Genomic DNA, 57266 nt, shown 5'->3' on the forward strand with positions numbered 1-57266 from the left:
CACCACGTCGACCCGATCGCCCTGCAGGTCGCGTTCGCCAGCGCGGGCGACCGGATCATGCTCGTCACGGACGACCTCTCCACCTTCGGCATGCCACCCGGCCGGTACGAGCTCGGCGGCGCGCCCGTCGTGATCGACGAGGGGCAGCCCGCGCGTCGCGACGACGGCACGATCGCCGGGGCCGCCGTGCGCCTGGACACCTGCATCGCGAACGTCGTCCGGCACGCCGGGGTCGACGTCGCCACGGCGATCCGCGCCGCCAGCACGGTGCCCGCCCATGCCCTCGGAGCGCCCGAGCTGGGCACCCTCGCGCCCGGGACGCCCGCCGACCTCGTGGTCCTGGACCCCCTCGAGCTCCGGGTCACCGCCGCGTGGGTGGACGGACGACGGTCCGGTTGACCGAAGGGCCGCTCCGGTGGGACACTGGTAGACGCGCAGCGCCCGCGCTGCCCGTCGAATCCCACCTCTCCTGAACAAGGATGAACATGGCCAAAGCGCTGTACGGCTACGTCGGTGGCCCGTCCCCTGAGCACGCTCACGAGGTCGCGGTCCTGCGCCGCCGGATCAGCGACCTCGAGAACGAGGTGCTGCGGATGAAGGCCGAGAACGACGGCCTCCTCGCCCGGCTCGCCGAGACCGTCCACGACGGTGACCTCGCCGAGCTGCTCGAGTCCGCTGCTCGCTGACCCCCAGCGGCGTTTCCCCTGCGGTGGCCGCCATCGCAGGCACTAGGCTGGCCGCGTGTATCTGAAGACCCTCACGCTGCGGGGATTCAAGTCCTTCGCCTCGTCGACGACGCTGGCGCTCGAGCCGGGCATCACCGCAGTGGTCGGCCCCAACGGCTCCGGCAAGTCCAATGTCGTCGACGCCCTCTCGTGGGTCATGGGCGAGCAGGGCGCCAAGACGCTGCGTGGCGGCAAGATGGAGGACGTCATCTTCGCCGGCACCGCCGGCCGCGCGCCCCTGGGCCGCGCCGAGGTCGTCCTCACGATCGACAACTCCGACGGCGCGCTGCCGATCGAGTACGCCGAGGTCACGATCAGCCGCACGATGTTCCGCAGCGGCGGGTCCGAGTACGCGATCAACGGCAACACGTGCCGCCTGCTCGACGTCCAGGAGCTGCTGAGCGACTCCGGCATCGGCCGCGAGATGCACGTGATCGTCGGTCAGGGCCAGCTCGACTCGGTGCTGCGGGCCACGCCCGAAGAGCGCCGCGGCTTCGTCGAGGAGGCCGCGGGCGTCCTCAAGCACCGCAAGCGCAAGGAGAAGGCGCTCCGCAAGCTCGACGCCACGCAGGACAACCTCACGCGCCTCAACGACGTGCTCACCGAGCTGCGCCGCCAGCTCAAGCCACTCGGCCGCCAGGCCGAGGTCGCGCGTCGCGCCGCTGGCATCCAGGCCACCGTGCGCGACGCCCGGGCCCGCCTGCTGGCCGACGACATCGTCGCGGCTCGCACCACGATCGAGACCGAGCTCGCCGACGAGAACGCGCTGCGCGCCCGTCGCGAGGAGGTCGAGAAAGCGCTCGCCGACGCCCGCACCGTCGAGGCCGAGCTCGAGCAGGCGCTCGCCGCCGACGCCCCGCTGCTCACCCGTGCGCAGGAGACCGTCTACGCCCTCGGCAGCCTGCGTGAGCGGTTCCACGGCACCGCGAACGTCGCCCGCGACCGCATCCGCCTGGCTGCCGACGACTCCTCGGACCGGGTCGACGGCCGCGATCCCGAGGAGCTCGAGGCCGACGCCCGTCGCGCCCAGGAGCGGCTCGTCGAGCTGGAGGCCGACGTCGCCACGTCCGCCGAGGCGCTGCGAGCCACGATCGCCGGTCGCGGCGAGGCCGAGGAGGCGTACTCCACCGAGGAGCGCCGCATCGCCGGCCTGCTGCGCGCCGCCGCCGACCGTCGCGAGGGCCTCGCCCGGCTGCACGGCCAGGTCAACGGGCTCAAGAGCCGTGCCGCTGCCGCCGACGAGGAGATCGGGCGCCTCACCGCCGCCCAGGCCGAGGCCCGCCAGCGCGCCGACGAGTCGCAGCGCGAGTTCAGCGCCCTCGAGAGCACGATCGCCGGGCTGAGCGCCGGCGAGTCCGGGCTCGACGAGGAGCTCGAGGCGGCCGAGGAGACGCTGTCGGTGGCCGAGGCCGCCGTCGCCGAGCTCACCACGAAGCGCGACGAGCTCGAGCGCCGCGTGGCCACCGCCACGGCGCGCAAGGAGGCCCTCGAGCTGGGCCTCAACCGCAAGGACGGCTCGGGCGCCCTGCTGGCCGCGTCCGACCGCCTCAACGGCCTGCTGGGCTCCGTCGCGGCGCTCATCACGGTGCGCGGCGGTCACGAGGCCGCCGTCGGCGCCGCCCTCGGCTCGGCCTCCGAGGCCGTCGCCGTCGACCGGGTCGACTCCGCGATCGACGCCCTGCACCTGCTGCGTGAGGAGGACCTCGGCCGTGCCGGCCTGCTGCTGGGCTCGGGCGACGTCTCCACCGACGACTGGCCCGCGCTGCCCGACGGCGCGGTCTACGCCGAGTCGCTCGTCGAGGCGCCGGCCGAGCTGCGCGGCTCGCTGCGCCGGCTGCTGCACAAGGTCGCGGTCGTCGACGGCCTCGCCGCCGCGAAGCAGCTCGTCGCCTCACTGCCCGACGTCACTGCCGTCACCGCCGACGGCGACCGCGTCGGCGCCCACTTCGCTGAGGGCGGGTCCAGCTCGGCGCCCAGCCTGATCGAGGTCACCGCCGCGATCGACGAGGCCACCGAGACGATCGAGCGCACCGGTCGCGAGCTGGAGACCCTGCGCTTCGAGTCCGAGAAGGCCAAGACCGCGGCGGAGGCCGCGCAGGACCGGGTGGACGCCGCGCTGGCGCGCCTGCACGAGTCCGACGCCTCGATGTCCGCCGTCGCCGAGAAGCTGGCCCAGCTGGGCACCACCAGCCGGTCGGCCGCCGCCGAGGCCGAGCGCCTCCAGGCCTCGATCGTGGCCGCCGAGGAGGCCCGCGACCGCGACGTCGCCGGCCTCTCCGAGCTCGAGGAGCGACTGACCGCGGCCGAGGAGGCCCCGGACGTCGAGCCCGACACCACCGAGATGGAGCGCCTCGCCGAGGCCGCCTCGGGCGCCCGCCGCGCCGAGACCGACGCGCGCCTGGCGCTGCGCACCGCCGAGGAGCGCGCGAAGGCGCTGGGTGCCCAGGTCCAGTCCCTGCTCGAGGCCGCCGAGGCCGAGCGCGAGGCCCGCGAGCGCGCCCGACTGCGCGCCGAGCGTCGCCGCCGCGAGGCCGAGACCGCCACGGCGGTGCTGCGTGCCGCCGAGACCACGCTGCAGCGCCTCGAGGAGTCGTACGCCGAGGCCACGCGCACCCGCGTCGAGATCGAGCACTCCCGCGCCGACCGCGACCAGCGCCTCAAGGAGGCCCGCTCCACGGTCCGCGGACTGTCGTCCGACCTCGAGGGCCTCACCGACTCCGTGCACAAGGACGAGATGGCGCGCGCCCAGCTGCGACTGCGCCTCGAGAGCCTGCAGGAGCGTGCGCTCGAGGAGCTCGGCATCGAGCCCGACACCCTGGTCGCCGAGTACGGCCCCGACCAGATGGTGCTGCCGATCGGCGTCGAGGGACAGGCCGACGAGTCCGGCCAGATCGAGCCCATCCCGTTCGACCGCGCCGAGCAGTCCAAGCGCCTCAAGACCGCCGAGCGCGAGCTCGCGATGCTCGGCAAGGTCAACCCGCTCGCGCTGGAGGAGTTCTCCGCGCTCGAGGAGCGCCACCAGTTCCTCTCCGAGCAGCTCGACGACCTGAGGAAGACGCGCGAGGACCTGCTGGAGATCGTCGAGGAGGTCGACGCGAAGGTCGAGCAGGTCTTCACCGAGGCCTGGACCGACGTCGAACGCGAGTTCAACGACGTGTTCTCGCGGCTGTTCCCCGGCGGCGAGGGACGCCTCGTCCTCACCGACCCGTCCGACATGCTCTCCACGGGCATCGACGTGGAAGCGCGCCCGCCCGGCAAGAAGGTCAAGCGACTGTCGCTGCTATCAGGAGGCGAGCGCTCGCTCGTGGCCGTGGCGTTCCTGGTGTCGCTGTTCAAGGCGCGGCCCAGCCCGTTCTACATCCTCGACGAGGTCGAGGCCGCGCTCGACGACACCAACCTCGGGCGCCTGCTCGAGATCTACGAGGAGCTGCGCGCGAACTCGCAGCTCATCGTCATCACCCACCAGAAGCGCACGATGGAGGTCTGCGACGCCCTCTACGGCGTCACGATGCGCGGCGACGGCGTGTCGGCCGTCATCAGCCAGCGCCTGCGCGAGGAGGAGTCCGCATGAGCCGCCCCGGCACCTACACGATCACCACGCGGTGGGAGGACGAGGACGTCTACGGCCACGTCAACAACGTGAAGTACTACTCGTACTTCGACACCGCCGTGAACGGCTACCTCATCCGCGAGACCGGCGTCGACATCCGCCGGCTGCCGGCCTACGGGATCGTGGCGGAGACGTCGTGCCAGTTCAAGCGCGAGCTGCGGTTCCCGCTCGACGTCGAGGCCCGTCTGGCGGTCACGAAGCTGGGCACCTCGAGCGTGGTCTACGAGATCGGTCTGTACCAGGGCGAGGATCCCAAGCCCGCCGCGATCGGCCGCTTCGTGCACGTCTACGTGACGGGGGAGGACCGCACGGTCACCCCGCTTCCCGACGAGATCCGGGCGGTGCTCGAGCCGCTTGTGACAACTCTCACAAGCGCTGTCTGAGCCGGAGTTCCTGACCCTCCGGACTCCTAGCATCACGGGCAGGCAGGTCACAACGGAGTGACCTGACGTCGGAAGGACCCGTGTGGATACAGCACTCGACCTCGCCCGGTGGCAGTTCGGCATCACGACCGTCTACCACTTCCTGTTCGTCCCGATGACGATCAGCCTGGCGTTCCTCGTGGCGATCATGCAGACCGTGTGGTGGCGAACGGGGAACGAGCAGTGGCTCCGCCTGACCCGACTGTTCGGGAAGCTCTTCCTCATCAACTTCGCGATGGGCATCGTCACCGGCATCGTGCAGGAGTTCCAGTTCGGCATGAACTGGAGCAGCTACAGCCGCTTCGTCGGTGACATCTTCGGCGCCCCGCTGGCCATCGAGGGTCTGCTCGCGTTCTTCCTCGAGTCGACGTTCCTCGGTCTGTGGATCTTCGGCTGGGACCGGCTCAAGCCCGGACTGCACCTCATGACGATCTGGATCGCCGCGATCGGGACGGCGCTCTCGGCCTACTTCATCCTCGCCGCGAACTCGTTCATGCAGAACCCGGTCGGCTACACGATGAACGCCGAGCGCGGACGGGCCGAGCTGACCGACTTCATGGCGGTGCTGACCAACAAGGTCGCGCTGATCACCGTGCCCCACACCCTGTTCGCCGCGTTCATGGTCGGCGGCGGCTTCGTGGCCGCCGTCGCGATGTGGCACCTGATCCGCCGTCCCGAGCGGGACGCCGACGCGTTCCGCGGAGCCGCGCGGCTCGGCGCCGTCACCCTCCTGATCGCCGGCATCGGCGTCGTCATCACCGGCGACATCCAGGGCAAGGTCATGACCGAGGTCCAGCCGATGAAGATGGCCGCCGCCGAGGCGCTCTACGAGGACGCCGACGAGTGCGCGCCGTTCTCGGTGTTCACGATCGGCACGCTCGACGGCTCGAAGCCGCTGTGGAGCCTCGAGGTGCCGTGCCTGCTGTCGCAGCTGGCCACCGGCAGCTTCGACGGCGAGGTGCGCGGGATCAACTCCCTCAACGCCGAGTATGCCGAGACCTACGCCGACTCCGGCCTCACCGACTTCTCGCCGAACATCCCGGTCACGTACTGGAGCTTCCGCCTCATGATGGGCCTGGGCTTCGCCGCGATGGCCGCGAGCGCCTGGATCCTGTGGACCCTGCGCAAGGGCCGGCTGCCCCGGCAGGGTGCCCGCTCCACCCGCTGGCTGCTGGCGACCGCGATCGTGCTGCCCCTGCTGCCGCTGTTCGCCAACTCGTTCGGCTGGATCTTCACCGAGATGGGCCGCCAGCCCTGGGTCGTGTTCGGCCTGATGCCCACCGAGGCCGGCGTCTCGCCGTCGGTGTCCGCCGCGCAGGTCTGGACCTCGATGATCGGCTTCACGCTGCTGTACGGCGCACTGGCCGTGGTGGAGGTCAAGCTGCTGCTGCGCTACATCGGCAAGGGCTTGCCCGACGCGAACCCGCCCCGGCACGACGACGACTCCGACCGCCCGCTGGCGTTCGCGTACTGAGGAGACCCGCCATGGAACTCACCACCGTCTGGTTCATCCTGATCGCCTTCCTGTTCGTCGGGTACTTCGTCCTGGAGGGCTTCGACTTCGGGGTCGGCATGCTCGTCGGCCTGCTGGCCAAGGACGAGAAGGAGCGCCGCGTCCTCGTCAACACGATCGGTCCCGTGTGGGACGGCAACGAGGTGTGGCTCATCGTCGGCGGCGGCGCGCTGTTCGCCGCCTTCCCCGAGTGGTACGCCACGCTGTTCAGCGGGTTCTACCTGCCGCTGTTCCTCATCCTCGTGGCGCTGATCATCCGCGGGGTCGCGTTCGAGTACCGCGGGCTGCGCGAGCACCAGGCCTGGCGCGACCGCTGGGACTGGGCGATCATCGTCGGCTCGTTCCTCCCCGCACTGCTGTGGGGCGTGGCGTTCGCCAACATCGCCCGCGGCGTGCCGCTGAACGAGTCGCACGAGTACGTGGGCGGCTTCTTCAACCTGCTGAACCCGTACGCGCTGCTCGGCGGGGTCATGACCACCGCGGTCTTCCTGACGCACGGCGCGATCTTCGTGGCGCTCAAGACCGTCGGCGACATCCGGGTGCGGGCCCACGCGTTCGCCCAGCGGGTCGGCGTCGTCGCCGCGCTCCTCGCCGTGGCCTTCATCGGCTGGACGGCCGCGCGTGACGGAGACCCGGCCGTCTGGATCATCGGCGCGGTCGCCGCGGTGGCGTTCCTCGGGGCGCTGGCCGCGAGTCACGCCGAGCGGGACGGCTGGGCCTTCGTCGGCACGGCCGTCGCGATCGCGGGCGTCGTCATCATGCTGTTCGTCTCGCTGTTCCCCGACGTCATGCCGTCGACGCTCGACCCGGCGTTCAGCCTCACCACCGAGAACGCGTCGTCGACGCCGTACACCCTGAAGATCATGACGTGGGTCGCGGTGGCGTTCACGCCCATCGTGCTGATCTACCAGTCGTGGTCGTACTGGGTGTTCCGCAAGCGCATCGGCGTGCAGCACATCCCGGCGTGAGACCTCTCGACCCCCGGCTGGTCCGCCGCTCGGCCACCGTCCGCACCCACCTGGTGTGGTCGGTGGCCCTGGGCGCGCTCACCGCCGTGCTCATCATCGGCGTCTCGTGGTGCATCGCCGAGGTCGTGTCCCGTCGCTTCGACGGCCGTGAGGTGCTGCTGCTCCCGCTCGTCATCGCGGCGGCGTTCGGCCTGCGGGCCGCGATCGCGTGGGCCCACGGCGTCGTGAGCGAGCGCGCCGCGATCCGCGTGAAGGCCGAGCTCCGGTCCGAGGTCGTCGACGACCTGCTGGACCCCCGCCGCGTCGGAGCACGACCCGAGAGCGGTCGCCTCGTCGCGCTGCTGGGCCCCGGCATGGACGCCTTCGACGGCTACGTCGGGAGGTTCCTGCCCCAGCTCGCGCTCGCGGTCATCGTGCCCACCGCGGTCATCGCGGTCATCGCCTGGACCGACCTGCTCTCGGCGGTCATCATCGTCGTCACGCTGCCGCTGATCGGCGTGTTCATGTGGCTCGTCGGCGTGCTGACCCGCGACCGCGTGGAGCGTCGCTGGGCCGCGATGGAGCGGCTGGCCCGGCACTTCACCGACGTGCTCGACGGGCTCGTCGTGCTGAAGGTCTTCGGCCGCCGCCAGGAGCGCGGCCTCCGCGAGGTCGGCGACCGACACCGCCTCGAGACGATGCGCGCGCTGCGTCTCGCGTTCCTCTCGTCCCTGGTGCTCGAGCTCATCGCGACGATCTCGGTGGCGCTCGTGGCCGTGAGCGTGGGCCTGAGGGTCGTCGAGGGACACCTCGAGCTGCGCGACGCGATGTTCGTGCTCCTGTTGGCCCCCGAGGCGTACCTGCCGGTCCGGCGCGTGGGAACGATGTTCCACGACAGCACCGAGGGCGCGACCGCCACGGCCGAGCTGCTCGACCTGCTCGACCACGAGCGGCACGAGGGCACGCTGGCGCCGCCCGCCGGTCCCGCGCCCATCGCCGTCCGCGCCGCGCGGCTGACCCACCCCGGGCGCACGGCCACGTCGCTCGCGGTGGACGACCTGACGGTCGAGCCGGGGGAGTTCCTCGCGGTGGTCGGGCGCTCCGGCGGCGGCAAGTCCACGCTGCTGGACGTGCTGCTCGGGTTCGAGCGGCTCGACGCCGGCGAGGTGTCGGTCGGCGGCACCCCGCTCGCCGACCTCGACGTCACCGCGTGGCGCGAGTCGGTCGCGTGGGTGCCGCAGACGCCGCACCTCGTCGCCGGGACGCTCGCCGACAATGTGGCGCTGGGCCAGCCCGGCGCCTCCCGTGAGGAGATCGCGTCGGCCGCGCTGGACGCCGGACTCGACCTCGGTCTCGACCGCGTCGTCCGCGAGGGCACGACCGACCTGTCGGCGGGGGAGCGGCGCCGGGTCGCGGTGGCTCGCGCCCTGCTGCGGGCGCGGCGGTCTGGTGCCTGGCTGGTCCTGCTCGACGAGCCCACGGCCGGACTCGACGCCCGGCACGAGGCCACCGTCCTGGCGGCGCTGCGCGACTCGGGGGCCACCGTCATCGTGGTGACCCACCGACCCGAGACCGTCGCGGCGGCCGACCGGGTCGTGGAGGTGGCCGCATGAGCCGCACGTACTCGCGTCGCACGCGTCTGGGCTTCGGCCTCGCCACCGGCGTGGCCGCGCAGCTGGCCGCCGTGGGCCTGCTGCTCGCCTCGGCGTGGCTCATCGTCCGCGCCGCCGAGCAGCCTCCCGTGCTCTACCTCATGGTCGCGATCGTGTCGGTGCGCTTCTTCGGCATCTCGCGCTCGGTGCTGCGCTACGTCGAGCGCCTCGCCACGCACGACGTCGCGCTCGCCGACGCGGTGGAGCAGCGGGTGGCGACCTACACCGATCTCGACCGCGTCGCTCCCGCCGGACTCGGCGACCTGCGTCGAGGCGACCTCGTCAGCCGCGTCGTCGCCGACGTCGCCCGGCTCCAGGACCGGCTGCTGCGACTGCGGATCCCGTGGTGGGTCGGTCTGGCCGCCACGGCGGTCGTCGTCGGGGTCGTGGCGGCCATCGACCTGAGGTCCGGACTCGTGATCGCCGTCGGCGTCGCGGTCTGCGCGCTGGCCCTGGGACGAGCCGTCGCGCTGGTCGGGGCGTCACGCAGTGGCCGCTCCGAGGCCCAAGGCCGCCTATCGGCCGAGGTCGCCGCCTCTGCGGTCGCGGCCCGGGAGCTCGTCGCCTTCGGCGCAGCGGACCGGGCTCGTGAGACCGCAGCGTCCGCGACGCGCGACGCGCAGTCGGCCCAATCCGGCGGAGCGAGCGTCGCCGGCCTGGGCTCGGCTGTCGTGCTCGCCGTCGCCGGCCTCACCGTCGCCGTCCTGGCGGCGTGGTCGGGCGGGGTCGATCCCGTGCTGGTGGGCGTCGTCCTGCTGGCGCCGATCGCGCTGATCGAGCCCTGGGACGGCTGGTCCGAGGCCGAGCGGCTGCGTCCCGAGGTCACCGCGGCCGCGGCCCGGCTCGCCGCGCTCGGCGACCTCCCGCAGCCCGTGACGGACCCGGGCTCGCCGCGAACGCTCCCGACGTCGTCCGTGCTGGTGGTCGACGAGGTCACGGTGGGCTGGGACGGACCGGTGACCCGGCCCGTCTCGTTCAAGGTCGACGAGGGCGGCACGATCGCGGTCACCGGACCGAGCGGCGTCGGCAAGTCCACGCTCGCCTACGCCCTGCTGCGGCTGCTGCCCACCAGGCACGGCGCCATCACGCTGGGCGGGGTCGGCACGAGCGAGCTCACGGCGGCCGACGTGCGCTCGCGCATCGGGTACCTCGGGCAGGACGACGCCGTGTTCGACACGTCGATCCGCGAGAACCTGCGGATCGCCGACCCGGAGGCGGACGACCAGCGCCTGCGCGCCGCGCTCGACGCCGCCGGGCTGCTGACGGCGGTCGACGCGATGCCCCAGGGCCTCGACACGCCGGTGGGTGAGCACGGCGGCCGGCTCTCGGGCGGCGAGCGCCAGCGCCTGTGCCTCGCGCGCCTGCTGCTGGCCGACCACCGGGTGCTGGTGCTCGACGAGCCCACCGAGCACCTCGACGCGCCCACCGCCGCGGCGCTCATGGACGACGTCCTGGCCCTCGCGGGTCCCGGGGGACGCAGCCTCGTGGTGATCTCGCACAGCCCGGCCGTGCTGGCCCGGTTCGACGACGTCGTCCGCTTGTCTAGGGTGGACCCGTGACCACCACGACCCTTGTCGTCCTGATCGCCGTCGCCGTCGTCGTCCTCGGTGGCGGCCTGGCGTACCTCATCGCGAACCAGCGCCGGGAGCTCCCGCCGCCGGACGTGATGGACGAGCTGACCGAGCGCGAGATCGAGCACCCCGAGCTGCGCGAGGTCGACCTCGACGAGGTCGAGGAGCTCGAGGCCGGCGTCCTCGAGGAGGAGCCGCCGGCTCCCACGATCGAGCGTCCCGAGGCGCCGCGCGGGCGTCTGTCGCGGCTGCGCTCGCGCCTCTCGCGCTCGCAGTCGAGCCTGGGCCGCGGCCTGCTGTCCCTGCTGGGCGGCGGCGACCTCACCGAGGACCAGTGGGAGGAGATCGAGGACACCCTGCTGGCGGCCGACGTCGGCGTGGGTCCCACCACCGAGCTGGTCACGAACCTGCGTGCCCGCCTGGCCGCCGAGGGCGTCAAGGACCCCGAGCGCGCCAAGCAGGTGCTCCGCGAGGAGCTGCTCGGCCTCGTCGGGCCCTCGCTCGACCGCACGCTGCGCAGCACGGGTGACGACGGCGTGCCCGGCGTCGTGCTCGTCGTGGGCGTCAACGGCACCGGCAAGACCACCACGGTCGGCCGCCTCGCCCGCGTGCTCGTCGCCGAGGACCGCACCGTCCTGCTCGGCGCCGCCGACACGTTCCGCGCCGCCGCCGCCGACCAGCTCGAGACGTGGGGCGCCCGCGTGGGCGTGCCGATCGTCCGTGGTGACGAGGGCGCCGATCCCGCCAGCGTGGGCTTCGAGGCGGTGAAGGAGGGCATCACGACCGGGGCGGACGTGGTCCTGGTCGACACCGCCGGCCGCCTGCACACCAAGTCCGGCCTCATGGACGAGCTCGGCAAGGTCAAGCGCGTCGTGGAGAAGCAGGCCCCCGTCACCGAGGTGCTGCTCGTCATCGATGCCACCACCGGCCAGAACGGCCTCACGCAGGCTCGCGTCTTCGGCGAGGTCGTCGACGTCACCGGCATCGTCCTGACGAAGCTCGACGGCACCGCGAAGGGCGGCATCGTCATCGCCGTGCAGCGCGAGCTCGGCGTGCCCGTGAAGTTCGTCGGCCTCGGCGAGGGTCCCGACGACCTCGCGCCGTTCGAGCCGGCGGACTTCGTCGACGCGCTCCTCGACTGAGGTCCGCACCCCGCGAAACCTGCGCGTAACACGACGCGGGATGTCGAAACGAAGATGACATGTCGCGGGAGGCTCCGCGAAACCGTCGACGGCCACAGTGAGGGCCATGGATGGTTACTACGCCTGGATGCTCATGGCCACGGCCATGGTGCTCTTCATGACCGTGCCCGCGCTCGCCCTGTTCTACGGCGGCATGACCCGAGCCCGCTCGGTCCTCAACATGATGATGATGTCCTACGCGGCCGCGGCCGTCGTGGGACTCGTCTACGTCCTGTGGGGCTGGTCGATGTCCTTCGGCTCGCAGAGCGTGGGCGGCTTCTTCGCCAGCCCCTTCGAGCTGTTCGGCCTCGACGGCGTCGCCTGGGACGGATACATCGCCGTCGCGTTCCAGATGACCTTCGCGATCATCACCGCGGCGCTCATCTCCGGCGCGATCGCCGACCGCGTGAAGTTCTCGGCCTGGCTGGTCTTCCTGCCGCTGTGGGTGACGTTCTCGTACTTCCCGATCGCCCACATGGTGTGGGGCGGCGGCTTCATCCACGAGCACTTCCCGGCGCAGGACTACGCCGGCGGAACGGTCGTGCACATCAACGCGGGCATCGCGGGCGGCATCCTCGCGCTGATCATCGGCAAGCGGATCGGCTGGCCGCGTGAGCAGATGCGCCCGCACAACCTGCCCCTCACGATGATGGGCGCGGCGCTGCTCTGGTTCGGATGGTACGGCTTCAACGTCGGCTCGATCGTCTTCACCGAGGGCGACGGCGGCGCCAAGGACACGGCGCAGTTCATGTCCGAGACGGGCGTGACCTTCATGAACACCACCGTCGCCACGATGGCCGCGATCCTGGCCTGGCTCGCGGTGGAGCGTCTGCTGCACGGCAAGGCCACCTCGCTCGGCGCGGCCTCGGGCATCGTCGCCGGCCTCGTCGCGATTACGCCGGCCGCCGGCGCGGTCAGCATCGTCGGTGCCATCGCCATCGGCGCGATCTCCGGTGCCCTGTGCGCCTGGGCGGTGGGCCTGAAGTTCCGCTGGGGCCTCGACGACTCGCTCGACGTGGTCGGCGTCCACCTCGTCGGCGGTCTCGTGGGCACGCTGCTGATCGGCCTGCTCAGCACCTCCGACGCCCCGGGCGGCATCGACGGCCTCCTCTACGGCGGCGGGCTCGGCTCGCTGGTCGACCAGACCATGGCCGTCGTGATCGCCGTCGTGTGGACCACGGTCTTCACCACGCTCATCGCGCTGGCCATCAAGCACACGATCGGGTGGCGTGTGGACGACGAGGACGAGGCCACGACCGGCATCGACTTCGCCGAGCACGGAGAGTCCGCCTACGACATCGCCGGGTCCACCGGATCCAGCTTCTGAGAACGGAGAGAATGATCGTATGAAGCTCGTGACCGCGGTGATCAAGCCGCACAAGTGGGAAGAGGTCCGCGAGGCGCTCGCCGCCTCCGGCGTGGCCGGGATGACCGTGACGGAGGCCAGCGGCTACGGCCAGCAGAAGGGCCACACCGAGGTCTACCGAGGCGCCGAGTACGACGTCTCGCTCGTGCCGAAGATCCGCCTCGAGGTCGTCGTGGACGATGCCGACGTCGAGGGCGTCGTCGCCACGATCACGTCGGCTGCCCAGACGGGCAAGATCGGCGACGGCAAGGTGTGGGTCGTCCCGGTCGAGTCGGTCGTCCGGGTCCGCACCGGCGAGACGGACGAAGCGGCGCTCTGAACGAGGAGCTCGACCGGGCTCGCCGGGGCCGGGCGGAGGAGACGGACCGGCTGCTGCGCGACTCGTTCGCCGCGGTGGCCGGGGACGTCGAGACCGGCCTGGCCCTGGCGGCCATCGGCGGCTACGGCCGCTCGCAGCTGTCGCCGCACAGCGACGTCGACGTGGTCCTGGTCCACTCCGACCACCTCGACCCGGCCGACGTCGACGCCCGCGCGGCCGACCTCTGGGGCCGGCTGTGGGAGGCGAACGTCCCGCTCGACCCCGCGGTGAGGTCGCTCGACGAGATGGAGCGGCTGGCCGCGGCGGACCACCGCGTCGCGATCGGCGTCGTCGACGCACGCTGCGTGGCCGGTGACGCCGCCGCGGTGGTGGCGATGCGCTCCACCGTGATGGCGGGCTGGCGGCGGGACGCCCGGCGCCAGCTGGCGGCCGTGCGCACGGACCGCGACGCGCGCCTCGAGCGCTCGGGCCAGCTGGCCTACGAGGCGGTGCCCGACCTGAAGGCCTCCGGGGGAGGGCTGCGCGACGCCGTCCTGCTGCGGGCGATCGCCGCGACGTGGCTCGTCGACGTCCCCGCCCGCGAGGTCGCCCAGCTGACCGCCGACCTGCTCGACGTGCGTGACCTCCTGCACGAGGTCGCCGGGAAGCGCACGGACAAGCTCGTGCCCGAGCTGGTGCCCGACATCGCCGCGCGGCTCGACCTGTCGCCGACCGACCTCGACGTGCACGTGCGCGACGTGGGGCGCCGGCTCGACCACCTCACGGCGCGCGCGTGGCGCCGCCTCGACGAGACCGACCGCAACCCGTACCGCTCGATCGGCAGCCGCGGCCCGGTGATCGAGCGGATCGTCAGCGGTGTCGGTGTCCTCGACGGCGAGATCGTCCTGACGGCCGACGCCACACCGCGGACCGACCCCGAGCTGCTCTTCCGCGTCGCCGCCACCGCCGCGCGCCGGAACCTGCCGATCAACCAGGCCTCGCTCGACCGGATGGCGCGCGAGATCAGCTGGCCGGAGGGTCCGCTCCCGGCCAGGACGCACCGTTGGCTGATCGACCTGTTCTCCGCGGGGCGCCGGCTCGTGCCGGTGTGGCTCCAGCTGGACTTCGCCGGGCTCGTCGACCCGTTCTTCCCCGAGTGGGCCGGCATCCGGCTGCGGGGCTCCTCCTCGCCGATCCATCGGTTCACGGTCGACCGGCACAGCCTCGAGGCCGTCGTGAACGCCGACGAGCTCAACCGCGACGTCGCCCGCCCCGACGTGCTGGCGGTGGCCTGCCTGCTCCACGACATCGGCAAGGGCGCGCCCGGCGACCACAGCGAGGTGGGGCAGCCGATGGCGGAGGCCGTCGCGCGGCGCTGGGGCTTCGGCGACCACGACGCCGAGACCATCGGCTGGCTCGTCCGACGACATCTGCTGCTGCCCACGATCGCCACGCGGCGCGACATCGAGGACCCCGTCACGGTGACCAACGTGGCCGAGTTCGTCCCGGACGAGGACGCGCTCGACCTGCTGTCCGCCCTTACCGCCTGCGACGCCCGCGCGACGAGCGCCTCGGCCTGGAGCGACTGGCGGCGCAGCCTCGTCGAGGGGCTGGCGGGCAAGGTGCGCGCGCGGCTGCGCGGCACGACCACGCCGCCCTCGGACGACTACGCCGGCTGGCCGGCCCACGTGCCGCTGCCCGACCTCACGGTGCCGGACGCCGACCTGCGGCTCACCGCGACCGCGCACCACGACGGCTCGCTCGTCACGATCGTCGTGCCCGACCGGCAGGGCGTCCTGGCCGACCTCGCCGGCGCGCTCACGGTGGCCGGGCTCGACATCCGCTCGTGCCGCAGCATCACGGCCGACGACGTGGCCGCCAGCCTCTGGGAGGTCACGCGGGCGTCGATCGACGCCACCGCGCTGGCCGAGCGGATCCGTCCGGTGCTGCAGGGCCGGCAGGACCTCGCCCAGCGGCTGGCCTACCGGCTCGAGCGCGACGAGTACGAGCCGCGGATCGCCGTGCTGGACACGCACGAGCAGTCGGCCACGCTGCTGCAGGTCCGCACGCTCGACCGGCGCGGGCTGGTGTGGACGGTGTGCCGCACGATCTCCGCGCTGGGGCACCACATCCGGTCGGCCCACCTGTCCACGTACGGCGACGAGGCGCGCGACGTGTTCTACGTGACGGACGACGACGGCGCCGCCCTGGACGACGATGCGGCACAGGTCCTGCGGACTGCGGTGAGCGACGCTCTCGCCTGACGGGTGCTCGGCTACTCTGGGGACCTATGTTCGATTCGCTGCAGGACCGGCTCCAGTCGGCATTCAAGGGACTCCGCGGCAAGGGCAAGCTGTCCGACGCCGACATCGACGCCGTCGCGCGTGAGATCCGCGTCGCCCTGCTCGACGCCGACGTCGCCGTGCCCGTCGTCCGCGAGTTCATCGCCAACGTCAAGGAGCGCGCCCGCGGCGCCGAGGTGAGCCAGGCGCTCAACCCGGCGCAGCAGGTCATCAAGATCGTCAACGACGAGCTCGTCCGCATCCTCGGCGGCGAGACGCGTCGCATCCGGTTCGCGAAGAACCCGCCGACCGTCATCATGCTGGCCGGCCTCCAGGGCGCGGGCAAGACCACCCTCGCGGGCAAGCTGGGTCGCTGGCTCAAGGCCCAGGGTCACTCGCCGATGCTGGTCGCGGCCGACCTCCAGCGCCCGAACGCCGTCACGCAGCTGAAGGTCGTCGGCGAGCAGGCCGGCGTCACGGTCTTCGCCCCCGAGGCCGGCAACGTCGGCGCCGCCCAGACCCAGTCGGGCACCCAGAGCATCGGCGACCCGGTGCAGGTCGCCCGCGACGCCGTCGCCGAGGCGAAGCGCTCGTTGCACGACGTCGTCGTGATCGACACCGCCGGCCGCCTCGCGATCGACGCCGAGCTGATGAAGCAGGCACGCGACATCCGCGAGGCCACGCAGCCCGACGAGGTGCTGTTCGTCATCGACGCGATGATCGGTCAGGACGCCGTCGGCACCGCCGAGGCCTTCCTCGAGGGCGTCGACTTCACCGGCGTCGTGCTGTCCAAGCTCGACGGCGACGCCCGCGGCGGTGCCGCGCTCTCGGTGCGCTCGGTCACGGGCCGCCCGATCATGTTCGCCTCCACGGGCGAGAAGCTCGACGAGTTCGACGTCTTCCACCCCGACCGCATGGCCTCGCGCATCCTCGACATGGGCGACGTCATGACGCTCATCGAGCAGGCCGAGAAGGTCTTCGACGCCGACCAGGCCGCGCAGGCGGCCGAGAAGGTCGCCGGCGGCTCGTTCACCCTGGGCGACTTCCTCCAGCAGATGGAGGCCCTGTCGAAGATGGGGTCGATGACGAAGATGCTCGGGATGCTGCCGGGCATGGGCCAGTTCAAGGACCAGCTCGCGAACTTCGACGAGAAGGACATCGACAAGATCAAGGCGATCATCCGCTCGATGACGCCTGCCGAGCGCGACAACCCCAAGATCATCGACGGCTCGCGCCGCGCCCGCATCGCTCGTGGCTCGGGCACGCAGGTCAGCGACGTCAACCAGCTCGTCACCCGCTTCTTCGAGGCCGCCAAGATGATGCAGCGGATGGCGAAGGGCGGCGGCATGCCGGGAATGGGCGGCATGCCCGGGATGCCCGGCATGGGAGCCGGCAAGCGCGCCGGCGCCAAGCAGCCGAAGCAGGCCAACAAGAAGAAGGGCAAGCGCGTGTCGGGCAACCCGGCCAAGCGCGCGGCGGCCGCGAAGGCCGAGCCCGCGAAGCCCGCCGGTGCCGGCGCGTTCGGGTTCGACCAGAACGCCGCGGCCGACGACTTCGAGCTGCCCAAGGAGCTGCGCGACCTGCTCTGACGCGACGGGCGCCCGCGCCGGGCGTAGCGTGTGGGCCATGAGTCCACCGCTGGTCGTGGTCATGGGGATCTCGGGGGTCGGCAAGTCCGCGGTGGGTCACGCGGTGGCCGACCGCGCCGACGTCCCCTACGCCGACGGCGACGACTACCACCCGAAGGCCAACATCGAGAAGATGTCGGCCGGTCAGGCGCTCACCGACGAGGACCGCTGGCCCTGGCTCGAGCTGATCGGCGGCTGGCTCGCCGAGCACGACGAGGCCGGCGGCGTGATCAGCTGCTCCGCGCTGCGTCGCGTCTACCGCGGCGTCCTCACGAAGCACGCCCCGCGCACGGTGTTCCTGCACCTCGTGGGCGACCACGCGCTGATCCTGTCCCGCATGGAGGGACGCGACCACTTCATGCCGACCTCGCTGCTGGAGTCGCAGGAGGCCACCCTCGAGCCACTCGAGGCCGATGAGAACGGCGTCGTCTTCGACGTCACCGAGACGCCCGAGCGGATCGCGGCGGCGTTCCTGCTCTGGCTGCGCACCCAGGAGGATGCCTGAATGTCCGACTCGACCCAGCTGATCCTCGCGGCCCTCATCGGCATCGCGGTCATCGTCGTGCTGATCACGGTGGCCAAGCTGCACCCGTTCCTGAGCCTGACCCTCGGCTCGCTCGCGGTCGGCGCCATGGCCGGAATGCCGATGGCCGACGTGCTGGAGAGCTTCAGCACGGGCGTCGGCGACACCGTGGCCGGCGTCGGCATGCTGATCGCCCTCGGTGCCATGTTCGGCAAGCTGCTCGCGGACTCCGGGGGAGCGGACCAGATCGTCGACACGATCATCGGGAAGTCGTCCGACCGGATGCTGCCCTGGGCGATGGCCGGTATCGGCGCGCTCATCGGCCTGCCGATGTTCTTCGAGATCGGCCTCGTGCTGCTGATGCCGGTGATCTTCCTGGTGGCGCGCCGGTCGGGGAAGTCGCTGATCGCGCTCGGCATCCCGGCCCTGGCCGGCCTGTCGGCGATGCACGGGTTCGTGCCTCCGCACCCCGGTCCGCTCGTCGCCGTGGACGCGCTGGACGCGGACCTCGGCCTCACCCTCGGTCTCGGCGTCCTGGTCGCGATCCCCACGATCATCGTCGCCGGCCCGATGTTCGCGAAGGTCGCCACGCGCTGGGTCGACATCCCGGCGCCCGACCTCTTCTCCACCGACGAGACCGTGACCCACGAGAAGCGTCCGTCGTTCGCGCTGACGCTCGCCACGGTCCTGCTGCCGGTCGTGCTGATGCTGGCCAAGACGGTCGCCGACATCATCGAGGCCGAGGGGATCGTGCGGTCGACGCTCGACTTCATCGGCACGCCGCTCGTCGCCCTGCTGATCTCGGTGCTGGTGGCGCTGTTCACCTTCGGCCGGGCAGGCGGCATGGAGTGGCAGAAGATCATGGACAGCCTCGGCGCCTCGCTCGGTCCGATCGCGGGCATCGTGTTCATCGTCGGCGCCGGCGGCGGCTTCAAGCAGACCCTCATCGACACCGGCATCGCCGACGTCGTGGCGGGCTGGGTCGAGGACACGGACTTCTCCGTGCTGGTGGTGGCGTGGCTCGTGGCCGTGCTGATCCGCCTGGCGACGGGCTCGGCGACGGTCGCCACCGTCACGGCCTCGGGCATCATGGCGCCGCTCGCCGAGGGCCTCAGCACCCCCGAGGTCTCGCTGCTCGTGCTCGCGATCGGCGCGGGCTCGGTGTTCTTCAGCCACGTGAACGATGCGGGCTTCTGGCTGGTCAAGGAGTACTTCGGCATGACGGTCGGCCAGACCATCAAGACCTGGTCGCTCATGGAGACCGTGCTGTCCGTGTCCGGTCTGGTGTTCGTGCTCTTGCTGGGACTCGTAGTCTGATCGGGTGCTGATCGCGCTCCTGCGCCACCACCTGCGGCCCTACCGGGTCCCGGTCCTGGTGGTGTGCCTCTTCCAGCTGGTCCAGACCCTGGCCACCCTGTACCTGCCCGGACTCAACGCCGACATCATCGACGAGGGCGTCGCCCAGGGCGACATCGGCCACATCTGGCGCGTCGGCGGGCTCATGCTCGCGGTGACGGTGCTCCAGGTCGTGTGCAACGTCGTCGCCGTCTACGTCGGGTCGCGCGTGGCGATGGCCGTGGGCCGCGACCTTCGTGCCGCGGTGTTCGGCAAGGTCCAGTCGTTCGGCAGCCGCGAGATGGCCTCGTTCGGGCCGCCCACGCTGATCACCCGCAACACCAACGACGTCCAGCAGGTCCAGCTGCTGCTGTTCATGGGCCTGACGATGATGGTCGCCGCGCCGATCACCGGCATCGGCGGCCTCGTCATGGCGCTGCGCGAGGACGTGCAGCTGTCGGGCGTCTTCCTGATCGTGCTGCCGGTCCTCGTGATCTCGCTGGGCCTGATCATCGCGCGCATGCGGCCCCTGTTCCGGCTCATGCAGGAGCGGATCGACACCCTGAACCAGATCATGCGCGAGCAGATCACCGGGGTGCGCGTCGTCCGTGCGTTCGTGCGCGAGGACCAGGAGGCCGCGCGCTTCGCCCACGCCAACGAGCTGAACCGCCAGGTCGCCGTCGGCGCGGGTCGCCTGATGACGATCTTCTTCCCGCTCCTGATGGGCATCATGAACCTCTCGGTCGTCCTCGCGCTGTGGTGGGGCGCCTCGCGCATCGGCGCGGGCGAGCTGCAGATCGGGCAGCTGACCGCGTTCCAGCAGTACCTGATCCAGACGCTGATGGCGGTCATGATGGCCACCTTCATGTTCATGCTGTGGCCGCGGTCGGAGGTCTCGGCCGAGCGCCTCACCGAGGTGCTGCGGACCGAGCCGGCGGTCGACCTCGACCCGGAGGTGCCGTCGGTCGAGCTCACGCAGGGGCGTGTCGACGTCGACGGCGCCTCGTTCGCCTACCCGGGTGCCGAGAGCTCGGTCATCTCCGACGTGTCGCTCGTGGCGCGCCCCGGCGAGACCACGGCGATCGTGGGCTCGACGGGCAGCGGCAAGACCACGCTGCTCGGTCTCGTCGCGCGGCTCTTCGACGTGACGAAGGGGCGTGTTCTGGTCGACGGCCTCGACGTCCGCGACGTGCGACCGGCCGACGTCTGGAGCGCGATCGGCCTCGTCCCGCAGAAGGCGTTGCTGTTCACCGGCACGATCGCCGACAACCTGCGCTTCGGGCGCGCCGACGCCACCGACGAGGAGCTCTGGGACGCCCTGCGCATCGCCCAGGCGGAGGACTTCGTCCGTGCCATGCCCGAGGGTCTCGGGTCGCCCGTCAGCCAGGGCGGCTCGAACTTCTCCGGCGGCCAGCGCCAGCGCCTCGCGATCGCCCGCGCGATCGTGAAGCGCCCGCGCATCTACCTGTTCGACGACTCGTTCTCCGCACTGGACTACGCCACCGACGCGGCCCTGCGTGCGGCGCTCAAGCCCGTCACCGGCGACGCCGCCGTGGTGATCGTGGCCCAGCGGATCAGCACGATCCGCGACGCCGACCGGATCCTCGTCCTCGACGAGGGCCGGGCGGTCGGCACGGGCACGCACGAGCAGCTCATGGAGACCTGCGAGGTCTACCGCGAGATCGTCCTGTCGCAGCTGTCGCCGGAGGAGGCCCGATGAGCTGGCACGGAGCGCCGCAGAAGCCAGCGCGGGCGACCGAGTTCAAGGCCACGTTCGGCCGCGTGTTCCGCCGGCTGCTGCGCGACCGCACGATGGTGTTCGCCCTGGCGGCGTTCGGCCTCATCGGCGTGACACTGTCGGTGATCGGCCCGAAGGTCCTCGGCCACGCCACCGACGTGATCTTCGACGGCTTCCTCTCCAGCCAGTTCCCCGAGGGGATGACGAAGGCCGAGGCCGTCGCCTCGCTGCGCGCGGACGGACAGGACCAGCTGGCCGAGCTCGTCTCCGCCATCGACCTGAGGCCCGGCGAGGGCATCGACATGGGCCGCCTCGGCACGATCCTGGCAATCGTCACCGTGGTCTACGTCGTGTCGTCGCTGTTCATGTGGCTCCAGGGCGTCCTCGCCACCACCGTGGTCCAGCGGATGGTCGCCGACCTGCGCAACGACGTGGAGGACCAGCTCAACCACCTGCCGCTCGCGCACCTCGACCGGCAGGAGCGCGGCGAGATCATGTCGCGCACCACGAACGACCTCGACAACCTCGCGCAGTCGCTGCAGCAGACCCTCAGCCAGATGATCACGAGCATCCTCATGGTGATCGGCACGCTGGCGATGATGTTCTGGATCTCGCCGCTGCTGACGATCATCGCCCTGGTGACGATCCCCGTCGCGATCGCGATCACCGGCGCCGTCATGAAGCGCTCGCAGCCGCAGTTCGTGGCGCAGTGGACGCAGACCGGCCGCCTCAACGCGATCGTCGAGGAGTCCTTCACCGGCCACGAGGTCGTCAAGGTGTTCGGCCGCCAGAAGGTGGCCGAGGAGGAGTTCGCGGCCACGAACGACGAGCTGTTCGGGGCGTCGTTCCGGGCGCAGTTCATCTCCGGCGTGATCCAGCCGCTCATGATGTTCGTCTCGAACCTCAACTACGTCCTGGTCGCCGTGGTGGGCGGCCTGCGGGTCGCCAACGGATCGCTGTCGCTCGGCTCGGTGCAGGCGTTCATCCAGTACTCGCGCCAGTTCACGCAGCCGCTCACGCAGGTCGCCGCGATGGTGAACCTGCTGCAGTCGGGCATGGCGTCGGCCGAGCGCGTGTTCGCGTTCCTCGACGAGGAGCGCGAGCGTCCCGATCGCGTCGACGCGCCTGAGCCCGATCCGCTGCGCGGCCGCGTCGTCTTCGACCACGTGGACTTCTCGTACACCGACGAGCCGCTCATCGAGGACCTCTCGCTCGTGGCCGAGCCCGGACAGACCGTCGCGATCGTCGGACCCACCGGCGCGGGCAAGACCACGCTGACGAACCTCGTGCTGCGCTTCTACGAGGTCGACGGCGGGCGCATCACGCTCGACGGCGTCGACATCGCGGACATGAGCCGGCGCGAGCTCCGCGACGACTTCGGCGTCGTCCTGCAGGACACGTGGCTGTTCTCGGGCACGATCCGGGAGAACATCGCGTACGGCGCCGACGACCCGACGGAGGAGCAGATCCTCGCGGCGGCGCAGGCGGCCTCGGTGGACCACTTCGTGCGCACGCTGCCCGACGGCTACGACACCGTGATCACCGACGACGGCGGGGGAGTGAGCGCCGGACAGCGCCAGCTGCTCACGATCGCGCGGGCGTTCCTGGCCGATCCGGCGATCCTCGTGCTCGACGAGGCGACCAGCTCGGTGGACACCCGCACCGAGGCCCTCGTGCAGTCGGCGATGAACGACCTGCGCTCCGGACGCACCAGCTTCGTGGTCGCGCACCGGCTCTCCACGATCCGCGACGCGGACCTGATCGTCGTCATGGAACAGGGTCGGATCGTCGAGCAGGGCACGCACGACGAGCTCATCGCGGCGGAGGGCGCGTACCAGCGGCTGTACGCCGCGCAGTTCGCCTCCACGGCGCAGACACCGCCCCGATAGGCTGTGCGGGTGTCCACACAGCCCGTTCTCGCCGTCATCGGCCGTCCCAATGTCGGCAAGTCGACTTTGGTCAACCGCATCATCGGACGCCGCGAGGCCGTCGTCGAGGACGTCCCCGGCGTGACTCGCGACCGCGTCCCCTACGACGCGGTCTGGAACGGTCGCGCGTTCACCGTCGTGGACACGGGCGGCTGGGACCCCGACGCCAAGGGCATGGCCGAGCGGATCGCCGCCCAGGCCGAGGTCGCCATCGCCGTCGCCGACGCGATCCTGTTCGTCGTCGACGCCCGCGTGGGCGCCACCGACGTCGACGACCGCGTCGTGCGCCTGCTCCGCGACGCCGGCAAGCCGGTCGTCCTCGCGGCGAACAAGGTGGACGACCAGAAGAGCGAGCTCGAGGCCGCCGCACTGTGGAACCTCGGCCTCGGCGAGCCGTACCCCGTCTCCGCCCTGCACGGCCGCGGCAGCGGCGACCTGCTCGACGCCATCATGAGTGCCCTGCCCGAGGCACCGCCCGAGGACTTCGACGCTCCCGCCGGCCCGCGTCGCGTGGCGATCGTCGGCAAGCCCAACGTGGGCAAGTCCAGTCTGCTCAACAAGCTGGTGGGCGAGGACCGCGTCGTCGTCGACAACGCCTCGGGCACCACGGTCGACCCCGTCGACGAGCTCGTCGAGCTGGGCGGGCGCCTGTGGACCTTCATCGACACCGCCGGCATCCGCAAGCGCGTCAAGACCGCCAGCGGCCACGAGTACTACGCCAGCCTGCGCACCTCCAGCGCGATCGAGCGCGCCGAGGTCGCGGTCATGGTGATCGACGCGAGCGAGTCGATCACCGAGCAGGACCTGCGCATCATCAACACGATCGAGGAGACCGGCCGCGCCGTCGTGCTGGCCTTCAACAAGTGGGACCTCGTCGACGACGAGCGCCGCTTCTACCTCGACCGCGAGATCGAGCGCGACCTCGTGCAGATCCCGTGGGCGCCGCGCATCAACGTCGCGGCCCGCACCGGCTGGCACATCGACCGCCTCGTGCGCGCGCTCGACGCGGCGCTCGAGGGCTGGGAGACCCGTGTGTCCACCGGCGCGCTGAACTCGTTCCTCGGGCGTCTCGTGGCCGAGCACCCGCACCCCGTGCGCGGCGGCAAGCAGCCGAAGATCCTCTTCGGCACGCAGGCGTCCACCTCTCCGCCCACGTTCGTGCTGTTCACCTCGGGCAAGCTCGAGGCGGGCTACCTGCGCTTCATCGAGCGCCGGCTGCGCGAGGAGTTCGGCTTCGTGGGCAGCCCAATCCACCTGCAGCAGCGCCCGCGCAAGAAGCGCGAGCGCCGCTGATGCGCTCGCCCGTCCCGGACTACCTCGACGAGGTCCTCCAGGCCTGCGGCGGCATCGAGGGCGAGCCCGCCGACTACATCCCCGAGCTGGCGAAGGTCGACCCGTCCCTGTCGGCGATCGCGATCAGCACGGTGGACGACGCGCACCACAGCGCGGGCGACGCCGAGCACCGCTTCACGATCCAGTCGATGTCGAAGCCGTTCGCGTACGCGGTGGCGATCGAGCACCTGGGCTGGGACGCCGTGCACGCAAAGATCGACGTCGAGCCCTCGGGTGAGGCGTTCAACGAGATATCGGTGGACTCCGAGACCGGTCGGCCCCACAACGCGATGATCAACGCCGGCGCGATCGCGACCGCCGGGCTGGTGGGCTCGTTCGAGCGCTTCGCCGAGTTCGCCTCGAAGCTGGCCGGCCGCGAGCTGGAGCTGGACGAGGCCGTCTACGAGTCCGAGATGGGCTCCGTGCACCGCAACCTGGCGCTCGCGCACCTCATGGCGGCCTACGGCGTCGTCGAGGACCCGGTCGACGCGGTCGAGCGCTACGTGCGTCAGTGCTCGCTGGCGGTGGACGTGCGCGACCTGTCGCGGATGGCGGCCACGCTGGCGAACGGTGGCGTCCAGCCCGAGACGGGGGAGCGTCTGATGGCCGAGGCCACCGCCCGGCAGGTGCTCAGCGTGATGGCCACGTGCGGGATGTACGACGCGGCGGGCGACTGGCTCAGCACCGTGGGCATCCCGGCGAAGAGCGGCGTCTCCGGCGGCATCATCGGCGTGCTGCCGGGCCAGGTGGGCGTCGCGGTGTTCTCGCCGGGCCTGGACGCGCACGGCAACAGCGCCCGCGGCGTGGAGATGATGCGCCGTCTGTCGGACGACATGGGCATGCACCTGATGAATCCCGGCCGTCCGTCGCGCTCGGCGCTGGCCGACGTGCGGGTGGAGGACGACGCCACGACCTACGTGCTGGGCGGCGACCTGCTCTTCGCGAGCGCCGAGTCGCTGATCCGTCACCTGGTGGAGAACCCGCCGGAGACGCAGCGGGTCGTGTTCGACATCCGCCGCGTCGACGAGGTCACCGACGTGGGTCGCCGCATGGCGCTGGAGGCCAAACGCCGGCTCGAGCTCGACGGCCTCAGCGTTACGGTGACGGACCTCGACGACGACGCTCGCCTGATCTAGACCGCCGGCCACAGGTCGAGCTCCGCCACGACGGGCGCGGGCAGGTGCCACCGCTCGCGGTGCTCGACCGCGGGTGCGATGAACTTCTCGGGCAGTCGTCCGTGCGACTTCATGTTGTGGTGCTTGCGACAGAGGCAGCGCAGGTTCGCGGCACTGGTGGTGCCGCCCCGGTCGTAGGCCAGCTCGTGGTCGAGATCGGTCTCGGCCACCGGTGCTCGGCAGCCGGCCACCCGGCAGGTGCCGTCCCTCCAGTGCAGGGCGGCCCGGAGGGAGTCCGGCGGTTGGTAGCCGAGGCTGGTGGTGTCGAGCACCCGGCCGAGCGGATCGAGGACGAGGCGGCGGAAAAGCGTGGTCTCAGAGGCGGCGAGCTCGCGGACCCACTCGGCCGGCAGTGCCGCTTCGCCGTCTCGGGTGACGCCCGGACCATCGGTGAGACCGAGGAGGTCGGTGGCGTCGATGCTGATGGCGATCTCGGCGCGGATGTCGGTCTCGGTGCCGGTGCAGGACGTGAGCCAGTGGCCCACGAGGTCGGCCTGGCGCTGGTCGCGGGTGCGGCGGTCGATCTCGCCCGTCTCGGCGTCGATCTTCGGCAGTGCCTGCGCCGCACGCCGCAGCCGGTGGCCGACCGCGATCGCGACGTGGGTGGGCAGGAGCGCACTCAGCCAGGACGTTCCGTCGCCGTTGTGGCTGATGTCGACGCGCCGGGTCTCGACCGAGCGCTGGGCCTCGGCGCTGACCTGCTCGGGCTCGAGTCGGGCGCGCATCCGTCGCAGCCAGGACCGGAGCTCGCCGGCGGTGTGCGTGGTGGCGTAGGCGACGACGGAGGCGTCGAGCGCCTCGGCGGCCGCCGTGGTCTCGAGCTGGTCGACCGTGGTGGCGATCAGTCCGGCGCGGGTGGCGTCGATCGACCCGTCGCCGAACGCGATCCACGTGCGCGGCGCCCGGTCGCGCAGCGTGCCCGCATCGTTGACGAGGCCCCACACACGGTGCTCGGTCATCCGCAGCGCCTGGGCGAGGTGCAAGGTCACCTCGCGACGACCGAGCTCCTTGCCGATCTCGGGCGCCTCTTCGGCGTCGACCTCGGCACACGCGGACTCGTGGGAGGTGAGGACGAGCGACCACAGCGTGTGCTCGGCGCGTGCCTGTGCTCGCGCCGCGCTCTGCAGCAGCAGCTGCTCGACCTGGTCCATGCGTCCAACCTAGGGACGCCCACCGACACCACTTCGGGTCGACTGCACGACGGGTCGAGGTCAGATGGCGAGGTCCTGCTGGACCTTCCGGAGTGCGTCGGCGGACGAGTGGAGCTGGCGCTCCTCGTGGGCGGACATCCGCACGTCGAGCACGCGCGAGACGCCCTTGGCATTGACGATGCTGGGCAGCGAGAGCGCGACGCCGTCGATGCCGTGGTGGCCACGGTGGACGATGCTGACGGGCAGCACGGCGTTCTCGTCGCGCAGGACCGCCTCGATGATCCGGGTCGCCGAGACGCCGATCGCGTAGTTGGTGGCGCCCTTGCCCTCGATCACGGCGTAGGCCGCGTTGCGGACCCGGTCGGTGATCTCGTCGAGCTCGCGGTGCGAGAACGGGCTCTGGTCCGAGGCCGTGGGGGAGGGCGCCCAGTCCAGGATCGGCACGGGTCCGATGCGCGCCTGCGACCACAGCGCGAACTCGGTGTCCCCGTGCTCGCCCACGATGTCGGCGTGCACGCTGTTCGGGGCGACGCCGGCGCGGGTGGCCAGCAGCTGGCGCAGCCGTGACGTGTCGAGCACGGTGCCGGACGCCATCACGCGCTCCTCGGGAAGGCCGGTGATCTGCTGCGCGGCGACCGTCAGCACATCACAGGGGTTCGTGACGAGCACGTAGACCGCGTTCGGCGCGTGCTCCATGAGGACCGGCAGCATCTGCTCGAGGATCCTCACGTTCGTGCCGGCGAGGTCGATCCGGGTCTGCCCGGGATCCTGCTTCGCACCCGCCGTGATGACGACGAGATGCGCGCCCGCGACCACCTCCGGGTCGGCTCCGCCGATGATCTGGCTGCTGCCCGTGAAGAGGGCGCCGTGCTGGAGGTCGAGCACCTCTGCCTCGACCTTCGGCCGGTTCACGTCGTACAGCGCGATGGTGCGCGCGGACCCGCGGATGAGGCAGGCGTAGGCGATCGCGGTGCCCACGCTGCCGGCTCCGACGATGGCGACCTTGGAGTTCTCGATGACGGCCATGGGCCCATTCTGGTGCCCGGCTGGGCCCCTGACGACCTCGGGAGGACCTACGGTAGACTCTTGCAGGTTGTCACGGGCTGTAGCGCAGCTTGGTAGCGCACCTGACTGGGGGTCAGGGGGTCGCAGGTTCAAATCCTGTCAGCCCGACAACGGAAAGCCCCGGGAGACCGGGGCTTTCGTCATGTCTGAGGAGGCACGCCCGATCCGCACGACGATGGATCGGCGCCCCAGTTGTGGGACGGCAGGAACTCTCTAGGCTGGGTTCATCGGCACCGCAGTGGGCGACAGCGGTGCGGAGGGGGTCGTGACCATGCATTTGCCGAACCGGATGAGGTACTGGAGCCGCGCCGCAGGTGAGGCGGTGGCGAGGAGATGGGTGCCCGCGCGCCCTCCTGCCAAGCCCGCGCGGGAGCCCCGCGGCGCCGACGAGATGGCGCTCCTGATGTCTGCATGCGCTCCCGACGGCGGGCTTCCCACCCTTGACCTGGTGGACGTCGACGAGCTGGCCGAGATCGTGGCTGGCCGCAGCGACACCTCTCTCGAGTCGGCCAGGCGGGCCGTGCGACGAGGCGTGCTGTGCGCGGGCTACACGCCCGAGAGCCGCCACATCACGACAGCCGATGCGTTCGACGTCGTGGAGGAAGCGCTGCGGTTCCACGTCCGACGAGGCTGACTCTCGTCGAGAGGGTGAGGACGATGCGGGCTCGGCAGGCGACTCCGCGTGAGGTGGAGATCCGCAGTGAGCCGCGACGTCCCGAGACCGACACGACGCTCGGTGTCTCGGTCACGGCCGCCGCTCCGGCGCGGCAGGCGCGCCACCGCCTGGTCACGGTGGGAGACTCGCTCACGCACGGGTTCATGAGCGGTGCGATCCACCGGACCGACCTGTCGTGGCCCGCCATGGTGGCCTACGAGCTCGGTCTGTCGGCGCAGGAGTTCACGTACCCGACCTATGAGTGGCCCACCGGGCCCGGTGGCCTCCCGGTCGACCTCGAACGGCTGGCGCGGGAGTTCGACCGCCGGTTCGGCAGCCGCCTGGACCTGCTCGAGAGCCTCCGCGCGGCGCCGTGGCTGCGCGACCACATGGACAGCATCGAGGACTTCTGGGAGCGCGGGACCGGCTCCCGTCCGCCCGGCCGGGGCGCCCCGTTCCACAACATGGCCGTCTACGGCTGGGACGTCCTGGACCCCTTGGTGACGACCGAGGCCCGCATCGAGCGGACGCTCGCGGCGCCGACGACGGACGACTTCCTCGGCCAGCTGGTCGAGCACCACCACGCGCGAGCGGCGTGGCCCGTCCTGCGCCGCGCCGCCGGCGACGACCCGCGGCGCACCGTCCTCGACGCGATCGAGGACCTCGCGGTGGACGAGGGGATCGAGACGCTCGTGGTCGTCCTGGGGTCCAACAACGCGCTGGGCTCCATCGTCTCGCTCGAGACCGTGTGGACGCCCGAGGGCTACGCCGAGCTGACGCTCGCTCAGCGACGTGACGCCCGGGCGGGCTGCACGATCTGGCGACCGAGCGCGTTCGAGGCCGACTGGGCCGACCTCGTCGCGCGACTGCGCAGGATCCCCGCCCAGCACGTCGTGGTGGCGACGGTCCCGTCGGTGACGATCGCGCCGATCGCCCGCGGCACGCACCAGAAGGTGCGCCCGGACTCGCGGTACTTCCCGTTCTACACACGGCCGTGGGTGACCGACGAGGACTTCGACCCGCGGCACGACCCGCACCTCGTCGAGGACGAGGTCCGCGCGATCGACTCGGCGATCGACGCCTACAACGAGACGATCATCGCGTCGGTCCGGGCCGCCCGGGAGTCCGGCCTCGACTGGCACCTGTTCGACATGGGCGGCCTGCTCGACCGGCTCGCGACCCGCCGCTACGTCGCCAGCCCGTGGGCCCGTCCGGCGTGGTGGGAGCCGTACGAGCTCCCGCCGGCGCTGAGGCGGCTGAACCCGGTGCCGACCACTCGGTTCTTCCGCTCGGGCCCCGACGGACGCACCGAGGGTGGTCTGTTCTCCCTCGACGGCGTCCACCCGACGACGATCGGCTACGGCATCCTCGCGCAGGAGGTCGTCTCGGTGCTCCGCTCGGCGGGCGTCGCCTTCTTCGACCGGAAGGGCCACCCGCGCGCCGACCCGGTGGAGCTGGACTTCGAGCGGCTGCTGCGCGCTGACACCCTCGTCTCGGACCCGCCGGCGTCCATCACCAGCTCACTCGGACTGCTCGGCTGGCTGGACGACCGGATCGACTGGGTGTCGAGGTTCCTGCCGTTCGTCCACTCGCCGCTCTGAGGACGAGCATGTGGTCGCGCGCCTCCCCGCGGTTCGCCGACCGGACCGACGCCGGACGTCGACTGGTCCCGCTGGTGCGGCACCTGCGGGGGCCGGAGCTCGTCGTGCTCGGACTGCCGCGCGGCGGTGTGCCGGTCGCGTTCGAGGTCGCCCGCGCGCTGGACGCACCGCTCGACGTGGTCGTGGTGCGCAAGCTCGGCTTCCCGTTCCATGCCGAGCTGGCCATGGGCGCGATCGGCGAGGGCGGGAGCGAAGTGCTGGACGAGGCGCTGGTCGCCTACGAGGGCACGACCGAGCAGCAGGTGCGCGAGGTGGAGCGGCGGGAGCGGGAGGCGCTGGACGAGCGTGTCCGGCGCCTCCGTTCCGCCCGGGAGCCGCTGGACCTCACCGGGCGTACCGCCCTGCTCGTGGACGACGGGATCGCCACGGGAGCGACGGTGCGGGTCGCGTGCCGGGTGGCGCGGGTGCGGGGCGCGATCCGCGTGGTCGTCGCGTCGCCCGTGGCACCGACGGGGGTCGCTGACGTCCTGATCGAGGCCGACGAGGTGGTCGTGCTCCACATGCCGCTCCATTTCGCCGCGGTCGGGCACTGGTACCGCGACTTCACAGCCGTCAGCGACCGCGAGGTCGCCGCGCTGCTCGGCCTGCCCTGAGGCACGGGTGGGGCTCGACCTCTGGGACCCTCGGAGGGTGTCGACCCCCGCCAGGACCTGGTCGCCGTGGCGCGGCGTGTTCGCGTTCGGCCTGGTCAGCCTCTTCGCCGACATGGTCTACGAGGGGATGCGGTCGATCGCGGGCCCCTACCTCGGCGAGCTCGGCGCCTCGGCCGCGACCGTCGGTCTGATCACCGGTGCTGGCGAGGCGGCGGCGCTCGTGCTGCGCCTCGTGGCGGGCCGGGTCGCCGACCGCACGCAGCGGCACTGGCTGCTCACCGGGATCGGCTACGGCCTGACCGCGGTGTGCGTGCCGCTGCTGGCCGTCGCACCCGAGTTGGGCTCGGCCGGCCTCGCCGTCGCGACGCTGCTGATCCTCGCCGAGCGCACGGGCAAGGCCCTGCGGAGCCCGTCGAAGTCGGTGCTGCTCGCCTCGGCCGCGCAGTCCGTGGGCCGCGGCAAGGGCTTCGGCGTGCACAAGGCACTCGATCAGGTCGGGGCGTTCGCGGGGCCTCTCGTGGTGGCCGGCGTCGCCGCCGTGTGGAGCGTCCAGGCCGGGCTCGCGGTGCTGGCGATCCCCGGCGTCATCGCGCTGCTGATCCTGGCGGTGCTGCGGCGTCGTCTCGCGACCCCCGGCCTGGAGGAGGTGCCGGTGCCGGCCCTGGGCGACGGCGAGCGACTGCCCGCGCGGTTCCACGCCTTCGCCCTCGCGATCGCGATCACGACGGCGGGCCTGCTGACCTTCGGCCTGTTCGGCTACCACCTCGCCGAGCAGGACCTCGTGAGGACGGCGGCGGTGCCGGTCGTCTACGCCGGTGCCATGGCCGCGTCCGCACTGGCCGCCCTCGTCGCCGGCGTGGCCTTCGACCGGTGGGGCGGCGGCACGCTGATGGTGCTGCCGCTCGTCGTCGCGCCGGTGCCGGCCCTGGTCTTCCTCGACGGGCTCGGGCTCGCGCTGGTGGGCATCGTGCTGTGGGGTGCCGCGACCGGTCTGCAGGACTCCACCGTCAAGGCGCTCGTGGCCGACCTGGTGCCGCGGGAGCGCCTGGCCACCGCCTACGGCGTGTTCGCCGCCTACCAGGGCGTCGCGGCGCTGGCCGGCGGAGCGATCGCCGGGCTCCTGTACGCCGACCACCGCGTGCTGCTGTCGGCCGGCACGGCGGTCGTGATGCTGCTCGCGTACGTGCCGCTGCGGTGGGCGCTGCGGCACCGGGCACCCCGGTAGGCTGGCGTCGTGCACAGGCATCAGCGATTTCGCGACCCCCGGCCGGGTGAAGGCCGCGGGGTCGTCGACGCGCGCTCGTAGCGCCGCAGGTCTCCGCAGGCACGGCCGGGGGGAAGCTCCGCTCCTTCGACCACCTGCAACCTTTTGGAGACCTCCTCATGTCGCACGCCGACCACCTCACCCCTGACCAGCTCTGCCGCGCACTGAACCTGCGCGACCTCACCGATCCCGCTCAAGGTGAGCACGTCATGCAGACTCTCCTCGCATCCGTCGTGGATGCGCTGGAGTCCGCGTGGGGTGCCTCCGTCCGCCACGTACGTCACTCGCCGATCGTGCCCGTCCGCGAGAACTACGACCGCCTGGGCTACCACCACGACGACGTCACCCGCGCCCGTCGCTACACCCGCTACGTCAGTCCCACGGTGATGCTCCGCAGCCACACGAGCGCTGAGCTGCCCGCCGCCCTCGAGGAGTACGCGGGACGTCGTGAGGTCGACGAGCTGATCGTGGCGCCGGGCCTCGTCTACCGGCGTGACGCCGTGGACCGCAGCCACGTGGGAGAACCGCACCAGGTCGATCTCTGGCGCATCCGCAGCACGCCTGCCACGAGCGATGAGGACATGCTCAGCATGATCAGCCGCGTCGTCGAGACGGTGCTCCCGGGCGCCGCGTGGAGGACGACCGACGCCTCGCACCCCTACACGGTGGGCGGCCGGCAGATCGACGTCCTGCACGAGGGCGCATGGCTCGAGCTCGCCGAGTGCGGACGCATCCATCCCGAGATGCTGCGCGGCTCCGGTCTCGACCCGGGCCGGTGGTCCGGTCTGGCGCTCGGCATGGGGTTGGAGCGGGCGCTGATGCTGCGCAAGGGCATCCCCGACATTCGCTACCTCCGGGCGGAGGATCCGCGCATCGCCGCCCAGATGCGGACCCTGGCGCCGTGGCAGCACGTCTCGCTGCTGCCGGCGACGCGGCGCGACATCTCGGTGGTGGTCGGTGCGGAGGAGGACGAGGAGACGCTGGGCGACCGCATCCGGATCGCGCTGGGCGACGACGCGGACGTCGTCGAGTCCATCGACGTCCTCGGTCGCACGACGCACGAGGAGCTGACCGGGCCGGCACGCGCTCGGCTCGGCACCCGGGGCGGCCAGGTCAATCTGCTGCTGCGCATCGTGCTCCGCCCCATCGACCGCACCCTCACCTCGGACCAGGCCAATGCGATGCGCAACGTGATCTATCGGGCCGTCCACGAAGGACCCGTGATGGAGCTGATCTGAGCCCCGGGAAGGGCCCCGGGCGGACACCCGGGGCCCTCGCCTCAGCGACTCACTTCACCTCGGAGCGCAGCAGCGCCCGCGTCCCCAGGGCCAGCGGGACCACCAGCCACAGCAGGGCCGAGGTGCCGAGCTGGGCCCACATCTCTCCGGTCAGCTTGTTGTCGAAGAGCTGCATCGTGGCCCAGTTGAGGTCGAGCCACGGGCCGTGCTCGGCCCACCACTGCTGCGTGCTGGCCAGGGCGCTCGAGGCGCCGGGCAGCACGAGCGAGTACACGAAGTACGCGACGATCGCGCCGGGGGAGTTCCGCAGGACGATGCCCAGCATCAGGCCCATCAGCATCCCGATCTCGTTCGCAAGGACGATCTGGGAGAACTCGCGGATCGAGACGTCCCACACCGGGTCGACGCCAGCGATCGCGGAGCCGACGAGGTTGCCGACGACGCCGGCCGCGCCCGCGATGAGCATCGAGACGACGCCGATGACGACCGTCATGAGGGCCTTCGCCGTCAGGACGCGCCCACGATGGGGGACGAGCGTGAACGTCGTCAGCGCGGTGCGCTGGCTCCACTCGCTGGAGACCGCGAGGATCGCGATCATCGGCAGGATGACCGTCATCGGGAAGCCGACGGCGCTCGCGAAGTGCTCGTACGACAGGTTCTCGCTGTCCACGAAGATCAGCGTCGCGACGGTGGCGACGATCGACAGCAGGACGACGCTGGCCATGAGCCAGAAGCCCGAGCGCGTGTCGAACATCTTGCGCAGCTCGACGCGCAGGATCCGGGCGAACGGCGTCCGGGCGGGGACCGGGCGCGCCGGGCGGCTCGCGGCCACGCCGGCCGCGGCGGGGGTGATGGTGGTGCTCATGCTGCTGCTCCTTCGGAACGATGCTGGACGCGGTCGCGCTGGGTCTCCGCGGTCAGGGAGAGGAACATCTCCTCCAGGCGGGCGCCGTCGGCGGCCCGCAGCTCCAGGACGGGGATGCCGGCCGCGAAGGCCGCGTTCCCGACGCTGGTCAGGTCGGACTCCGCGAGCACCGCTCCCTCGGTGGTGGGCCGAGCCGCGATGCCGGCCGTCTGCAGCGCGGCCGCCAGCGCGGCGCCGTCGGCGGCGCGGACCAGGGTGCCCGCGCTGGCCAGCAGCTCCTCCTTCGAGCCCTGCGCGACGATCCGCCCGTTGCCGATGACGACGAGGTCGTCGGCGATGACCTCGATCTCGTGCAGCAGGTGGGACGAGAGCAGCACCGTGCCGCCGTCGTCCGCGAAGCCGCGGAGCAGGTCGCGCATCCAGCGGATGCCGGCCGGGTCGAGGCCGTTGGCGGGCTCGTCGAGGATCAGCACCTCGGGGTCGCCCAGCAGCGCGGTGGCGATGCCGAGGCGCTGACGCATGCCGAGGGAGTAGTTGCGGACGCGACGGCCGGCCTCGACGGGCGTCAGGCTGACGCGCTGGAGCATCTCGTCGACGCGGGTGCGGGGCAGGCCCATGGTCATGGCGGCGATCGTGAGGATCTCGCGACCGGTGCGGCCCGCGTGCTGGGCGGAGGCGTCGAGCAGGACGCCGACCTCGCGTCCCGGGTCGGGGAGGTCGCTGAACCGGCGACCGAGGACGTGGACGTCGCCACTGGACGGCGGGGTGAGCCCCACCATCACTCGCATCGTCGTGGACTTGCCGGCGCCGTTGGGGCCGAGGAAGCCCGTGACACGGCCGGGACGGGCCGTGAAGGACACGTCGTCCACGGCGGTGTGACCGCCGTAGGACTTCGAGAGGGAATCGACTGTGATCATGAGGCCCAGCGTCGTGCCGCGAGGCCTCCCGGCACATCGGGCCCGTCCCCGGACGAACCCCTGACCGCACCCCGAGTCGTGCTCAGGGTCCCGGCCGCCTGCGCTCAGGGTGCGCGTCGCGCCGCTAGGGTGCGGGGCATGAAGGGACGCGAGGACGCCGAGGGTCCGCGGGCGCGACCGACGAAGGCTGATGCGTACCGGCTCGGCCGCCGGGCCTACCTGAACGGCGAGGGACTCGACCTCGGCCGGATGGCGGCCGAGCTCGGTGTGAACCGGGTGACGCTCTACCGCTGGGTGGGCACCAAGGAGCAGATGCTGGTCGACGTGACCTGGCAGCTGACCGAGCTGACGATGCGCCAGGAGTGGGAGGCGGCCCGCGACGTGCCCGGCCCGCGGGTCCCGCTCGTGCTGGGCGGGTTCCTGCGCGCGATGTTCTCCTGGCCCGAGGTCCGTCGCTTCAACGAGGAGAACAACGCGTTCCTCATGCGGGTGATGACCACGGCCGACTACGGCTTCCACGCACGCTTCGTCGACGCCGTCCGCGCATACGTCGAGGTCGACGTCGCGGAGGGTCGCACCACCGACTCGGTGCCGGCCCACGACCTGGCCTACGCGTGCGTGCGGCTCGTGGAGTCCTACGTCTACCTGCCGACGATCACGGGCGCACCGCCCGCACCCGAGGCGGCACAGCGCGTGCTGGAGGCCCTGCTCCGGCCGTGACTCCGCCCGCTCGACCTCCGGGACCGCTGCTCGAGCGGTGAGTGGTCAACCCCTCCCGCGGCGGTCCGGTGCCTCCTCAACCTCTGACGGGTCCGTTGAGGTTGAGGACTCACCGCTCCACCCCGGGGTGAGGTTGAGGACTCACCGCCCAGATGTAACAAAGGGGTTGTCATGTTGCATTGTCGGTCCTAGGATCCGATCCAAACGTGACCCACGCCACAAAGGTGCCCGCCATGACCGTGACCCCCGAACGCTCCACCTACACCCCTCCCGGCCGCCTCGGCGACGAGTCCAGCGGTCCGCGGACGGACCCGCGCTTCTCGCCCGCCATGGTCGAGGCGCTCGCGACCTTCGGCCTGGACGAGGTGGCCGCTGCACCGCCGGTCTCGGCGAGCGACGACCTGCCGACCGTCCTGGCCGCCGTGGGCGCGTCCCACGACGGCTTCCAGGCCGTCTACGACTCCATCGCCCTGGACCTGCCCACGGACCGCGACGACGTCGAGATCTCGACCGAGACGATCCTCGGGGTCGACGGCAACGAGATCACGCTGCACGTCTTCCGGCCCGCCGGGGTGGAGGGCGTGCTGCCCGGCCTGGTCTACACGCACGGCGGCGGCATGACGATCCTCACCACCGACAACCGCGTCCACCGCCGCTGGTGCACGGATCTCGCGGCCGCCGGCTCCGTCGTGGTGATGGTGGACTTCCGCAACGCCTGGACCGCCGAGGGACACCACCCCTTCCCGTCCGGGGTCGAGGACTGCCTCGCGGCCGTGCTGTGGGTCGACGAGCACCGGGAGTCGCTGGGCCTGTCCGGCGTCGTCGTGCAGGGCGAGTCGGGAGGAGGCAACCTCGCGATCGCCACGACGCTGCTGGCGAAGCGACGCGGCCGCCTCGACGCCATCGACGGCGTCTACGCGAGCATCCCGTACATCAGCGGCGGCTACGCCTGGGACCACGAGCGCCGCCTCACCGAGCTCCCGTCGCTCGTCGAGAACGACGGGTACTTCATCGAGAACGGCGGCATGGCGCTGCTGGTGCGGGCCTACGACCCCACCGGCGAGCATGCCGAGGACCCCATCGCGTGGCCGTACTTCGCCTCCGAGGACGAGCTGCGCGGACTGCCGCCGTTCGTGGTCGCGGTCAACGAGCTCGACCCGCTGCGCGACGAGGGCATCGCCTTCGCGCGAAGGCTGGCGCGGGCGGGCGTCGACGTGGCGGCTCGCGTCAACATCGGGCTCGTGCACGGCGCCGACGTCATCTTCCGGCACTGGCTGCCGGCCGCTCTGGAGTCGACCGTGCGCGACGTGGCCGGGTTCGCCGCCGACCGGGCGCGCCTCAGGCGACCGTAGTCAGCGAGCCGTCGTCGAGCTGCGACGCGAGGCGCAGGAGCAGCGGCGCCAGCTGGGCGTCGGCGGTCTGCGGGTGCTCCGGGTGCCACTGCACGCCGGTGAGGGGCGCCGTCTCGTGCACGACGGCCTCGACGACGGCGTCCGCGGCGAGGGCGGCGACCACCAGGCCGTCGCCGAGCCGGTCGACCGCCTGGTGGTGGGTGCAGCGGACGTCCTCGCGGGCGTCCACGACGGTGGCGAGCGACGCGTCCGTGACGGTCACGCGGTTGCGGACGAAGTGGTCGTCGCCGGTGGCGCGGTGCCCCGCGCTGGTGGGGAGGTGCTGGACGAGAGTGCCGCCCAGCGCGACGTTCATGATCTGCAGCCCGCGGCAGATGCCCAGCAGGGGAGTGCCGGTCTCGATGCAGGCGCGCACGGCGTCGAGGTGAGCGAGGTCGGCCAGCGGCTCGTGGTGGCCGGAGCCGGGGTACGTGCTGGGGCCGCCGTAGAGCGCCGGGTCGACGTCCTCGCCGCCCATCACGACCACGGCGTCGGCCCGCGCGACCAGTGCGGCGGTGACCGAGCGGTCGACCTCGGCCGACGCCACGGGGACGACCTCCCAGCCCAGCTGCTCGGCCACCCGGACGGTGGGCGCGTTGAGCGCATCGAGGGCGACCTGGAAGTCAGGTGCTGCGGGTCGCGAGGTGCGCAGGTGCAGCATCGCCAGGAGCGGCTTCGAGGTGGGGGAACCGGTCACGAACACAGCGTAGGCCTCCGCGATACTGGAGCCGTGCACCCCGAGCCCCGCCGCAGCGCCCGGATCCTGGTGGCCGGGACCACGTCCGACGCGGGCAAGAGCCTCGTGACCACGGCCCTGTGCCGGGCCTTCGCCCGACGCGGCCTGCGCGTGGCGCCGTACAAGGCGCAGAACATGTCGAACAACTCGATGGTGTGTGCCGACGGCGCCGAGATCGGGCGCGCGCAGTGGGTCCAGGCCCTCGCCGCCGGCGCCGAGCCCGAGGCCGCGATGAACCCCGTCCTGCTCAAGCCGGGCGGCGACCGCCGCAGCCACGTGGTCGTGATGGGCGAGCCCGCCGGCGAGATCAGCAGCCGCGAGTTCATCGGCGGCCGCACCCACCTGGCCACAGCCGCCCACGCCGCGTTCGACGACCTCGCGTCGCGGTTCGACGTCGTGGTGGCCGAGGGTGCCGGCAGTCCGGCCGAGATCAACCTGCGCGCCGGTGACTACGTCAACATGGGCCTGGCCCGGCACGCCGACATGCCCGTCGTGGTCGTGGGCGACATCGACCGCGGTGGCGTCTTCGCCGCGTTCTACGGCACCGTGGCCCTGCTCGAGCCCGCCGACCAGGTGCTCGTCGCCGGCTTCGTGGTCAACAAGTTCCGCGGCGACGAGTCACTCCTCGCGCCCGGCCTGCGGCAGCTGGAGGACCTGTCCGGCCGACGGGTCCTCGGCACCCTGCCGTGGAGCCCCGACGTGTGGCTGGACTCCGAGGACGCCCTCGACCTCGAAGGGCGCCGGACCAGCGCCGAGGGCGCGTTGCGCGTCGCGGTGATCCGGCTGCCCCGGATCAGCAACTTCACCGACGTGGACGCGCTCGGCCTCGAGCCCGACGTCGACGTGGTGTTCACCGCCGATCCGCGCGACCTCGCCGACGCCGACCTCGTGGTGCTTCCCGGCACGCGGGCGACGGTCTCCGACCTCGCCTGGCTGCGGATGCGCGGCCTCGATCGCGCGATCACGCGCCACGCCGAGTCGGGCCGCGCCGTCCTGGGCATCTGCGGCGGATTCCAGATGCTCGGCCGTCACGTGCACGACCCCGAGGGAGTGGAGGCGGGCGAGCCGACCAGCGTCGCGGGACTGGGGCTGCTTCCCGTCGAGACGACGTTCGCAGCCGAGAAGACACTGCGACTGCCCGAGGGCGAGGCGCTGGGCGCCGCCGCCGGTGGCTACGAGATCCACCACGGCCGGATCAGCCGCGACGCGGGCGCGGAGGAGTTCCTCGGCGGTGCGCGCGTCGGCGCGGTGCTGGGCACGATGTGGCACGGGAGCCTGGAGTCCGACGACCTCCGGACCGCGGTCCTCGACCTCGCGGCACGATCGCGCGGCGGCTCGTTCAGCGCCTCGGGCGTCAGCTTCGCGGCCGCGCGCGAGGACCGACTCGACCTCCTCGGCGACCTCGCCGAGCAGCACCTCGACGTCGACGCGCTGCTCCAGCTCGCGCAGCAGGGCGCGCCCGCCGTGCCCACGATCGGACCGCACGCGTGAGGGTCCTCGTGCTGGGCGGCACGCGGGAGGCCCGCGCCCTGGCCGAGCTGCTGGTGCAGGACGGCGACGACGTCGTGACGTCGCTGGCCGGCCGGGTGGCCCGTCCGCGACTGCCCGTGGGCGAGGTCCGCATCGGCGGCTTCGGCGGGATCGACGGGCTGGCCTCGCACCTGCGCGACGCAAGGGTGGACGTCGTGGTGGACGCCACCCACCCGTTCGCCGAGAACATCAGCGGCAACGCCGCGGCCGCGTGCGAGCGCACTGACGTCCCGCTCGTGCGTCTCGAGCGTCCGGGCTGGTCGGAGCGGGCGGACGCCGGCGCGTGGCACTGGGTCGACGACCACGACGAGGCCGCCCGAGTGACGGCCACGCTCGGCGAGCGCCCGTTCCTGACCGTGGGCCGTCAGTCCCTGCACCGCTTCGTCGAGCCGCTGCGTGACCTCGCCTGTGTGGTGCGCGTCGTCGACCCGCCCGAGATCGAGCTGCCCGCGTCGTGGACGCTCGTCCAGAGCCGCGGTCCGTACACCCTCGAGCACGAGCGCGAGGCGATGACCGGGGCCGACGTGCTGGTCACGAAGGACTCGGGCGGCTCCCACACCGAGGCCAAGCTGGACGTCGCCGCCGAGCGCGGGGTCCCCGTGGTGGTGGTGCGTCGCGCCGGGGCGCCGGAAGGCGTCAGCGTCGTGCGCGACGCCGCGGCTGCCCGCGCCTGGGTGCGAGCGCGAGCAGCACGCTGACGCAGGCCGAGGCCCACGCCACCGCGGTGGCGAGCCGCGTCGCGCGGGGGAGGTCGGCCACGTCGGGAGCGGGCCCGTCGCCCATCCGCGCCCGGTCCTCGAGCCGTCCGGCGTAGTCGTTGACGCCACCCAGCGTCACCCCGAGCGCTCCGGCGAAGGCCGCCTCGACCGGTCCGGCGTTCGGGCTCGGGTGGCTCCGGGCGTCGCGCCGCCAGGCCGTCCACGCGTCCGCGGGACGCCCATCGACGACCGGTGCGAGCACCACCGCGAGTGCCGCGGAGACCCGCGCCGGGACTAGGTTCGCGACGTCGTCCACCCGCGCGCTGGCCCAGCCGAACCGCTCGTAGCGCGGGCTGCGGTGGCCCACCATCGCGTCGAGCGTGTTGACCGCCCGGTAGCCGACGAGGCCCGGCACCCCGAGCGCCGCGCCCCACAGGAGCGGCGCGACGACGGCGTCGGAGGTGTTCTCCGCCAACGACTCCACGGCCGCGCGGCTCACGCCGTCCGCGTCGAGTCCGCTCGGGTCGCGGCCCACCAGGTGCGTCACCTGACGCCGTGCCGCCGCGAGGTCGTCGCGCTCCAGCTGCGCCGCGATGGTCTCGCCCTCGCGCACGAGTGACCGGCCACCGAGGACCGCCCACGTGGCCGCGGACGTCAGCAGGACGCGCTGCCACGGACGGCGACACACCCGCTCCGCGGCGACCGCCCCGACGACGAGCGGGCCGACGACGGCGGCGTGGTGCACCACCCCGGCGACGCGGTGGTCGCGATGAGTCACCCGCTCCACCGTGGCGGCGAACCGGCCGAGTCCCGCGACGGGGTGAAGCCGGGCGGGGTCGCCCAGTGCCCGGTCAAGGAGGAAGCCGAGGAGGATCCCGGCGGCGCGCGCCCGGCTCACAGGGCCGCGGCCGCCTCGCGACGACGCCGGTCGTGCATGGCACGGTCGGCGTCGCGTCCCACGAGACCGGTGAGGACGACTCCGAGGACCGCCCAGAGCACGGCGACGGTGACGAGCGACTCGCGGCGGAAGTACCAGAGCGTGTCGGCCGGGAAGTCGCCCACCTCGTCGACCGTCGGCAGCGCCAGCCCGACGGCCACGACCACCACGAGGTAGCCCAGGGCGCCAAGGACGACCGCCTCGAAGCCGCCGAGTCGGTCGGCCAGGCGACGGGCGACGACGACGGCGACGATCGCCGCGACGAGGCTGACGGCCCAGAAGCCGAAGTAGAGAGCGGTGCGCTCTCCGATCGTGTCGCCGCTGCCGACGGCAGGTGGCGTCGACGGGTACTTCAGGAACGGCACGAGACCGGTGGCCACGAAGCCGACGAGGGCGACGACCGCGGTGGACCCCCGAGGGCCGAGCGAGCCCAGACGTCCCAGGGCGAAAGCGGCCGCGAGCGCCGTGGCGCCGCCGAGCACGGTGCCCAGCAGGATCGTGCCGGTGGCCAGCCCCCACGTGGACTGCGTGCCGCGCGAGACCTCGGCCTCCTCGCCGTGGCTGTGGCCTTCGGCCTCGTCGTCGTGGGCGTGCGGGGCGGTGTCGCCGTCGTGACCGTGCTCGGCGGGCCCGGCCGAGGCGGTCTCCTCCAGCGCGATGGCGGCGTCGATCTGGGGCTCGGCGACGACGTGGGCGACGAGGAAGGCCGCGAAGCCGGCGACGAGACCGGCGATCAGGCCGTGGACCAGGAAGGTGCGAGGGTTCATGAGGGTTCCGTTCGTGGACCGGTCGCGGCGGCACGGGTCGCCGCGACCGGTGGAGCTGGGTGGATCCGGGAGAGGTCCCGGTGGGCGCCCGGGCGAGAGCCGGGCGAGGAGGACGCGCGAGCGCGTCAGTGGCAGGGGTAGCCCATGACGTGACGTGCGTCGTGGACCCACTCGTGCACCAGCGTTCCCTCGAGGACCGAGAACGCACCCTGCTCGGCGCCCACGAAGAACAGGACCACGACGGTGAGCAGGGAGAAGAAGACCGTCCAGGGCGCGAGGGCCGTGACGGGAATCTGCGGAAGGGCGGCGGGAACGGCCGCGGTTGCCTGAGGCATGTGACACTCCTTGGGGATGCTGCGTCCCATCGATGGATGTTTCGCCCGGCTGGAGGGTCTGGCTCCGCCCCAAGGGGCGTCACAGTAGCGCGACTGCGCCGGAATCACACCGGCTTCCTGTCAGCAAGGCGTGACGAGGCTAGCAGCCCCGGGGGACCCTCGACCAGAGGGTCCGTGACGTGGACCTGCGCGTTCTGCGGGACGGCGCACGGCACCCCCGTCAGCTGCTCGACCGCGATCGCGATGGTGTCGCCGTGGCTCACGACCAGCAGTCCGTCGCCGCGCTCGTGGAGCAGATCGGCGAGGCGGGAGCGGACGGACTCGACGGTCTCGTCCCGTCCGCGCTCGACGAGCCGGTCGTCCAGCTCGACCGGGAGACCGAGTACCTCGGCGACGATCTCAGCGGTCTCCACCGCACGCTGAGCGGGGGAGGACAGCAGCATCCACACGGGCGCGCCCTGCAGCCGGTCTGCGGCGTCACGCGCCTGGCGTCGTCCGGTCTCGGTCAGGGGTGGGGTGGGGTTGCCGTACTGGAGCCGGCCCGCGGCGTTCCAGGTCGACTCGCCGTGCCGCAGCCAACAGATCACGGCTCGAGCGCCGCCACGTGACCGATCACCGCGACGGCCGGTGCCCCGATCCCTGCGGTCGCGGCGTCGGACGCCGCCTTCGCGAGGGTGGTGCGCAGGCTGCGCTGGCCGGCCAGGCTGGCGTCCGCGACGAGCGCGCACGGCGTGCCGCCGTCGAGTCCCGCGTCCAGGAGCGCCTCGGTGATCGCGGGGAGCGTGCGCACGCCCATCAGGACGACGAGCGTGGTGCCCGAGCGGGCGAGCGCCGCGTAGTCGATCGTCGAGTCGGGGTGGCCCGGCGGCACGTGGCCGGAGATCACGGTGAAGCCCTGGACGAGTCCGCGGTGCGTCACCGGGACGCCGGCGAGCTCGGGCGCCGCGACGCTGGAGGTGACGCCGGGAATGACGGTCGTGGCGATGCCGGCGGCGGCACAGGCCTGGACCTCCTCGAAGCCGCGGCCGAACACGTACGAGTCGCCGCCCTTGAGCCGGACGACGTGGCGCCCGGCCGTGGCGTGGTCGACCAGGATCCGGTTGATCTCGTCCTGGCTGGTCGACCGTCCGAAGGGGATCTTCGAGACGTCGACGACCTCGGCGTGGGCGGGCGCCCAGGCGAGGGCCTCCCACGGCGCCAGCCGGTCGGCGACCACGACGTCGGCGGTCTCGATCGCGGCGCGTCCGGCGACCGTGACCAGACCGGGATCGCCGGGTCCGGCGCCGACGAGGGTGACGCGACCGGTCGTCGCACCGGCGGACTCGCGGGCGACCGGCCTCGCCAGGTGGCGGACGACGAGGTCGAACGAGCCCTCGTCGACCTCGTCGCGCGTCCAGCGCAGGTGGCCGCGCTGCGCCAGGTCCTCGAGGGCGGTGCAGACGGAAGGAGCGCGCACCGTGACGGACGCGCCGTCGCCGAGGAGGCTCGCGACGGTGGGGACGGCATGCTCGGCGCCCTCGAGGACGAGGACGGACAGGCCGGTGGCGTTCAGGTGCATGCGGTGTGGACTCCCCACGTGGTGAGCAGGTGGCGGGTGACGGAGGGCTCGCGGACGGCGAGGCGCACCCAGCCGTCGTCGAGGCCCGGGAAGGTGTCGGCGCGGCGCACGGCGATCCCCGCCCCGCGCAGGCGTGCGTGGGCTCCCGTCCCGGCGCGGGCCAGGACGAACGGGCCGGAGGACGCCGCGGTGGGCACACCGAGCTCGGCCAGCCCCTCGACGAGGACGCGACGGTGCACCTCCACCTGGCGGGCGCGCCCGTAGGTCTCGGCCGCGGCCTGCGGCCCGGTGGCGGCCACGACGGCGTGCAGCGCGGGCGTGCTGACCGACCACGGAGCCTGCTGGACCCGCAGGTCGGCGACGACGGTGGCGTCCCCGACGACGTAGCCCGCGCGGATGCCCGGCATCGACCAGAGCTTGGTGAGGCTGCGCACGACCAGCAGGCCGGGAACGCGGTGCGCAGCCAGGCTCTGCGTCTCGCCCGGGACGAAGTCCATGAACGCCTCGTCGACCACGACGACGCGACCCGGACGGCACAGTGCGCGCAGCACGGCGGCCGGATGGAGGCGTCCGGTCGGGTTCGTGGGATTGCCCACGACGACGAGGTCGGCGTCCTCGGGCACGTCCTCGGGGACGAGGGCGAAGTCGTCCTCGGCACGGCACACGACGTGCGTGACGTCGTGCCCGGCGGAGCGCAGCGCCACGTCCGGCTCGGTGAACTGGGGGTGGACCACGACAGGTCGACGCCACGGGCGCGCGCGAGCCATCAGCAGGAACGCCTCTGCCGCGCCGGCCGTGACGAGCACGTCGTCGATCCCGCGCCCGTGACGACGGGCGACCGCCGCGTGGGCCGCGGTCGCGTCGGGGTAGGAGGTCGACGCGGCGACGCCCTCCGCCAGGGCACGTTCCAGCCAGTCCGGGCGGGGGAGCCGGCTCACGTTGACGGCGAGGTCGACGAGGCCGTCGCCCAGCTCCGCGTCGCCGTGGTGGCGCAGCGGGTCGTCGAGGCGCTCGGTCGTCGCGGGCTCCTGCGGCAGCACGTCGACCGCCACGGCGCCCGTGTGGGGACCGGCCGCCGCCACCGCCCCGGCGAAGGACTGCGCGAGCTGCGGGTGACCGGCCCAGTGCAGGTGCAGGTACGAGGCGCTGAGCGTGGTCCCCGCGAAGCCGACCTCGCTCCCGTCGACGGACCACGCCGGTCGGTCGCCGTGCACGGGCGTCACGGTCGTGCGATGGAACTCGTGCGCGGTGGCCTCGGTGCCGGCGGCGCCCAGGAGCTGATCGCCGTGGAGGGTGGGACGCCGGTACGACAGCGTGAGGCGGGGCGTCATGACGGCGTCCGCGTCGAGTGCGCCCACCATCGGGTGACCGTCCACCGAGCGGCAGAGGTACAGCAGGCCGGCGCACTCGGCCACCGTCGGCACGCCGTCCAGGACCGCCTCGCGCAGGTCCGCGCGCAGGCTCGTGTTCGCGCTGAGGGCGGCGGCGTGCACCTCGGGGAAGCCGCCACCGAGGTAGATCCCGCGCGTGCCGTCGGGCAGGCGTCGGTCGTGGGCCGGGTCGAACGGGACGACGGTGCAGCCGGCGGCCTCGAGCAGCTCGGTGGTCTCGGCGTAGCGGAACGTGAAGGCCCGACCGGCCGCGACGGCGACGACGGGCGAGTTGTCCGCGACCCGCATGACGTGGTCCGCGGGACTCCACGGGTCCTCGGTCAGCGCGGGAGCCGTCCGCGCGACGTCGAGCACCGCGTCGAGGTCGATGCCCGCGGTCACCTGCTCGGCGAGGCGGTCGAGTGCGGCTGCGGCCTCGTCGCGCTCCGCCGCGGGCACCAGCCCGAGGTGGCGCGAGGGAGCGCTGACGCCCTGGTCGCGACCCAGCACGCCGAGGACGGGGACTCCCGTGCGCTCGACGGCCCGCACGACCTCGGTGGCGTGCCGCGACGATCCTGCCTTGTTCAGCACGACGCCCGCGATGGTCACGCCGGGCTCGAAGGTGGCCATCCCGTGGACGACGGCGCCGATGCTGCGCGACGCGTGCGAGACGTCGACCACCAGGACGACGGGCGTCCGGGTGAGCGCGGCGACGTGGGCCGAGGAGGCGAAGCCGTCGCCACCGATCTGGCCGTCGAACAGCCCCATCACGCCCTCGACGACGGCGAGGTCGGCCCCGCGCGCGCCGTGGAGCAGGAGCGGGACCATGAGGGACGGATCGGTCAGGTGCGGGTCGAGGTTGCGGCCGGGACGGCCGGTCGCGAGCGCGTGGTAGCCGGGGTCGATGTAGTCGGGGCCCACCTTGTGGCCGGAGACGACGTGCCCGCGGGCGGCGAGCGCGGCCATCAGGCCGGTCGCGATCGTCGTCTTGCCGTGCCCCGACGCCGGGGCTGCCACGAGGACCCGTGGCAGGGTCACCACTCGATGCCTCGCTGACCCTTCTGGCCCACGTCCATGGGGTGCTTCACGTGGGTCATCTCGGTCACGAGGTCGGCGACCTCCACCAGCCGGGCGTCGGCACGGCGTCCGGTGACCACGACGTGCTGGCTGCCGGGACGGTTCGCGAGCGTCTCGACGACGTCGTCGACGTCCACCCAGCCCCACTGCATCGGGTAGGTGAACTCGTCGAGGACGTAGAGCCGGTGCCGCTCGGCCCGGATCCGGCGCTTGACCTCGGCCCAGCCCTCGGCGGCGTCCGCGGCGTGGTCGGCCTCGGTGCCGCCCTTGCGGCTCCAGGACCAGCCCGAGCCCATCTTGTGCCACTCGACCGGTCCTCCCTCGCCGGTCTCCTCGTGGAGTCGGGCGAGGCGCTCGAGCACGGTCTGCTCGCCGATGCGCCACTTCGCGGACTTCACGAACTGGAAGACGCCGATGTCCCAGCCCTGGTTCCAGCCGCGGATGGCGAGGCCGAACGCGGCCGTCGACTTCCCCTTCCCGTTCCCGGTGTGGACCATCAGCAGCGGCCGGTTGCGGCGCTGGCGGGTGGTGAGGCCGTCGTCCGGGACGACCAGGGGCTGACCCTGCGGCATGTCAGGCCACCCCCTCGCGCGGCGCGGTGGCCGCGTGGACGACGCCGGTGAGGCCGTCGGCGGTCACCTCGCCCAGCGGCACGTGCTCGGCCTGCAGGTGGGTGGCGAGCTCGACTCCGAGCCCGAGCCGGAAGCGCCCCGACTCGCAGTCCACGACCACGCTCTGGATCCCGGCCGCGGCGACGTGGCGGGCGGCGTGGTGGGCCCGGGCGAGGGCATTCGGGCCGGACGTGGCGCGGCCGTCCGTGACGACCACGAGCAGAGGACGGCGGGACGGGTCGCGCAGCGCCTCGCGGCGGACGACCTCGGCGGACCGGTGCAGCCCTTCGGCCAGTGGCGTGCGGCCGCCGGCTGGCAGGTCCGCGAGCCGGCGGGACGCCACCTCGACCGACCCGGTGGGCGGCAGGACGATCTCGGCGTCGTGCTGGCGGAACGTCACGAGGGCGACCTTGTCGCGGCGGCGGTACGCGTCCAGCAGCAGTGACAGCACCGCGGTCTTGACCTGCTCCATCCGGCGGCGCGCGGCCATCGACCCGGAGGCGTCCACGCACAGCAGCACGAGGTTCGACTCCTGGCCGACGGTCTCGGCGCGGCGCACGTCGGAGATGTCGAGCGCGAGTCCCCGGCCGTCGACGAGTCCCCGGCGGGCGAGCTGGTGCGGAGCCGCGGCGGCGATCGTCGCGGGCAGGTGGAGCCGGCCGGTGGGCTCGCCGTCGTGCCGGACGCCGGCGACACGCCCCTGCGCGGTGCGAGCGCGCGAGCGGCGCCCGGACTGGCCCTCGCCCGTGCCGCGGACCACGAGCAGCCGGGCCCGGCTGGGCTCGCCGGCGGACGCCACCGAGCCGGCACCGGCCGGCGCGGGACGGCGCTCGTCGTCGGGCGACTCGGAGCTCTCCTGCGGGGGAGTCTCGGGTGGGGTGCCGTCGGACGGGGAGTCGTCGGAGCCGCCGTCGCCACCGGGGCCGTCGTCGTCCGGCCCGTCCGGACCGGGGTCGGGCTCGTCGGAGCCGAGCAGGTCGTCGAGGCGGTCCTCGTCCAGGCCCGGCTCGTCGAACGGGTTGCGCCGGCGGCGGTGGGGGAGAGCGAGGCGCGCGGCGACCCGGACGTCCTCGCGGGTCACCTGCGTGCGGCCCTGCCATGCCGCGTGGGCTGCGGCCGTGCGGGCGGTCACGAGGTCGGCGCGCAGTCCGTCCACGTCGAACGCGGCGCAGATCTCGGCGATCGTGGTGAGGGTCTCGTCGTCGAGGACGACGTCGCGGACCCGCCCCTGGGCGTCGGCGAGGCGAGTGCGGAGCAGCTCCTGCTCGGCGGCCCAGCGCCCCGCGAAGCCCTCGGGGTCGGTGTCGAACGCCAGCCGGCGGCGCACCACCTCGACCCGTAGGGCGGGATCGCGCGGCGCGGCCACCTCGACCGTGAGGCCGAACCGGTCGAGCAGCTGCGGGCGCAGCTCACCCTCCTCGGGGTTCATGGTGCCGATCAGCACGAACCGCGAGGCGTGCTCGGCGGAGACGCCGTCGCGCTCGATGCTGACGCGGCCGGTGGCGGCGGCGTCCAACAGCAGGTCGACGAGGTGGTCGTGCAGCAGGTTGACCTCGTCGACGTAGAGCAGGCCGCGGTGGGCGCGGGCGAGCAGGCCGGGCTCGAGCTCGACGCGGCCGTCGCGCAGGGCGGAGTCGAGCTTGAGCGATCCGGTGACCCGGTCGTCGCTCGCACCCACGGGCAGCTCGACCAGCCGCACCGGGCGCTCGACGACCGGCGTCACGGCGCCGAACGGACCGTCGGGCGAGACGGCGTCGGGGTCCGCGGGATCGATCGAGAACCGATCACCGTCATAGGCGCGCACCGGGGGCAGCACCTCGGCGAGGCCGCGGACCGTGGTGGTCTTGGCGGTGCCCTTCTCCCCGCGGACCAGGACGCCGCCGATGAGCGGGTCGATCGCGACCAGGGTGAGGGCGAGGGTCATGTCGTCGGAGCCGACGACGGCACAAAACGGATACTGCGCTGGCATGTAGGGCTCCCGCTCGATCTGCCATGTCGGTCCGGGACGCGGATTGCGCCCCGGGTCGGATCGAGGCCGGTCTTCGGACTTCCCAGATCTGTGCCTGAGTCACCGCAGCGGGCCCTGTGCCGGATTCTCACCGACTTCCCAGATTCTCCCCGTGGCCAAACGGCCGTGGGGCACCTCGAACCTTCGCGATCACCCTAGACGCATCCGTGGCGGACCGGACGGGGGGCCCGGTGGCCGGGACGACCGGGCTAGGGTCCTCGACCATGAGCGTGCACGTGACCGTGGTCGGCGTCGGGGCCGACGGCTGGGCCGGTCTGCCGGCCTCGTCGAGGGCGATCGTGGAGGGCGCGCGGACGCTGCTCGGCGGCGACCGGCACCTGGCCGGCGTCCCCGCGATCCCGGGCCAGATCCGCCGTCCGTGGCCGTCGCCGCTGCGGGACGGACTGCCCGATCTCGTGGCGGCGGCCGAGGGTCCCGTGGTGGCGCTCGCGTCCGGTGATCCGCTGGTCTCGGGCATCGGCACGACGCTGATCGACCTGCTGGGGACCGAGCGCGTCGTGATCGTGCCGGCGGTGTCGTCGGTGGCGCTGGCGCGCGCCCGGATGGGCTGGCCCGCGGAGTCGGTGGGCGTCGTCAGCGTCGTCGGACGGGACGTGCGACTCGTCGTTCCTGCCCTGTCCGCGCACGGCCGCCTGCTCGTGCTGTCGAGCGACGAGTCCACCCCCGCGGCCGTGGCGACGCTGCTGACCGACCTCGGCTGGGGCGCCTCGCGGCTCGTCGTGCTGGGGGACCTCGGCGGCGCGGACGAGACCCGGATCGAGGGCATCGCGAACGCCTGGCACGCGACCGCCCCGCGCCTGAACGTGCTGGCCGTCGAGGTCCGTGGCGCCGGACCCGGCTGGGCCGTCGGCGGCGTGCTGCCCGACGACGCCTTCGACCACGCCGGCCAGATCACGAAGCGCGACGTGCGCGCCAGCGCCCTCGCGCGGCTCGCTCCGGCTCCCGGTCAGCTGCTGTGGGACGTCGGCGCCGGAAGCGGCTCGATCGGCGTCGAGTGGATGCGCGCGTGGCCCAGCGCCCGTGCGATCGCGATCGAGTCCCGTCCCGACCGGGCGACCCTCGTGCGCCGGAACGCGGACGCCCACGGTGTCCCGGGCCTCGAGGTCGTGGAGGGCGACGCACCCGCCGCACTGTCCGGCCTTGAGCGACCCGACGCGGTCTTCGTCGGGGGTGGCGCCACCGTCGACGGCGTGCTGGACGCGTGCTGGACGGCGCTGCTGCCCGGCGGCCGGCTCGTCGTCCACGCCGTCACGGCCGAGACCGAGGCCGTCCTCCTCGATCGGTACCGTCGTCATGGCGGCGAGCTCGTCCGCCTCCACGTCGAGCGCGCCGAGCCGCTCGGCACCTTCACCGGCTGGACGCCCGCCCGCGCCGTCAGCCAGTGGTCCATCGTCAAGGGAGACTCATGACCGTCCACTTCGTCGGCGCCGGACCCGGCGCGGCCGACCTGCTCACCCTGCGCGCGGTGCGGCTGCTGGAGCGGGCCGACGTGGTCCTGTACGCCGGCACCTACCTCGACGCCGAGGTCCTCGGCCACTGCCGCGACGGGGCGCGGCTGGTCGACACGCAGCACCTCGACCTCGAGGAGATCACCGCCGCGCTGGTCGACGCCCACCGTGAGGGACTCGAGGTCGTGCGTCTGTGCTCCGGCGACCCCTCGCTGTACTCGGCCGTCCACGAGCAGGCGCGCCGGCTCGACGCCGCCTCGGTGGCGTGGGACGTCACTCCCGGCGTGCCCGCCTACGCCGCCGCCGCGGCGATCGTCGGCGCCGAGCTCACCGTCCCTGAGCTGGCGCAGTCCGTCGTCCTCACCCGCACGCAGGCGCGCTCCACGCAGATGCCGGCGGGTGAGCAGCTCGCGGCGTTCGCCGCGACCGGCGCGACGCTCGCCCTGCACCTGGGGATCACGCGCACGCGGGAGCTCGCGGCCGAGCTGGCCGAGCACTACGGCGCCGACTGCGCCGTGGCGGTGGTGTCGAAGGCCACCCAGCCCGACGAGCTCGTGCTGCGCGGCACGCTCGCCGACATCGCCGACCAGGTCGAGGCCGCCGGGCTGCGCCAGGCCGCGGTGATCCTCGTCGGCCCCGCCTTGGCTCCCGACGTGCGAGGCGGCGAGTCGTACCTCTACGCGGCCAGCCGCGAGCGTCGCCAGCGCCCCTAGGACCACCCCTGCGGCGACCTCGGCCGGGGCGGCGGTGAGTCAGCAACCGCATCCGGGCCTCGTAGGGTTGCCAGCTCACCGCTCACCCGTCACTGCACGAAGCGCGGGCTCCAGACGCGTCCGGACGGCGTGACCCGCGTGGACGACGCGCCGATCAGCAGCAGGCACTTCATGTCGACCGTCTCGGGGTCGAGCTCGCCGAGCGTGGTGACCGTGAGGCTCTCCTCGGCACGGCCGACGTCGCGTCCGACGACCACCACGGTGTCGGGCGACTTGTGCTCCAGCAGCACTGCCCGTGCCTGCGCGACCTGCTCGGTGCGCGAGCGCGACCGGGGGTTGTACAGCGCGAGCACGAGGTCGGCCGCGGCCACGGCACGGAGCCGCTGCTCGACGACCTCCCACGGCTTGAGCCGGTCGGAGAGGCTCATGACGGCGAAGTCCGCGCCGATCGGTGCTCCGGCGCGCGCGGCGACCGCCTGGACGGCCGAGATGCCGGGGACGACGCGCACGGCGACATCGGCGTAGCGCGGGTCCTCCGCGGCCTCGAAGACGGCCGACGCCATGCCGAAGATGCCGGCGTCACCGCCCGACACGACGGCCACGCGCTCGCCGGCGAGCGCCAGCTCGAGGGCGTCACGAGCGCGGTCGACCTCCACCGTGTTGCCCGACGCGTGACGCACCAGGCCGGAGCGCTGGGGGACCCGCTCCACGTAGGGGCCGTAGCCGACGACGTGACCGACCTCGGCGAGCACCTGCGTGGCCTCGGGCGACAGCCAGGCGTCCGGCCCGGGGCCCAGGCCCACGACGACGACCTCGGCGTCCACGGCGGGCGCGACGGCCTCGGGTGCCGGGCTCTCGTACCGCGCGACTCCGGGGCGGGTGTCGCCCGGAACGAGCACGATCGAGAAGTACGGCACGGTCTCGGGGTCGACCTCGGCCACGGGCAGCACCCGCTCGGCGTCCATCGACGCGCGCTCGACGTACCAGGAGCCCTCGACGCGGCCGGCCTGCTCGAGGGCCGAGCGCACCTTCGCGAAGGTCCGGCCGAGCTTCATGATCACGGCGCCGTCGGTGTCCGCGAGGCGCCGGGCCAGCTCGGGCTCGGGCAGCGTCCCGGGCAGCACGGTCAGCACGTCGGTCTGCCGCACGAGCGGCAGTGCGGTGGTCGCGGTCGCCGCGGCGAAGGCCGGAACGCCGGCGACGACGTGCGTCTCGAACTCACCGTGGAGCCGGTCGTGCAGGTACATGAACGAGCCGTAGAGCATCGGGTCGCCCTCGGCCAGGACGACGACGTCGCGGCCGGCGGCGAGGTGCTCGCGGACCCGACGCTCGCAGTCGGCGTAGAAGTCGGCCATCGCGCCGGCGTACCCGCCGGGATGGTCGCTGACCTGCGTCGTGACCGGGTAGACCAGCGCCTCCTCCGCGACGCCCGGGCGCAACAGGCCGGCGGCGATGCGGCGCGCGTTCGACTGCTTGCCGACGCCCTGGTGGTAGGCGACGACGTCGGCTGCCTCGATGAGCCTGGCGGCCTTGAGGGTGATCAGCTCGGGGTCGCCGGGGCCCACGCCGACGCCGTACAGCCGCCCGGTCACTCGCGCTCCTGGGCGAGCGCGTTGAGGGCCGAGGCGGCCATCGCGGAGCCGCCGCGGCGCCCGGTGACGACGAGGTACGGGACGTCGAGTCCGGGCACGTCGGAGGCGAGGTCGATCAGGGCCTGCTTCGACTCCGCGGCGCCGATGAAGCCGACCGGCGTCCCGATGATCGCGGCGGGACGCGGGGCCCCGTCGCGCAGCATCTCGAGCAGGTGGAACAGGGCCGTCGGGGCGTTCCCGAACGCCACGACGGCGCCCTCGAGGTGCTCGGTCCACAGTGAGACCGCGGCGGCCGACCGGGTGGTCGACCACGCCTTGGCCAGCTCCGGGACCCGCTCGTCGCGCAGCAGGCACCGGACCTCGTTGTCGCGGGGGAGCCGAGCGCGGGTGACGCCCGAGGCCACCATGTGCGCGTCGGTGAGGATCGGCGCGCCCGACTCCAGCGCCGCGCGCGCGGCCGACACCAGCGCGGGGTGGATCACGAGGTCGCGGGCGAGGTCGGTCTGACCGCAGGCGTGGATCATCCGCACGGCGACCTTCTCGGCGCCCGCCGGCACGCCCGTCAGGTCGGCCTCGGCGCGGATCGTGGCGAACGAGTCGACGTAGATCTGGGCGCCGTCGGTCTCGTAGGCGTACCGGCGGGCGGGTGGGGCGAGGGTCATGCGTTCTCCAGGTCGGGGACGATCAGGGTGCGCCACGGCGTGATCACGACGAGCGGGGCGTCCAGCGCGAGGACGTCGTCCATCAGCCGCCGGTCGAGACGTCCGCCCGGTGCCGCCAGGTGCAGCGCGAGCCGGCCGTCGTCCTGCGTGATCCTGCCAAGCGGCGGCGGCTCGGCCGACACCCGGGTCTCCTCACGGCGTTCGTGGACGTGCCCGAGGAGGCCGGCTCCGGCGCCGGGCAGCTCGTCGACGTGCCACGGCGACTCGGGCTGGGCACCGGCGGCCGCGACGAACCTCCGGGCGAGGCCCGCGAGCGCCTCCGCGGCCTCCGCGACGGGCACGGCCGGACCCCACGCCGAGCGCCCGGCACGGAGCTGCGCCTCGGTCGTCGAGACCGCCACGAGACCCAGGTCGAGGTCGCGGCCCGCGACGTCGCCGCGTCCGTCGTCGAGCACGAACAGGAAGCGACCGGCGAGCGCGGCGAGCATGGGATCGGCGCACAGACGCTCGTCCAGCTCGCGCACGGCAGGTCGCAGGTCGACGCGGCCTCCGACGATCCCGGTGAGGGGCGAGGCCATGATGTTGCGGACCCGCTCGTGCGAGGCCGACGGCATCAGGCCGGTCGCCATCACGGCATCGACGACGGCGTCGGGCAGGCAGCTGTCGTCGTGCGCGATGCCGCGGACCTGCAGGTTGGCTCGGGAGGTCAGGTGCACGGCGCCGTCCCCGTGCGACTCGGCGACCTCGTGCAGTCCGCGCAATGCGCCGGTCGTGAGGCGGCCGCCCGGCACTCGCACGCGCACCAGGGCGCCGTCGTCGGCGATCCAGGGGCGCAGCAGGCCGGGGCACAGGTCGCGGCGGGTCCGTTCGGTCACGCCGACATGGTGCCATCCGGCCCTGCCGCCGCACGTCCGGCCGCGGGACTGCTACGGTCGGCTCGCCAGTCAAACTCAGCGATGAGCCAGGGAACCCGGTGAGAGTCCGGGACTGACGCGCAGCGGTGAGGGTGACGGGCGGGGCACACAGCCACTGGACCGAGAGGTCTGGGAAGGCGCTCCGTCCGGTCGATCCCGAGTCCGAAGACCTGCTGGCCCTCACGGCAACCGCCGTCTGGTCCCACCGGGCTTCGCGAACGAGCCCCAGACCTCGAAGGATCACGCCCGTGCGTACCTCTGTCCGCCGTACCCTCGTCCTGCTCTCCGCAGGCCTGCTGACCCTCGGCGCCTGTGCGTCCGAGGACACCGATCCCGACCGCGCCTCCTCCGACGGCTACCCTCGCACCCTCGAGAACTGCGGCCGCACCACCACCGTCGAGTCCGCGCCGCAGCGCATCGTCTCACTGAACCAGGGCTCCACCGAGATCCTGCTGTCCCTCGGAGTGGCCGACCGGATGGCCGGCACCGGCACCTGGACCGACCCCGTCATGAAGGGCCTCGAGGCCGAGAGCGCGAAGGTCGAGCGGCTCGCCGACAGCGCCCCCTCGATGGAGCGGGTCCTGCAGACCGAGCCCGACCTCGTGACCGCCTCGTTCGCCAGCACGCTGGGCAAGGGCGGCGTCGGCACGGCCGGCGCGTTCGCCGACGTCGGCGTGCCCACGTACCTGTCGCCCGCCGAGTGCGAGGGCAAGGACAACGAGGGCGACGACGACGGCGCCCGGACCGGTGTCCTCGAGATCGACGCGATCTACCGCGAGATCACCGAGCTGGCCGAGCTGCTCGACGTGGAGGACCGTGGCGACGAGCTGGTCTCGTCGCTGCAGGACCGCGTCGCGGCCGCCTCCGCGAAGGCCCCGGAGGACGACGTCAGCGTCCTGTACTGGTTCGCGAACGCCGAGTCGCCCTACCTCGCCGGCTGCTGCGGCGGTCCCGGCATCATCACCCGGGCGCTCGGCCTGGAGAACGTCTTCGACGACACCAAGGCCGAGTGGCCGCAGGTGGGCTGGGAGACCGTCGCGGAGCGCGACCCCGACGTCCTCGTGATCGGCGACCTCACCCGCAAGAGCCAGACGGCCGAGTCTGCGCAGGCCAAGATCGCGTTCCTCGAGTCCAACCCCGTCACGCGCGAGATGACGGCGGTCAGGAACCGGCGCTACGTCGCGCTCTCGGGCGCCGCGCTGAACCCCTCGATCCGCACCGTCGAGGGCCTCGAGCAGGTCGCCGACGCGCTGGCCGAGTTCGGCCTGTCGCAGTGACGGTCACCCGGCGCGCCTGGATCCTGGGCTCGGCCGGGGTGGCGGTGCTGGTCGCGTCGGTGTGCGTCGCGGTGACCATCGGCCCCTCGGACGTCGGTCCGCGGTCCGTGCTGTCCCTGGCCTGGTCGCGGGCCATCGGCGGCGAGTCCGGGCTGACCCGCATCCAGGAGGGCATCGTCTGGAACCTGCGCCTGCCCCGCACGCTGCTCGCCGCGGCGTGCGGGGCCGGCCTGGCCGTCTGCGGCGTCATCCTGCAGTCGCTGCTGCGCAACCCGCTGGCCGACCCGTTCGTCCTCGGCGTCTCGTCCGGCGCCTCCACCGGAGCGGTCTCGATCGTCGTGCTCGGCGTCGGCGCGGGGACGATCGGCCTGGCGGGAGGCGCCTTCGTGGGCGCGATGGGCGCGTTCCTGCTGGTGCTCGTGCTCGCCGCGGCGGCGGGCGGGACCACCGACCGTGTCGTGCTGGCCGGCGTCGCGGCGACGCAGCTGTTCTCGGCGCTGACCTCGTTCATCGTCTTCACCGCCGCCGACGCCGAGCAGACCCGCGGCGTGCTGTTCTGGCTGCTCGGCTCGCTCGGCAGCGCCTCGTGGACCGACGTCGCGGTCGTGGGCTCGACGGTGGCGCTCGCCGTGGTCGCGTGCCTGCTGCTGGCGTCGACCCTGGACGCGTTCGCGTTCGGCCAGGACAGCGCCGCCGCCCTCGGCGTCGACGTGGGCCGCGCCCGGATCATCCTGCTCGTGATCACCGCACTGACCACGGCGGTCATCGTCAGCACGTCCGGTGCCATCGGGTTCGTCGGGCTCGTCCTGCCGCACGTGGCCCGCGCGATGGTGGGCGTGAACCATCGCCGGATGCTGCCGCTCGCGGCGATCAGCGGCGCCGTGTTCCTCGTGTGGGTCGACACGGCCGCCCGCACCATCATCGATCCGCAGGAGCTCCCCGTCGGCGTGGCCACGGCGCTGCTCGGCGTGCCGGCGTTCGCCCTGGTCCTGCTGCGTCGGAGGTCCCGCGCATGAGCCTCAGCGCCTCCTCCGTGTCCTGGGCGGTCCGCGACCGCCTGATCGTCGACGGCGTCAGCATCGACGCGGCGCCCGGCTCGATGGTCGGGCTGCTCGGGCCCAACGGGTCGGGCAAGTCGAGCCTGCTGCGGCTGCTCGCCGGGCTGCGGGCCCCCTCGTCCGGGGTGGTCCGGCTGGGCGACGACGACCTCGCGACCCTGCGGCGGCGTCACGTCGCCCAGCGCGTCGGCGTGGTCGAGCAGGAGTCCGCGACGGACACCGACCCGCTCGTCCGCGACGTCATCGAGCTCGGCCGGATCCCGCACCGGCGCTCGTGGCAGCCCGCGGGGGAGCACGACGTCGACGCCGTGCGCCGTGCGGCCGCGGCGACCGGCGTGCTCGAGCGACTGGAGCAGCCCTACGCGACCCTCTCCGGCGGCGAGCGCCAGCGGGTGCAGATCGCGCGCGCGCTGGCCCAGGACCCCGAGGTGCTGCTGCTCGACGAGCCCACCAACCACCTCGACGTCCGTCACCAGCTCGAGGTGCTGCGGCTCGTCCGCGACGCCGAGGTCACCGCCGTGGCCGCCCTGCACGACCTCAACCTCGCGGCGGCCTACTGCGACGAGGTGGTGGTCCTGGCCGAGGGCCGCGTCGTGGCCTCCGGCACACCCACCGCGGTCATCACCGAGGACCTCGTCGCCGACGTCTACGGCGTCACCGCGTTCGTGGAGCCGCACCCCGTCACCGGGGCCCTGACGGTGGTGTGGCAGCCATGACCGTCCTCGTCCACGTCGCCACCGCCCTGTCGGACGCCGCGCGCCAAGGCGTGCTGCGCCGCGCCGCCACGGAGGCGGGCGCCCGGATCGCGTTCCTGCAGGGCGCCGAGCCGACCTTGGTCCGCGTGCTGGACGAGCTGCACGGCGAGGGCGTGCGCGAGCTGCGTCTCGAGCCCGTCTCCACGGACGACCTCGCGTTCGCCCGCTCGTGGGTGGGACGCGTGGCGGGGCACTGGCTCCGCGCGCAGGTCGACCCGCCGATCCTGCACTTCGGTGACCGGACGATCACCGGCCGCGAGGCCGCCCTGACGTCCTCGGCCTGGAATGCCCCTCCGGCCCTCCGGCACCACCTGCTGCTGTGCCGCGGACCGCGCTGCAGCGCCCACGGGTCCGACGACACCTACCGCGCCCTCGTCATGGCCCTCGTGCAGGAGGGCCTCACGGACTCCGACGTCCTCATGGCCCAGACCGGCTGCCTGTTCCCGTGCAACC

50 protein-coding genes, 1 tRNA gene and 2 riboswitches (2 of these 53 cut by a window edge) are annotated in these 57266 nt (G+C 72.8%); of the genes, 35 read left to right on the plus strand and 16 right to left on the minus strand.

Going from position 1 to position 57266, the window contains the following annotated elements; translation table 11 throughout:
• The 19 genes from nagA to glsA all read left to right on the plus strand — a co-directional run.
• Positions 1-399, plus strand: the 3' portion of a protein-coding gene (gene nagA / locus O3S82_RS08320; protein WP_269306939.1) for an N-acetylglucosamine-6-phosphate deacetylase. Its footprint begins 750 nt before the window's first position; 399 of the gene's 1149 nt are visible here — the last part of the coding sequence; its start codon lies off the left edge, out of view; it ends in the stop codon at positions 397-399.
• An 86-nt stretch (positions 400-485) separates the two neighbouring features.
• Positions 486-686 (plus strand): hypothetical protein, encoded by a 201-nt coding sequence (locus O3S82_RS08325; RefSeq protein ID WP_179424446.1) that lies wholly within the window; start codon positions 486-488, stop codon positions 684-686.
• Between the two features lie 55 nt (positions 687-741).
• Complete coding sequence (smc, locus tag O3S82_RS08330; RefSeq protein WP_269306942.1) at positions 742-4296, plus strand: chromosome segregation protein SMC; 3555 nt, start codon at positions 742-744, stop codon at positions 4294-4296.
• Positions 4293-4718 carry an acyl-CoA thioesterase gene (locus O3S82_RS08335; protein WP_269306945.1) on the plus strand — a complete coding sequence of 142 codons (426 nt, stop codon included), beginning with the start codon at positions 4293-4295 and terminating at the stop codon, positions 4716-4718. Before smc ends, O3S82_RS08335 begins: the two co-directional genes overlap by 4 nt.
• Positions 4719-4800: 82 nt before the next feature.
• The gene (locus tag O3S82_RS08340) at positions 4801-6231 is read left to right on the plus strand and encodes a cytochrome ubiquinol oxidase subunit I (protein ID WP_269306947.1); all 1431 of its coding nucleotides are present in this window, start codon (positions 4801-4803) and stop codon (positions 6229-6231) included.
• A gap of 11 nt (positions 6232-6242) precedes the next feature.
• Positions 6243-7238, plus strand: coding sequence for a cytochrome d ubiquinol oxidase subunit II (gene cydB, locus O3S82_RS08345; protein ID WP_179424442.1), 996 nt, complete (start codon positions 6243-6245; stop codon positions 7236-7238).
• A complete protein-coding gene (gene cydD, locus O3S82_RS08350) occupies positions 7235-8830 on the plus strand; it encodes a thiol reductant ABC exporter subunit CydD (protein ID WP_269306949.1) in 1596 nt (531 codons plus the stop codon). The genes cydB and cydD overlap by 4 nt, the downstream gene beginning before the upstream one ends.
• Entirely contained in the window at positions 8827-10428 is a 1602-nt protein-coding gene (gene cydC / locus O3S82_RS08355; RefSeq protein ID WP_269306952.1) for a thiol reductant ABC exporter subunit CydC, read from the plus strand. Before cydD ends, cydC begins: the two co-directional genes overlap by 4 nt.
• Complete coding sequence (ftsY, locus tag O3S82_RS08360; RefSeq protein WP_179424439.1) at positions 10425-11582, plus strand: signal recognition particle-docking protein FtsY; 1158 nt, start codon at positions 10425-10427, stop codon at positions 11580-11582. Before cydC ends, ftsY begins: the two co-directional genes overlap by 4 nt.
• A 106-nt stretch (positions 11583-11688) precedes the next feature.
• Positions 11689-12948, plus strand: a complete 1260-nt coding sequence (locus O3S82_RS08365; protein ID WP_269306963.1) for an ammonium transporter — start codon at positions 11689-11691, stop codon at positions 12946-12948.
• 19 nt (positions 12949-12967) lie between these two features.
• Positions 12968-13306, plus strand: coding sequence for a P-II family nitrogen regulator (locus tag O3S82_RS08370; protein ID WP_179424437.1), 339 nt, complete (start codon positions 12968-12970; stop codon positions 13304-13306).
• The gene (locus O3S82_RS08375; RefSeq protein WP_269306967.1) at positions 13240-15549 is read left to right on the plus strand and encodes a [protein-PII] uridylyltransferase; all 2310 of its coding nucleotides are present in this window, start codon (positions 13240-13242) and stop codon (positions 15547-15549) included. Before O3S82_RS08370 ends, O3S82_RS08375 begins: the two co-directional genes overlap by 67 nt.
• 26 nt (positions 15550-15575) lie before the next feature.
• Positions 15576-17156, plus strand: a complete 1581-nt coding sequence (gene ffh / locus O3S82_RS08380; protein WP_179424435.1) for a signal recognition particle protein — start codon at positions 15576-15578, stop codon at positions 17154-17156.
• A gap of 37 nt (positions 17157-17193) precedes the next feature.
• Entirely contained in the window at positions 17194-17700 is a 507-nt protein-coding gene (locus O3S82_RS08385; RefSeq protein WP_179424434.1) for a gluconokinase, read from the plus strand.
• Positions 17701-19035, plus strand: a complete 1335-nt coding sequence (locus O3S82_RS08390) for a GntP family permease (protein WP_269306969.1) — start codon at positions 17701-17703, stop codon at positions 19033-19035. It begins immediately after the preceding gene.
• A 4-nt stretch (positions 19036-19039) separates the two neighbouring features.
• Complete coding sequence (locus O3S82_RS08395; protein WP_269306970.1) at positions 19040-20773, plus strand: ABC transporter ATP-binding protein; 1734 nt, start codon at positions 19040-19042, stop codon at positions 20771-20773.
• Positions 20770-22680, plus strand: a complete 1911-nt coding sequence (locus tag O3S82_RS08400) for an ABC transporter ATP-binding protein (protein ID WP_179424431.1) — start codon at positions 20770-20772, stop codon at positions 22678-22680. The genes O3S82_RS08395 and O3S82_RS08400 overlap by 4 nt, the downstream gene beginning before the upstream one ends.
• Positions 22681-22689: 9 nt before the next feature.
• Complete coding sequence (der, locus tag O3S82_RS08405) at positions 22690-24012, plus strand: ribosome biogenesis GTPase Der (protein WP_269306973.1); 1323 nt, start codon at positions 22690-22692, stop codon at positions 24010-24012.
• Positions 24012-25187, plus strand: a complete 1176-nt coding sequence (glsA, locus tag O3S82_RS08410; protein WP_269306974.1) for a glutaminase A — start codon at positions 24012-24014, stop codon at positions 25185-25187. Before der ends, glsA begins: the two co-directional genes overlap by 1 nt.
• On the opposite strand, the gene O3S82_RS08415 is transcribed toward glsA, so the two are convergent.
• On the minus strand, positions 25184-26377 hold the full coding sequence (locus tag O3S82_RS08415; RefSeq protein WP_269306976.1) for an HNH endonuclease signature motif containing protein: 1194 nt from the start codon (positions 26375-26377) through the stop codon (positions 25184-25186). The two genes, glsA and O3S82_RS08415, sit on opposite strands and share 4 nt — an antisense overlap.
• Before the next feature lie 60 nt (positions 26378-26437).
• Entirely contained in the window at positions 26438-27403 is a 966-nt protein-coding gene (locus tag O3S82_RS08420) for an L-lactate dehydrogenase (protein WP_269306978.1), read from the minus strand.
• Positions 27404-27476: 73 nt separating this feature from the next.
• Here O3S82_RS08420 and O3S82_RS08425 point away from each other — a divergent pair.
• The 6 genes from O3S82_RS08425 to srmL all read left to right on the plus strand — a co-directional run bounded on the left by O3S82_RS08425 (position 27477) and on the right by srmL (position 32853).
• Positions 27477-27550 (plus strand) — tRNA-Pro (locus O3S82_RS08425).
• A gap of 340 nt (positions 27551-27890) precedes the next feature.
• Positions 27891-28076, plus strand: a complete 186-nt coding sequence (locus O3S82_RS08430; protein WP_179424426.1) for a hypothetical protein — start codon at positions 27891-27893, stop codon at positions 28074-28076.
• A gap of 23 nt (positions 28077-28099) precedes the next feature.
• The gene (locus O3S82_RS08435; RefSeq protein WP_269306980.1) at positions 28100-29698 is read left to right on the plus strand and encodes a hypothetical protein; all 1599 of its coding nucleotides are present in this window, start codon (positions 28100-28102) and stop codon (positions 29696-29698) included.
• An 8-nt stretch (positions 29699-29706) separates the two neighbouring features.
• On the plus strand, positions 29707-30351 hold the full coding sequence (locus tag O3S82_RS08440; RefSeq protein WP_269306982.1) for a phosphoribosyltransferase: 645 nt from the start codon (positions 29707-29709) through the stop codon (positions 30349-30351).
• A gap of 37 nt (positions 30352-30388) precedes the next feature.
• On the plus strand, positions 30389-31576 hold the full coding sequence (locus O3S82_RS08445; protein WP_269306984.1) for an MFS transporter: 1188 nt from the start codon (positions 30389-30391) through the stop codon (positions 31574-31576).
• Between the two features lie 158 nt (positions 31577-31734).
• On the plus strand, positions 31735-32853 hold the full coding sequence (srmL, locus tag O3S82_RS08450) for a PheS-related mystery ligase SrmL (RefSeq protein ID WP_442864722.1): 1119 nt from the start codon (positions 31735-31737) through the stop codon (positions 32851-32853).
• A gap of 49 nt (positions 32854-32902) precedes the next feature.
• Here the strand turns inward: srmL and O3S82_RS08455 are convergent, their stop codons facing one another.
• Together O3S82_RS08455 and O3S82_RS08460 are read right to left on the minus strand one after the other, a co-directional pair.
• Positions 32903-33718 carry an ABC transporter permease gene (locus O3S82_RS08455; RefSeq protein ID WP_179424422.1) on the minus strand — a complete coding sequence of 272 codons (816 nt, stop codon included), beginning with the start codon at positions 33716-33718 and terminating at the stop codon, positions 32903-32905.
• Positions 33715-34635 carry an ABC transporter ATP-binding protein gene (locus O3S82_RS08460; protein ID WP_269306988.1) on the minus strand — a complete coding sequence of 307 codons (921 nt, stop codon included), beginning with the start codon at positions 34633-34635 and terminating at the stop codon, positions 33715-33717. Before O3S82_RS08460 ends, O3S82_RS08455 begins: the two co-directional genes overlap by 4 nt.
• 138 nt (positions 34636-34773) lie before the next feature.
• Here O3S82_RS08460 and O3S82_RS08465 point away from each other — a divergent pair, with 138 nt between their 5' ends.
• Together O3S82_RS08465 and O3S82_RS08470 are read left to right on the plus strand one after the other, a co-directional pair.
• Positions 34774-35355, plus strand: coding sequence for a QsdR family transcriptional regulator (locus O3S82_RS08465; RefSeq protein WP_179424420.1), 582 nt, complete (start codon positions 34774-34776; stop codon positions 35353-35355).
• A 233-nt stretch (positions 35356-35588) separates the two neighbouring features.
• Positions 35589-36707, plus strand: a complete 1119-nt coding sequence (locus tag O3S82_RS08470) for an alpha/beta hydrolase fold domain-containing protein (RefSeq protein WP_269306992.1) — start codon at positions 35589-35591, stop codon at positions 36705-36707.
• Here O3S82_RS08470 and O3S82_RS08475 read toward each other — a convergent pair.
• A complete protein-coding gene (locus O3S82_RS08475; RefSeq protein WP_269306994.1) occupies positions 36694-37443 on the minus strand; it encodes a gamma-glutamyl-gamma-aminobutyrate hydrolase family protein in 750 nt (249 codons plus the stop codon). The two genes, O3S82_RS08470 and O3S82_RS08475, sit on opposite strands and share 14 nt — an antisense overlap.
• A 33-nt stretch (positions 37444-37476) precedes the next feature.
• On the opposite strand from O3S82_RS08475, the gene O3S82_RS08480 reads away from it, so the two are divergent.
• Positions 37477-38973 carry a cobyric acid synthase gene (locus O3S82_RS08480; RefSeq protein ID WP_269306996.1) on the plus strand — a complete coding sequence of 499 codons (1497 nt, stop codon included), beginning with the start codon at positions 37477-37479 and terminating at the stop codon, positions 38971-38973.
• Positions 38970-39710, plus strand: a complete 741-nt coding sequence (locus O3S82_RS08485) for a cobalt-precorrin-6A reductase (RefSeq protein ID WP_269306998.1) — start codon at positions 38970-38972, stop codon at positions 39708-39710. Before O3S82_RS08480 ends, O3S82_RS08485 begins: the two co-directional genes overlap by 4 nt.
• Here the strand turns inward: O3S82_RS08485 and O3S82_RS08490 are convergent.
• The 8 genes from O3S82_RS08490 to O3S82_RS08525 form a co-directional block, all read right to left on the minus strand.
• Positions 39649-40608, minus strand: a complete 960-nt coding sequence (locus O3S82_RS08490) for a cobalamin biosynthesis protein (RefSeq protein WP_269307000.1) — start codon at positions 40606-40608, stop codon at positions 39649-39651. The genes O3S82_RS08485 and O3S82_RS08490 overlap by 62 nt on opposite strands.
• A complete protein-coding gene (locus O3S82_RS08495) occupies positions 40605-41414 on the minus strand; it encodes a CbtA family protein (RefSeq protein WP_269307002.1) in 810 nt (269 codons plus the stop codon). Before O3S82_RS08495 ends, O3S82_RS08490 begins: the two co-directional genes overlap by 4 nt.
• A gap of 125 nt (positions 41415-41539) precedes the next feature.
• The gene (locus tag O3S82_RS08500) at positions 41540-41749 is read right to left on the minus strand and encodes a CbtB domain-containing protein (RefSeq protein ID WP_179424414.1); all 210 of its coding nucleotides are present in this window, start codon (positions 41747-41749) and stop codon (positions 41540-41542) included.
• Positions 41750-41853: 104 nt separating this feature from the next.
• The gene (locus O3S82_RS08505; protein WP_269307004.1) at positions 41854-42336 is read right to left on the minus strand and encodes a histidine phosphatase family protein; all 483 of its coding nucleotides are present in this window, start codon (positions 42334-42336) and stop codon (positions 41854-41856) included.
• Complete coding sequence (gene cobA, locus O3S82_RS08510; RefSeq protein ID WP_223303294.1) at positions 42333-43094, minus strand: uroporphyrinogen-III C-methyltransferase; 762 nt, start codon at positions 43092-43094, stop codon at positions 42333-42335. The genes O3S82_RS08505 and cobA overlap by 4 nt, the downstream gene beginning before the upstream one ends.
• A 203-nt stretch (positions 43095-43297) precedes the next feature.
• A complete protein-coding gene (locus tag O3S82_RS08515) occupies positions 43298-45715 on the minus strand; it encodes a cobyrinate a,c-diamide synthase (protein WP_331283486.1) in 2418 nt (805 codons plus the stop codon).
• Positions 45712-46326 (minus strand): cob(I)yrinic acid a,c-diamide adenosyltransferase, encoded by a 615-nt coding sequence (gene cobO / locus O3S82_RS08520; protein ID WP_179424410.1) that lies wholly within the window; start codon positions 46324-46326, stop codon positions 45712-45714. The genes O3S82_RS08515 and cobO overlap by 4 nt, the downstream gene beginning before the upstream one ends.
• 1 nt (position 46327) lies before the next feature.
• The gene (locus O3S82_RS08525) at positions 46328-48334 is read right to left on the minus strand and encodes a VWA domain-containing protein (protein ID WP_269307009.1); all 2007 of its coding nucleotides are present in this window, start codon (positions 48332-48334) and stop codon (positions 46328-46330) included.
• 47 nt (positions 48335-48381) lie between these two features.
• Positions 48382-48527: riboswitch (cobalamin riboswitch) on the minus strand.
• A gap of 70 nt (positions 48528-48597) precedes the next feature.
• Here O3S82_RS08525 and cbiE point away from each other — a divergent pair.
• Both cbiE and cobM read left to right on the plus strand, forming a co-directional pair.
• Positions 48598-49803 carry a precorrin-6y C5,15-methyltransferase (decarboxylating) subunit CbiE gene (cbiE, locus tag O3S82_RS08530; RefSeq protein WP_269307012.1) on the plus strand — a complete coding sequence of 402 codons (1206 nt, stop codon included), beginning with the start codon at positions 48598-48600 and terminating at the stop codon, positions 49801-49803.
• On the plus strand, positions 49800-50555 hold the full coding sequence (cobM, locus tag O3S82_RS08535; RefSeq protein WP_179424407.1) for a precorrin-4 C(11)-methyltransferase: 756 nt from the start codon (positions 49800-49802) through the stop codon (positions 50553-50555). Before cbiE ends, cobM begins: the two co-directional genes overlap by 4 nt.
• Before the next feature lie 89 nt (positions 50556-50644).
• Here the strand turns inward: cobM and O3S82_RS08540 are convergent, their stop codons facing one another.
• From O3S82_RS08540 to O3S82_RS08550, 3 genes are read right to left on the minus strand one after another with little or no spacing between them, the layout of a single operon-like run.
• Entirely contained in the window at positions 50645-52147 is a 1503-nt protein-coding gene (locus O3S82_RS08540; RefSeq protein WP_269307014.1) for a precorrin-2 C(20)-methyltransferase, read from the minus strand.
• Complete coding sequence (locus O3S82_RS08545; RefSeq protein ID WP_179424405.1) at positions 52144-52809, minus strand: precorrin-8X methylmutase; 666 nt, start codon at positions 52807-52809, stop codon at positions 52144-52146. Before O3S82_RS08545 ends, O3S82_RS08540 begins: the two co-directional genes overlap by 4 nt.
• Complete coding sequence (locus tag O3S82_RS08550; protein WP_269302130.1) at positions 52806-53684, minus strand: nitrite reductase; 879 nt, start codon at positions 53682-53684, stop codon at positions 52806-52808. Before O3S82_RS08550 ends, O3S82_RS08545 begins: the two co-directional genes overlap by 4 nt.
• Before the next feature lie 49 nt (positions 53685-53733).
• Positions 53734-53915: riboswitch (cobalamin riboswitch) on the plus strand.
• Between the two features lie 56 nt (positions 53916-53971).
• Between O3S82_RS08550 and O3S82_RS08555 the strand changes: the two genes are divergently transcribed.
• The 4 genes in view from O3S82_RS08555 to O3S82_RS08570 are tightly spaced (each overlapping or abutting the next) and all read left to right on the plus strand, a layout consistent with a single transcriptional unit that may run on beyond the window.
• The gene (locus tag O3S82_RS08555; protein ID WP_269302132.1) at positions 53972-55000 is read left to right on the plus strand and encodes an ABC transporter substrate-binding protein; all 1029 of its coding nucleotides are present in this window, start codon (positions 53972-53974) and stop codon (positions 54998-55000) included.
• A complete protein-coding gene (locus O3S82_RS08560) occupies positions 54997-56016 on the plus strand; it encodes a FecCD family ABC transporter permease (protein ID WP_269302134.1) in 1020 nt (339 codons plus the stop codon). The genes O3S82_RS08555 and O3S82_RS08560 overlap by 4 nt, the downstream gene beginning before the upstream one ends.
• The gene (locus tag O3S82_RS08565) at positions 56013-56774 is read left to right on the plus strand and encodes an ABC transporter ATP-binding protein (RefSeq protein WP_269302135.1); all 762 of its coding nucleotides are present in this window, start codon (positions 56013-56015) and stop codon (positions 56772-56774) included. The genes O3S82_RS08560 and O3S82_RS08565 overlap by 4 nt, the downstream gene beginning before the upstream one ends.
• Positions 56771-57266, plus strand: partial view of a (2Fe-2S) ferredoxin domain-containing protein gene (locus tag O3S82_RS08570; protein ID WP_269302137.1) — the 5' portion only. 158 nt of this gene lie beyond the right edge of the window; the window shows 496 of its 654 coding nt (coding positions 1-496); the start codon lies at positions 56771-56773; its stop codon lies off the right edge, out of view. The genes O3S82_RS08565 and O3S82_RS08570 overlap by 4 nt, the downstream gene beginning before the upstream one ends.

Source organism: Aeromicrobium sp. HA, from assembly GCF_027171405.1.
Classification (GTDB): domain Bacteria; phylum Actinomycetota; class Actinomycetes; order Propionibacteriales; family Nocardioidaceae; genus Aeromicrobium; species Aeromicrobium tamlense.

Excerpts from the sequence above, each read along its gene's own strand:
- O3S82_RS08325 (WP_179424446.1), top strand. The coding sequence starts at position 486 with ATGGCCAAAGCGCTGTACGGCTACGTCGGTGGCCCGTCCCCTGAGCAC.
- O3S82_RS08335 (WP_269306945.1), top strand. The coding sequence starts at position 4,293 with ATGAGCCGCCCCGGCACCTACACGATCACCACGCGGTGGGAGGACGAG.
- cydB (WP_179424442.1), top strand. The coding sequence starts at position 6,243 with ATGGAACTCACCACCGTCTGGTTCATCCTGATCGCCTTCCTGTTCGTC.
- cydC (WP_269306952.1), top strand. The coding sequence starts at position 8,827 with ATGAGCCGCACGTACTCGCGTCGCACGCGTCTGGGCTTCGGCCTCGCC.
- O3S82_RS08365 (WP_269306963.1), top strand. The coding sequence starts at position 11,689 with ATGGATGGTTACTACGCCTGGATGCTCATGGCCACGGCCATGGTGCTC.
- O3S82_RS08370 (WP_179424437.1), top strand. The coding sequence starts at position 12,968 with ATGAAGCTCGTGACCGCGGTGATCAAGCCGCACAAGTGGGAAGAGGTC.
- ffh (WP_179424435.1), top strand. The coding sequence starts at position 15,576 with ATGTTCGATTCGCTGCAGGACCGGCTCCAGTCGGCATTCAAGGGACTC.
- O3S82_RS08385 (WP_179424434.1), top strand. The coding sequence starts at position 17,194 with ATGAGTCCACCGCTGGTCGTGGTCATGGGGATCTCGGGGGTCGGCAAG.
- O3S82_RS08390 (WP_269306969.1), top strand. The coding sequence starts at position 17,701 with ATGTCCGACTCGACCCAGCTGATCCTCGCGGCCCTCATCGGCATCGCG.
- O3S82_RS08400 (WP_179424431.1), top strand. The coding sequence starts at position 20,770 with ATGAGCTGGCACGGAGCGCCGCAGAAGCCAGCGCGGGCGACCGAGTTC.
- glsA (WP_269306974.1), top strand. The coding sequence starts at position 24,012 with ATGCGCTCGCCCGTCCCGGACTACCTCGACGAGGTCCTCCAGGCCTGC.
- O3S82_RS08415 (WP_269306976.1), bottom strand. The coding sequence starts at position 26,377 with ATGGACCAGGTCGAGCAGCTGCTGCTGCAGAGCGCGGCGCGAGCACAG.
- O3S82_RS08420 (WP_269306978.1), bottom strand. The coding sequence starts at position 27,403 with ATGGCCGTCATCGAGAACTCCAAGGTCGCCATCGTCGGAGCCGGCAGC.
- O3S82_RS08435 (WP_269306980.1), top strand. The coding sequence starts at position 28,100 with ATGCGGGCTCGGCAGGCGACTCCGCGTGAGGTGGAGATCCGCAGTGAG.
- O3S82_RS08440 (WP_269306982.1), top strand. The coding sequence starts at position 29,707 with ATGTGGTCGCGCGCCTCCCCGCGGTTCGCCGACCGGACCGACGCCGGA.
- srmL (WP_442864722.1), top strand. The coding sequence starts at position 31,735 with ATGTCGCACGCCGACCACCTCACCCCTGACCAGCTCTGCCGCGCACTG.
- O3S82_RS08455 (WP_179424422.1), bottom strand. The coding sequence starts at position 33,718 with ATGAGCACCACCATCACCCCCGCCGCGGCCGGCGTGGCCGCGAGCCGC.
- O3S82_RS08460 (WP_269306988.1), bottom strand. The coding sequence starts at position 34,635 with ATGATCACAGTCGATTCCCTCTCGAAGTCCTACGGCGGTCACACCGCC.
- O3S82_RS08465 (WP_179424420.1), top strand. The coding sequence starts at position 34,774 with ATGAAGGGACGCGAGGACGCCGAGGGTCCGCGGGCGCGACCGACGAAG.
- O3S82_RS08470 (WP_269306992.1), top strand. The coding sequence starts at position 35,589 with ATGACCGTGACCCCCGAACGCTCCACCTACACCCCTCCCGGCCGCCTC.
- O3S82_RS08495 (WP_269307002.1), bottom strand. The coding sequence starts at position 41,414 with ATGAACCCTCGCACCTTCCTGGTCCACGGCCTGATCGCCGGTCTCGTC.
- O3S82_RS08500 (WP_179424414.1), bottom strand. The coding sequence starts at position 41,749 with ATGCCTCAGGCAACCGCGGCCGTTCCCGCCGCCCTTCCGCAGATTCCC.
- cobO (WP_179424410.1), bottom strand. The coding sequence starts at position 46,326 with ATGCCGCAGGGTCAGCCCCTGGTCGTCCCGGACGACGGCCTCACCACC.
- O3S82_RS08525 (WP_269307009.1), bottom strand. The coding sequence starts at position 48,334 with ATGCCAGCGCAGTATCCGTTTTGTGCCGTCGTCGGCTCCGACGACATG.
- cbiE (WP_269307012.1), top strand. The coding sequence starts at position 48,598 with ATGAGCGTGCACGTGACCGTGGTCGGCGTCGGGGCCGACGGCTGGGCC.
- cobM (WP_179424407.1), top strand. The coding sequence starts at position 49,800 with ATGACCGTCCACTTCGTCGGCGCCGGACCCGGCGCGGCCGACCTGCTC.
- O3S82_RS08545 (WP_179424405.1), bottom strand. The coding sequence starts at position 52,809 with ATGACCCTCGCCCCACCCGCCCGCCGGTACGCCTACGAGACCGACGGC.
- O3S82_RS08565 (WP_269302135.1), top strand. The coding sequence starts at position 56,013 with ATGAGCCTCAGCGCCTCCTCCGTGTCCTGGGCGGTCCGCGACCGCCTG.